The organism is Devosia sp., from assembly GCF_030689745.1.
Lineage (GTDB): Bacteria > Pseudomonadota > Alphaproteobacteria > Rhizobiales > Devosiaceae > Devosia > Devosia alba.
This window is the reverse complement of sequence record NZ_JAUYGL010000081.1, coordinates 1-43,811: the sequence shown is the minus strand read 5'-3', so window position 1 is coordinate 43,811 and position 43,811 is coordinate 1. Positions and strand designations below refer to the sequence as shown.

Annotated in this window: 44 protein-coding genes, 1 tRNA gene and 1 pseudogene; 24 read left to right on the top strand and 22 right to left on the bottom strand. The window is 63.0% G+C overall.

All coding sequences use genetic code 11. The annotated features are described in order from the left end of the window. Positions 1–326: 326 nt before the first annotated feature. From Q8O80_RS07395 to Q8O80_RS07365, 7 genes are all read right to left on the bottom strand, one after another. Complete coding sequence (locus Q8O80_RS07395; RefSeq protein ID WP_305578503.1) at positions 327–1,151, bottom strand: inositol monophosphatase family protein; 825 nt, start codon at positions 1,149–1,151, stop codon at positions 327–329. After that, positions 1,148–1,984, bottom strand: a complete 837-nt coding sequence (locus Q8O80_RS07390; RefSeq protein WP_305578501.1) for a glycerophosphodiester phosphodiesterase — start codon at positions 1,982–1,984, stop codon at positions 1,148–1,150. Before Q8O80_RS07390 ends, Q8O80_RS07395 begins: the two co-directional genes overlap by 4 nt. 2 nt (positions 1,985–1,986) lie before the next feature. Next, positions 1,987–3,021: an ABC transporter ATP-binding protein gene (locus Q8O80_RS07385; RefSeq protein ID WP_305578499.1), complete on the bottom strand. Its 1,035-nt coding sequence runs from the start codon at positions 3,019–3,021 to the stop codon at positions 1,987–1,989. Between the two features lie 11 nt (positions 3,022–3,032). After that, positions 3,033–3,857, bottom strand: coding sequence for an ABC transporter permease (locus tag Q8O80_RS07380; RefSeq protein ID WP_305578497.1), 825 nt, complete (start codon positions 3,855–3,857; stop codon positions 3,033–3,035). A gap of 2 nt (positions 3,858–3,859) precedes the next feature. Next, on the bottom strand, positions 3,860–4,645 hold the full coding sequence (locus Q8O80_RS07375; protein ID WP_305578507.1) for an ABC transporter permease: 786 nt from the start codon (positions 4,643–4,645) through the stop codon (positions 3,860–3,862). 98 nt (positions 4,646–4,743) lie between these two features. After that, positions 4,744–5,895, bottom strand: coding sequence for an extracellular solute-binding protein (locus tag Q8O80_RS07370; RefSeq protein ID WP_305578495.1), 1,152 nt, complete (start codon positions 5,893–5,895; stop codon positions 4,744–4,746). 348 nt (positions 5,896–6,243) lie between these two features. After that, a complete protein-coding gene (locus Q8O80_RS07365) occupies positions 6,244–7,257 on the bottom strand; it encodes a substrate-binding domain-containing protein (protein WP_305578493.1) in 1,014 nt (337 codons plus the stop codon). Between the two features lie 494 nt (positions 7,258–7,751). Here Q8O80_RS07365 and Q8O80_RS07360 point away from each other — a divergent pair, with 494 nt between their 5' ends. Further along, on the top strand, positions 7,752–9,089 hold the full coding sequence (locus Q8O80_RS07360) for a TrkH family potassium uptake protein (protein WP_305578491.1): 1,338 nt from the start codon (positions 7,752–7,754) through the stop codon (positions 9,087–9,089). Then, positions 9,082–9,756, top strand: coding sequence for a TrkA family potassium uptake protein (locus Q8O80_RS07355; protein ID WP_305578489.1), 675 nt, complete (start codon positions 9,082–9,084; stop codon positions 9,754–9,756). Before Q8O80_RS07360 ends, Q8O80_RS07355 begins: the two co-directional genes overlap by 8 nt. 205 nt (positions 9,757–9,961) lie before the next feature. On the opposite strand, the gene Q8O80_RS07350 is transcribed toward Q8O80_RS07355, so the two are convergent. Then, positions 9,962–10,051, bottom strand: a tRNA-Ser gene (locus Q8O80_RS07350). 221 nt (positions 10,052–10,272) lie between these two features. On the opposite strand from Q8O80_RS07350, the gene Q8O80_RS07345 reads away from it, so the two are divergent. The 16 genes from Q8O80_RS07345 to Q8O80_RS07270 all read left to right on the top strand — a co-directional run bounded on the left by Q8O80_RS07345 (position 10,273) and on the right by Q8O80_RS07270 (position 24,554). Then, positions 10,273–11,046: an MBL fold metallo-hydrolase gene (locus tag Q8O80_RS07345; protein WP_305578487.1), complete on the top strand. Its 774-nt coding sequence runs from the start codon at positions 10,273–10,275 to the stop codon at positions 11,044–11,046. A gap of 222 nt (positions 11,047–11,268) precedes the next feature. Next, on the top strand, positions 11,269–12,006 hold the full coding sequence (locus Q8O80_RS07340) for a 50S ribosomal protein L21 (protein WP_305578485.1): 738 nt from the start codon (positions 11,269–11,271) through the stop codon (positions 12,004–12,006). Positions 12,007–12,020: 14 nt separating this feature from the next. Further along, on the top strand, positions 12,021–12,287 hold the full coding sequence (gene rpmA / locus Q8O80_RS07335; protein WP_305578483.1) for a 50S ribosomal protein L27: 267 nt from the start codon (positions 12,021–12,023) through the stop codon (positions 12,285–12,287). Positions 12,288–12,412: 125 nt separating this feature from the next. Further along, positions 12,413–13,459, top strand: coding sequence for a GNAT family N-acetyltransferase (locus Q8O80_RS07330; protein ID WP_305578481.1), 1,047 nt, complete (start codon positions 12,413–12,415; stop codon positions 13,457–13,459). After that, positions 13,456–13,992 (top strand): GNAT family N-acetyltransferase, encoded by a 537-nt coding sequence (locus Q8O80_RS07325; protein WP_305578479.1) that lies wholly within the window; start codon positions 13,456–13,458, stop codon positions 13,990–13,992. Before Q8O80_RS07330 ends, Q8O80_RS07325 begins: the two co-directional genes overlap by 4 nt. Continuing rightward, a complete protein-coding gene (gene obgE / locus Q8O80_RS07320) occupies positions 13,989–15,032 on the top strand; it encodes a GTPase ObgE (RefSeq protein ID WP_305578477.1) in 1,044 nt (347 codons plus the stop codon). The genes Q8O80_RS07325 and obgE overlap by 4 nt, the downstream gene beginning before the upstream one ends. Next, positions 15,032–16,177, top strand: a complete 1,146-nt coding sequence (proB, locus tag Q8O80_RS07315) for a glutamate 5-kinase (protein WP_305578475.1) — start codon at positions 15,032–15,034, stop codon at positions 16,175–16,177. The genes obgE and proB overlap by 1 nt, the downstream gene beginning before the upstream one ends. After that, positions 16,164–17,444 carry a glutamate-5-semialdehyde dehydrogenase gene (locus Q8O80_RS07310; RefSeq protein WP_305578473.1) on the top strand — a complete coding sequence of 427 codons (1,281 nt, stop codon included), beginning with the start codon at positions 16,164–16,166 and terminating at the stop codon, positions 17,442–17,444. The genes proB and Q8O80_RS07310 overlap by 14 nt, the downstream gene beginning before the upstream one ends. A gap of 82 nt (positions 17,445–17,526) precedes the next feature. Continuing rightward, the gene (locus tag Q8O80_RS07305; protein WP_305578471.1) at positions 17,527–18,168 is read left to right on the top strand and encodes a nicotinate-nucleotide adenylyltransferase; all 642 of its coding nucleotides are present in this window, start codon (positions 17,527–17,529) and stop codon (positions 18,166–18,168) included. A gap of 243 nt (positions 18,169–18,411) precedes the next feature. Continuing rightward, a complete protein-coding gene (rsfS, locus tag Q8O80_RS07300; protein ID WP_305578505.1) occupies positions 18,412–18,738 on the top strand; it encodes a ribosome silencing factor in 327 nt (108 codons plus the stop codon). Between the two features lie 9 nt (positions 18,739–18,747). Beyond that, complete coding sequence (gene rlmH, locus Q8O80_RS07295) at positions 18,748–19,230, top strand: 23S rRNA (pseudouridine(1915)-N(3))-methyltransferase RlmH (protein ID WP_305578469.1); 483 nt, start codon at positions 18,748–18,750, stop codon at positions 19,228–19,230. Positions 19,231–19,337: 107 nt separating this feature from the next. Beyond that, entirely contained in the window at positions 19,338–20,735 is a 1,398-nt protein-coding gene (locus tag Q8O80_RS07290) for a murein hydrolase activator EnvC (RefSeq protein ID WP_305578468.1), read from the top strand. A 7-nt stretch (positions 20,736–20,742) separates the two neighbouring features. After that, positions 20,743–22,113, top strand: coding sequence for a S41 family peptidase (locus Q8O80_RS07285; RefSeq protein ID WP_305578466.1), 1,371 nt, complete (start codon positions 20,743–20,745; stop codon positions 22,111–22,113). A 78-nt stretch (positions 22,114–22,191) separates the two neighbouring features. Beyond that, entirely contained in the window at positions 22,192–23,316 is a 1,125-nt protein-coding gene (locus Q8O80_RS07280; RefSeq protein ID WP_305578465.1) for a divergent polysaccharide deacetylase family protein, read from the top strand. An 8-nt stretch (positions 23,317–23,324) separates the two neighbouring features. Continuing rightward, positions 23,325–23,864 (top strand): RNA pyrophosphohydrolase, encoded by a 540-nt coding sequence (locus Q8O80_RS07275; protein ID WP_305578463.1) that lies wholly within the window; start codon positions 23,325–23,327, stop codon positions 23,862–23,864. Between the two features lie 3 nt (positions 23,865–23,867). Next, positions 23,868–24,554, top strand: a complete 687-nt coding sequence (locus tag Q8O80_RS07270) for an aspartate/glutamate racemase family protein (protein WP_305578461.1) — start codon at positions 23,868–23,870, stop codon at positions 24,552–24,554. Between the two features lie 48 nt (positions 24,555–24,602). Here Q8O80_RS07270 and Q8O80_RS07265 read toward each other — a convergent pair whose 3' ends face one another. The 10 genes and pseudogenes from Q8O80_RS07265 to Q8O80_RS07220 form a co-directional block, all read right to left on the bottom strand. Further along, positions 24,603–26,585, bottom strand: coding sequence for a methyl-accepting chemotaxis protein (locus Q8O80_RS07265; RefSeq protein WP_305578459.1), 1,983 nt, complete (start codon positions 26,583–26,585; stop codon positions 24,603–24,605). Between the two features lie 40 nt (positions 26,586–26,625). Next, positions 26,626–27,222, bottom strand: a complete 597-nt coding sequence (locus Q8O80_RS07260; RefSeq protein WP_305578457.1) for a hypothetical protein — start codon at positions 27,220–27,222, stop codon at positions 26,626–26,628. A 311-nt stretch (positions 27,223–27,533) separates the two neighbouring features. Beyond that, entirely contained in the window at positions 27,534–27,959 is a 426-nt protein-coding gene (locus Q8O80_RS07255) for a F0F1 ATP synthase subunit epsilon (RefSeq protein WP_305578455.1), read from the bottom strand. Positions 27,960–28,018: 59 nt separating this feature from the next. Next, positions 28,019–29,446: pseudogene (atpD, locus tag Q8O80_RS07250) on the bottom strand (F0F1 ATP synthase subunit beta); the annotation flags it as partial. Between the two features lie 37 nt (positions 29,447–29,483). Further along, positions 29,484–30,368: a F0F1 ATP synthase subunit gamma gene (locus tag Q8O80_RS07245; RefSeq protein ID WP_305578451.1), complete on the bottom strand. Its 885-nt coding sequence runs from the start codon at positions 30,366–30,368 to the stop codon at positions 29,484–29,486. Positions 30,369–30,392: 24 nt separating this feature from the next. After that, positions 30,393–31,928: a F0F1 ATP synthase subunit alpha gene (gene atpA, locus Q8O80_RS07240; protein ID WP_305578449.1), complete on the bottom strand. Its 1,536-nt coding sequence runs from the start codon at positions 31,926–31,928 to the stop codon at positions 30,393–30,395. Beyond that, positions 31,928–32,470, bottom strand: coding sequence for a F0F1 ATP synthase subunit delta (locus tag Q8O80_RS07235; RefSeq protein WP_305578447.1), 543 nt, complete (start codon positions 32,468–32,470; stop codon positions 31,928–31,930). The genes atpA and Q8O80_RS07235 overlap by 1 nt, the downstream gene beginning before the upstream one ends. Before the next feature lie 221 nt (positions 32,471–32,691). Then, on the bottom strand, positions 32,692–34,860 hold the full coding sequence (locus Q8O80_RS07230; protein ID WP_305578446.1) for a primosomal protein N': 2,169 nt from the start codon (positions 34,858–34,860) through the stop codon (positions 32,692–32,694). 79 nt (positions 34,861–34,939) lie between these two features. Then, positions 34,940–35,617 carry a L,D-transpeptidase gene (locus Q8O80_RS07225; protein WP_305578445.1) on the bottom strand — a complete coding sequence of 226 codons (678 nt, stop codon included), beginning with the start codon at positions 35,615–35,617 and terminating at the stop codon, positions 34,940–34,942. Positions 35,618–35,681: 64 nt separating this feature from the next. Then, positions 35,682–36,005 carry a hypothetical protein gene (locus Q8O80_RS07220; RefSeq protein WP_305578443.1) on the bottom strand — a complete coding sequence of 108 codons (324 nt, stop codon included), beginning with the start codon at positions 36,003–36,005 and terminating at the stop codon, positions 35,682–35,684. 152 nt (positions 36,006–36,157) lie between these two features. Here Q8O80_RS07220 and Q8O80_RS07215 point away from each other — a divergent pair, with 152 nt between their 5' ends. The 3 genes from Q8O80_RS07215 (at position 36,158) to Q8O80_RS07205 (ending at position 39,108) form a co-directional block, all read left to right on the top strand. Further along, positions 36,158–37,087, top strand: a complete 930-nt coding sequence (locus Q8O80_RS07215) for a tyrosine recombinase XerC (RefSeq protein ID WP_305578441.1) — start codon at positions 36,158–36,160, stop codon at positions 37,085–37,087. Between the two features lie 106 nt (positions 37,088–37,193). Further along, on the top strand, positions 37,194–38,168 hold the full coding sequence (locus tag Q8O80_RS07210) for a DMT family transporter (protein ID WP_305578439.1): 975 nt from the start codon (positions 37,194–37,196) through the stop codon (positions 38,166–38,168). A 43-nt stretch (positions 38,169–38,211) separates the two neighbouring features. Beyond that, a complete protein-coding gene (locus tag Q8O80_RS07205) occupies positions 38,212–39,108 on the top strand; it encodes a hypothetical protein (RefSeq protein WP_305578437.1) in 897 nt (298 codons plus the stop codon). A 59-nt stretch (positions 39,109–39,167) separates the two neighbouring features. Here Q8O80_RS07205 and Q8O80_RS07200 read toward each other — a convergent pair whose 3' ends face one another. Continuing rightward, on the bottom strand, positions 39,168–39,716 hold the full coding sequence (locus Q8O80_RS07200; protein ID WP_305578435.1) for a hypothetical protein: 549 nt from the start codon (positions 39,714–39,716) through the stop codon (positions 39,168–39,170). 137 nt (positions 39,717–39,853) lie between these two features. On the opposite strand from Q8O80_RS07200, the gene ppa reads away from it, so the two are divergent. After that, a complete protein-coding gene (gene ppa / locus Q8O80_RS07195) occupies positions 39,854–40,387 on the top strand; it encodes an inorganic diphosphatase (RefSeq protein ID WP_305578433.1) in 534 nt (177 codons plus the stop codon). A 4-nt stretch (positions 40,388–40,391) separates the two neighbouring features. Then, the gene (locus tag Q8O80_RS07190) at positions 40,392–40,997 is read left to right on the top strand and encodes a chloramphenicol phosphotransferase CPT family protein (RefSeq protein ID WP_305578431.1); all 606 of its coding nucleotides are present in this window, start codon (positions 40,392–40,394) and stop codon (positions 40,995–40,997) included. A gap of 7 nt (positions 40,998–41,004) precedes the next feature. Here the strand turns inward: Q8O80_RS07190 and Q8O80_RS07185 are convergent, their stop codons facing one another. Beyond that, positions 41,005–41,541 carry a cytochrome b gene (locus Q8O80_RS07185; RefSeq protein ID WP_305578429.1) on the bottom strand — a complete coding sequence of 179 codons (537 nt, stop codon included), beginning with the start codon at positions 41,539–41,541 and terminating at the stop codon, positions 41,005–41,007. A 75-nt stretch (positions 41,542–41,616) separates the two neighbouring features. On the opposite strand from Q8O80_RS07185, the gene Q8O80_RS07180 reads away from it, so the two are divergent. Further along, on the top strand, positions 41,617–42,066 hold the full coding sequence (locus Q8O80_RS07180) for a MarR family winged helix-turn-helix transcriptional regulator (protein WP_305578427.1): 450 nt from the start codon (positions 41,617–41,619) through the stop codon (positions 42,064–42,066). A 28-nt stretch (positions 42,067–42,094) separates the two neighbouring features. Here the strand turns inward: Q8O80_RS07180 and Q8O80_RS07175 are convergent, their stop codons facing one another. Then, the gene (locus tag Q8O80_RS07175; protein ID WP_305578425.1) at positions 42,095–42,640 is read right to left on the bottom strand and encodes a dihydrofolate reductase family protein; all 546 of its coding nucleotides are present in this window, start codon (positions 42,638–42,640) and stop codon (positions 42,095–42,097) included. A gap of 90 nt (positions 42,641–42,730) precedes the next feature. Further along, positions 42,731–43,531: an ion transporter gene (locus Q8O80_RS07170; RefSeq protein ID WP_305578423.1), complete on the bottom strand. Its 801-nt coding sequence runs from the start codon at positions 43,529–43,531 to the stop codon at positions 42,731–42,733. Between the last annotated feature and the right edge of the window lie 280 nt (positions 43,532–43,811).

The window sequence follows — 43,811 nt, the reverse complement described above, 5'->3', positions numbered from 1 at the left end:
TCCGTTGGATTTCATTGTTCGATCTAAGCGATACCATCGCTGGCCAGCATTTTGCGCCGCTGATCGCACGTTTCGGCGACGTCGTCGCCGAAATAACAAAGACCATGGTTGCAGGCAAGTTTGGGTCGACAGGGCGTTGAGTGGCTGACCTCGATGGGAATTGGGCGACTGCGAGGCGCCGAAATGCCCAGAGCCCGTGGGTGCAGGCGTGCCTGTCAGCGGGCGGTCACCGCTGCGGGAAGGCGCCAGTCGGCCCACGCCGCACCCGGTTGCGGACGACCCGTGGCCACGCCCCGTGTCGTTCGCAAAAAAGCGACCATGAGCGATCAATCGCGCTCGGCGACCGGGTCTTTGCGCGGCACCGCTCGCAGCTTGTCGAGCAGATAGGCGTGGGTGGCCCGATTGGCCACAATCAACACCCCGGTGCGTTCAAAAACGTCCGGTCCGCGCCCCCACCAGTCCGTAACAATGCCGCCGGCCTCCTCGACCAGCAATATGCCGGCAGCGGTGTCGATAAAGCCGGTTTCTTCGTAATAGCCGGTCAATCGCCCGCAGGCGACATAGGCGCAGGAATTGGCCGCACTACCGACCACACGGACGGCGCCAATCGGGGCGCGGATGGTGTCGAGCCGGTCATAGGCGCCCGGATACAGCTGCAGGTTCGGGGTGGGCAGACCCGTACCAACGCACATCATCGCCACATCGGTGCTGGCACTGACGTGCAGACGCTCGCCGTTGAGAAAGGCGCCAGCGCCCTTGAGCGCTGTGAACATCTCGTCGGCCACCGGGTTGTAGATCAGGCCGCACATGGTCTGGTTGCCACGTCGCAGGGCAATGGTGATGGTGTAGTGCCAGCCATTGAGGAAATTGGTGGTGCCGTCGATGGGGTCAACGAGCCAGCGATGGTCGGCGTCGCCACCTTCCACCGGGGCGAATTCCTCGCCGGTCAGGCTCCAGTCGGGCTGCAGCGCGAACAGGCCGTCCCGGATCAGCTGCTCGCATTCCTTGTCGGCATCGGAGACGAAATCGCCGGGGCCCTTGACGCCGATTTCAAGTTCGGCGAAGCGCTTGAAGTGGCGCTGGGTCAAGGCACCGGCACTGCGTGCGATGGCAACCATCTGGTCGAGAGTGTCAGCGTAAGAGACGGTCATATGGTCAGCGCCATGGCAAGACCCTCCGGGTCATCGGTAGTGATTTGATCGACTTTGAGTGCCAGCAGGCGGTTGACCTGTGACAGGGTGGTGGGGTTAACGGCACTGATCGTCCAGGCATCCACGCGATGGCCTTCGGCCTGGCAGGCGGCGATCATGTCGAAACCAGCCTGATCAGCCTCGAGCACGATCTCGTAGCTCAGATAGATGAAATCAGCCCGGGGTGCCGTTGCCAGCGCATCGGCCGTAAAACGACCGAAATCGCCGCTGCTCCGCAATTTCGCCAGTGACGCGCCATAGCAGGGATCGTAGCCACGGCGCAGGCCGGGCGTGGCCGCAGCCAGGAGCTCGACCGCCTCGGCATCGCCGCCCGAGACGATCATATGCGGCGCCAGGGGACCAATGCTGGCGGCAAAACCGGCAATGGTTTGCGGGTCCAGCGCGGCGGCATCCTGTTTGAAGTCGAGCTGCAGCAAGCCATCGGGATGGGGCAAATCATGGGCCAACAATGCGCACAGGTCTTCGAGCAGCATGACCCTGTCGGGGATGGGCCGCCCGTCTGCGCCGCGCAGGTACAGTTGGCGCAGTTCGCTGGCCCGGGCCCTGGCGACCAGTCCGCTGCCGGTGGTCTCGCGGTCCAGTTGCAGGTCGTGCAGAATGGCGCAGCCATGGTCGGCATGGACCACCAGATCGACCTCGACACTGGCGCCCAGGCGCATCGCCTCGATAAGGCGCTTGCCGGTAAATGCCGGATCGGACGCCCGGCGCCGCCCACGATGCCATTTCAGCCAGGTGCGATGGCCGTCGCGCTCCACATAGCGGGGATTTGTCATCGTCATCCCCGATAGATCTGGGCGTTGTCGCGAAACGCCGCGATGGCAGTCGGCTTCACGTCAACGCTCTGGCCCTGGCTGAACAGATCGGGATGGGCCACCATGGCTTTGATGCGGGTGCCGTCCTCAAGATCAAGGTCAACCAGGCCGTGGCTGCCAAAGTCGGTGATGCGATGGATCCTGGCTGCGCCGCGATCGGCAACAACCAGTTCAAGGGCCTCTGGACGCACGGCCAGCGTCGCCGGCCCGTCGCTGACCGGCAGCGGCACCGACAGGCCGGCGCCGCTGAACTGGCCATTGCTGACCGTGCCATCCACCAGATTCATCGAACCGATGAAACCGGCCACGAACGGCGTCTGCGGGTTGCGATAAACCACATCGGGGCGATCCACCTGCTCGCTGCGGCCCTCGCGCATGACCACGATCCGGTCGGCCATGGAAAGCGCCTCATCCTGCCCGTGGGTGACGAACAGCGTGGTGATCTTGAGCCGCTGCTGAATGTCGCGCACTTCCTCACGCAGGCGTTCGCGCAGATGCTGGTCGAGGCTGGCAAATGGCTCGTCGAGCAGCAGGATCTTGGGCTCCAGCACCAGCGAACGGGCGAGGGCAACCCGTTGCTGCTGCCCGCCCGAGAGCTGGTGCGTCAGGCGGTTGCCATAGCCGGCCAGGCCGACCAGTTCGAGCACGGCCTCGACCTTCTCGCGGATCTCGGCGGTGGGCAGCTTGCGCAGCTTGAGTCCGAAAGCGAGGTTCTTGAAGACGTTCATGTGGGTCCACAGCGCGTGGCTCTGGAACACCATGCCGGTAGGGCGCTTGTCGGGCGTCAGGCGGGTGATGTCATCACCGTCAATGGTGATGACGCCCGCCGAGGGCTGTTCAAAGCCACCCACCATCCGCAGCAGCGTGGATTTGCCCGAGCCCGAGGGACCGAGCAGGCAGACAAGCTCGCCATCGGCCACATTGAGCGAGAAGCGTTCGACGGCGACAGTGCCGCCCGCAAAAACCTTGGAAACATCAGAGATAGCGAGAACGGACATCTATTTTCTTCCTAGCCGCCAAAGCCGCGGGCAAAGGCACCGCCGCCAATAACGCGGCGCGCGAACATCAGCGCGACGAATGAGGGAACCCAGAGCATGACCGACAGCACGGCGCCGTACTGGATGACCATCTGGTTGTTGATGAAACTGATCATCAGCACCGGCATGGTGCGAATTGCGGGCGCCCCGATCAGCCAGGCCCCTTCGGTTTCATAGAAAGTGCCAACGAAAGTCAGCAGCACGGCGGCGGCAATGGTGGGGCCGGCCTGGGGCAAGGTGATGGACCAGAATACCCGCAATGGGCTGGCCCCGACATCGCGGGCGGCTTCTTCCATGCGCCGGTCAACGGCCTGAAAGGCGGCCACCGGAATCCAGATCATGAACAACAATGTGCCCACCAGCTGGATCAGGACAACACCCCAGAAGGTGCCGATCAGATTGAGTTGCAGGAAAATTGCCGCAATGGCGATCAGCAGGCCGAATTTGGGAAAGGCATGCCCGGCCAGAAACGAGAAGAACAGCACGGTTCTGGCGGGGAAGCTCATGCGGGCAAAGGCATAGGCGGCCGGCAGGCAGATGGCCGCCGACAGCAGGGTGACGACGGTAGAGAGCTGCAGGCTCAGCGTCAGCGCGCCCCAAACATCGGGACGGGTCAGCGTCTGCTCCCAGAAACGCAGGCCGAACTGCTGCGGCACCACATTGGGATAGCGCCAGATTTCGGTGAAGGCCCAGGTGCCGACAACCAGCAGCGGAAAGATGATGGCGAGCGACAACAGCAGGGTGAAGGTGATGCCGAGCCCGTCAATGCGCGGGCGCGCTGTGATGGTGACTGCCATGGCTATTTCCTCTGATTGCGCGCGACGGAGCGCACATAAAACAGCCCGAAGGCGATACAGAAGCCGAAGGTGATGACAGCCTGCGTCATGGCATTGAGCGGATCATTCACCTCGCGGAACGTGCGCTGCATGAACGGGCCCATCATCTCGGGCGCGGCGGGGCCCAGCAGATAGGGCAAGGTGAAGGCCGAAAAAATACCCAGGATGGAGAAGGACAGGGCCACCAGAATGGAATTGGAGATGCGCGGCATGATGATGTGCCAGAACACCTGCAGGCGGTTGGCGCCAACATCGCGGGCCGCCTCGATCGCCTGATTGGCAACGCTACCCAGGCCCGAAAGCAGGATCAGCACGGTGAGCGGAATATTGTCCCAGACGAGGCCGATGACCGGGCCCCAGGGCGTCAGATACGGGGTGCGGATCTTGGGCAGGCCGACCGAATTGAGGATGATGTCGACCATGCCATTGGGGCCGAGCACGCGAATAAACGCATAGGCCAGAATGATCGATGGCACGAACATCGGAAAAATGGCCAGCGCCTGCACAAAGCCCGGCAGAGGGCCCTGCGCAAAGCGTAAATAGAGCGCAATCGGCAGGCAGATCACCAGCAGGAACAGGGCGCATACGCCGGTGGTCCACAGCGTGATGCTCAGATTGGCGAGGCTGTAGCCGTCGGAAAAAAAGAAGCCATAGCTCGAGAAGTCCAGACCATAGTCGCCCGTTTGATCGGGGCGCCAGATGGTGCGGACAATCGCGTTGATAATGGGCCAGACGACCAGCCAGGCCATCAGCAGCACGGGAATCCCAACGAGCAGGAGGCCGGTTGGCCTCCTGCTGTCACCAGTGGCATCGATCAGCGGCCGATGCTCCGCTTCAGTCGCCTCGCTCACGAGGCGCGGTCAACATTGGGTGCAACATTGCGGTACCAGCCGTCATTGATGGCGGGCTCCCAGTCGCCACTCGGGAAAGTGGGAATGGATGTCGGCACGATGTCGGCAAAGCGCTCGCGCAACTCGGGCGAAACATATTCCCAGGAAACGCCCGGGAAGCCACCCAGTTCGGTGAGGATGGCGCTCTGGATTTCTTCGGACAGGATGAAATCGGCCAGCTTGAGCGCAGCATCGCGATTGGTGCCGTTCTCGATGACGATGCTGCGCGTGAAGCCGCCGGCCAGCGCCAGATCCTGCAACTGTACCAGACCCGTATCAGCGGGCAGCACGCCCTGATCGATAGCCTGCAGCACCTGATCGGACCAGACCGGAGTCATGGCAACCACGCCCTGCGCCAATAGCTGGATCGACTGGGTATTGCCCGACGAATAGGCGCCGCCATCATAGAGCGAGGGCGCGATGTCCTGCAGCAAGGCCCAGGCTTTGCCCAGCGCATCATTGCCGAATTCTTCGGTGTAGTTGTCGACGGTGAAGGCCGATGGATCGAGCCCGTTGGCCTGATGAATGGCCCGGCGAACGAAGTTGCCGCCCGAACCGCCCTTGTCGGGACGATTGTAGACGAACTGGCCCGGGTTGGCTTTGATCCAGCTCACCAGATCGTCCCACGATTTGGGTGCATCGGCAGGCGCCAGTTTTGTCGTGTCATAGGCGAGCAACACCTGGCTGCCGCGATAGGGCAGGCTGTAGTCACTCTCAATGGCCAGCGGATTGACCTTGGAATAATTGGACAGGCCCGCTTCCTTGATATTGGTGTAGACGCCCGCATCAATGGCGCCCGACGGCAGCAGTGCGTTAGCCGATTCAAAGAAGTCCGCCTGCGGATCCGCATTGGCCAGCTTGGCGGCCATGGCGCGTTCGCCAATCGAAATGATGCCACTGCTGTCACCCCCGTCGACCAGATTGATCGATACGCCCGGATTGGCCGCCTCGAAGGCCGGCGCTACCGTATTGGTCCAGAAGTCGAGAATATTGGTGTCAGAGCTGGTGTACCAGTCAATCCGACCGGTTTCGGCGAAGGCCAGGCGTGGCATCAGAGCCATGCCGGCGGCAGTCCCTGCCGCCGAGATCATAAAAGTACGACGTTTCATCTTGCTCTCCCATCTAGATGACTCAAGACGAGCCTCTACGCTGTTACCGATCCTGGAGGTGGCACATCGGCCTATGGCCGAAGGGCGAATTCAGAACGGCATGTATCCGCCCACCTCATGGGGCTCCTCCCCGGTACAACGACCGGCGCAAGGCAACCCCAATCTTGTGTCGGATGTTGCCAGGCGCTTGACCGCACCCCATGACAGCATTGAAAACCAGTGCACACAAGTGCAATGTTCAATCCGACTGTCGGGATGTCTATCGATGCTGCATAACATTTTGATGACGCAAGCAGACTGATCACGTGTGCAAGTCCTCTGCACAAAAGTGCAGAATACGCGGGACGGTCAGGAAGCGTTTGGCCTGACCGATTTTCGCCACACCGGAACCGGCTCGAACAGCCGCCGCTCGGACCCGGCAGTATCGGGGTCGAGCAGCAGGTCGACGACATGGGTCGCCATGGCCGTCAGCGGTTGGGCAAAGGTGGTCAGCTTGTAGGATTCCCAGCTGGCCTGTTCGATATCGTCAAAGCCGATAATGCAGAGATCATCGGGGATGCGGCGACCAAATTCGTGACGGGCGGCGTCCATGAAGCCAAGCGCCAACAGGTCAGTGACGCAGAACACGCCGTCAGGTGCCTGCGAGCGACCAAAGACCCGGCGCGCGCTTTCAAAACCCGAGGCGTAGCTCGTCGGCCCGGTCGAGGTAACGGTGACCTGCAGACCCGCCGCTTCGGCTGCCGCAACAAAGGCCCGTTCGCGCTGCACCAGACTGGCGGTGCCCGCCGTCGAGGTAATGACGCCAAGGCGCTGGCATCCGGCGCGGCGCAGCAGATACAGCGCCTCGACGCTGGCCATGGCGTTGTCCACACCCAGATTGTGGCTCCCCACCAGTTGATCGTCGCGGTTGATCAGCACGACCCGCTGGCCATTGGCCAGGCAGGTTTCAATCAAGGCGGCCGGCGGCGTTCCCGACAGCACCACGGTGGCATCGGCGCGATAATTCAGGGTCTGGCGCAACGCCGAGGAAACACTTTCGGTGTCGGTTTCGGTGTTGATCACCATGGTTATCTTGCCGGCGGCCTGCAATTTGCGCGTCAGCACATCGACCATGGTGGCGCGAATGGGCGTCGTCATGTCGGCAACGACCAGGCAGACAATGCTGCTGCGTTCGCGCAAGACCCGGGCCAGATGATTGACGTGATAGCCCAGCGCACTGGCAGCCGCGAGTACCTTGCGGCGCGTTGGCTCGGAGACGCTGGCGCCATCAGTAAAGGTGCGTGATACAGCCGAGCGCGATACACCGGCCTTTTCGGCCACCATCTGGGCGCTGACGAAACTGCGGGGCCTCAAATCGCTCATTGTGCCGGTCCAAACTTTTACTGCACCGTACGCGCAAGATGGAGCGCAAACCAAGCCGTCACCTGCAACAGCATCATGCGCCAGACCGACCTTGTAAACGGATTGACCAGCCCGTGGCAATTTCAGCCACACGCCCGCCTGGCGGATCAAGCCAGCGCTTCAAAAATCAACTTGCTACAAAGGGATCGATGGCGGAGAGAGAGCCCCCCCAAATTGTCCAGAACTTATTGTTTTCACTGTGTATCACGCGCCGATCCGGCCCGTATCTCTGGGTACGCGACGGGAGGCAATGGCGCCAACATTGGGGTGGAGCGCAGCGGCAATGTTCTTTGGTGAGCGCCCGGCAAAGACGAGAGTCAGTCTCCTTCGTCCTTGATCGCCCGCCCGCCATTGTGCATATACATGCCTGCTTACAATATGCAGGCACCGTTGTCTGACTCCTGTACGGGGACGATGCCCCTTGGCAGGTACGGGACGGTTTGTCGGAGCACCGCGTGCTTTCCAATGTCACTCACCCGACAAGGCTTGTACCCATTGCCTTTATGGCCGCGATTGCGATTGGGACAGCCCTGCTCATGCTACCGCTGTCTCATGAGGGACCCGGTCATGCGCCTTTTCTCACAGCTCTGTTCACGGCGACCTCGGCAGTTTGTGTTACCGGCCTGATCGTTGTTGATACCCCGGTATACTGGTCCACTTTTGGTCAGGTGGTGATCCTCGCGCTTTTCCAGATTGGGGGTTTCGGGATAATGGCCGCAGCCACCCTGCTGGGCCTGCTGGCGGGCCGGGGATTTCGATTGAAGGACCGGCTGCGGACCCAGGTGGAGCGCAGCTTCTTTGATATGGTGGACGCCCGTAGCGTGCTCCGCTTGATCCTGCTGGTCACTATTGCCGTCGAAGCGGCATTGGCTCTTGCACTCACCTTGCGTCTTCGTTTTTCCTATGATCAGGACTGGCCGGTTGCTGCATGGCATGGATTTTTTCATGCCGTGTCCGCGTTCAACAATGCGGGTTTCTCGACCTACTCTGACAGCTTGATGGGGTTTCAGAACGACTGGCTGTTCCTGACACCAATCATGCTAGCCATTGTCTTGAGCTCGCTCGGGTTTCCGGTGATCCATGAACTTCAGAGCCGGTCCACTGCAGGAAGCGATCGCCCCTGGACGTTGCACACCAAGATCACGCTGCTCGGAACCGCCATTCTTCTGATTGTCGGGTTCGCGACCGTTCTGGCCGTAGAGTGGCATAATCCAGACACCCTGGGTCCGATGGGTCTAGGTGGCAAGCTGCTCAATAGCGCCTTTCAGTCTGTCACCACGCGCACCACCGGATTCAATACGCTCGATATCGGTGCTCTCCATGATGAAACCCTGGCGGTCACCTACTTGCTGATGTTCATCGGGGGCGGCAGCGCCGGCACCGCGGGTGGCATCAAGATCACCACCTTCTTCGTGCTCGCGATCGTTGTCTGGTCGGAGGCGCGCGGTGAGCGGGATGCGGCCTTGTTCGGACGGCGCATTGGGACGTCCATCGAACGGCAGGCGCTCACGGTGGTGCTCCTGTCCCTGGCGCTCGTGTCCCTGGGAACCATGGTCATTCTGGCGGTGACCGACTACCCGCTCGTCGCCGTCTTGTTCGAGACGATTTCGGCTTTTGCCACAGTCGGCCTTTCGACCGGCATTACCGGCCAGCTTCCACCTGTTGCCGAACTGGTCCTGATCGTGTTGATGCTGATCGGCAGGGTGGGCACGATCACCATAGCCACGGCCCTTGCTCTCGGCAGAGGGCGAAGCGCACTACATTATCCAGAGGAGCGCCCTATCGTTGGTTAAACTCTCCAGTCGCACCAAAGCCGAGACAGTCCTGGTTATTGGCCTCGGTCGTTTCGGCAGTTCAGTCGCCAGCTCGCTGATACGTATGGGACACGAAGTTCTCGGCGTGGATGAAGATGCCGCAATCGTCCAGGAAGCCGCGAGCCTGCTCACCCATGTGGTGCAGGCCGATTGCGCCAATCCAGAGTCACTCCGACAGATCGGCATAGGCGACTTCAAGACCGCTGTTGTCGCCATTGGGGGAGACCTGGAGGCGAGCATCCTCACGGCACTCGCTGTAATCGAGGCCGGGGTTCCAACGATCTGGGCCAAGGCCAACAACGAACGGCATGGCAAAATCCTCAAGAGCATCGGCGTGAAAAACGTAGTCTACCCCGAGGCGCGCATGGGCCAGATGGTGGCCCATATCCTGACCGGCAAAATGATGGACTTCATTGACCTGGACAATGATTTTGCCATGGTCAAAACGCGCTCGCCGGCTGATCTGGTCGGGAAAACGCTTGAGCAAGCCAAGGTCCGGCAGCAATACGGTGTCACTATTGTCGGCATTAAGCGCTCCGGCGAGGTCTTCACCTATGCTCAGGCCAATACGATTGTGCAGAAAGACGACCTTCTCATCGTTCTAGGGGAAACCCAACTGGTGGAACGCTTCGCCTCCAGAACATAGATAACCGTCCGCCGGGTGAGATGCGGGTACGCTGGCCCTCAGGTGACGACCGCTTTGCAGGTTCAACGCGATGGAATCGACAGTTCGGACTGGGGTGGGCGTGTCCATGGGCAGGGCTCTGGAGACCGCGGCAAAGCGCTTGAACGCCTCAGGTAAAATCCCTGCCGGACGCGTCAACTATTCAATGAAATCACCGAGGTGAGAGTGGCGGAGAGAGAGGGATTTGAACCCCCGATGGAGTCACCCCCATGCCGCATTTCGAGTGCGGTGCATTCGACCACTCTGCCATCTCTCCGCAAGATCGATGCAACCCCAAGGGGCGCGTGCAGTCAACACGGGCGGGCTTATGGCATAGCAGCAGGCACGCCGCAATAGTTTCTGTACGGTTTCATGGCCCGAACGCGCCAATGTGAGGAGCATTCGGCCCGCCGTCACGTTTTCGTGCGGTGACGAACCCTGCCGCCCCCGCTAGCGTTCCAGGGAACGCAGACTTTTGCCGAAAATGGGAGAACACCAATGGTTAGACGCCGTGAACTGGTCGCCGGCATGGCGACGCTATCACTGCTGTCGCTGAGTGGCGCAGCCCTGACCAGCGCTGCCGCGCAGGAGGCAGCCCTTGATGGCGATGCCATCGCCACCGCGCAAGGCGACATCATCGTGCACCCTGTCGACCATGCCAGCCTGCTGCTCGGCTTTGCCGATCAGGTAATCTATGTCGATCCCGTCGGCGGCGCGGCGCGCTATGCCGGCCTGCCCGCCCCCACCGCCATCCTGATCACCCACGGCCATGGCGACCATTTCGACGTGCCGACCCTGCAAGCCATTGCCGGGGCTGCGCCGATCATCACCAATGCCGAGGTGTTCGACAAACTGCCCGAGCCGCTCAAGGCCCAGGCAACTGCCATGGCGAATGGCGAGGATGGCACGGTCAACGGCATCGCCGTCAGCGCCATCCCGGCCCACAATATCACTGCCGACCGCATGAACTACCATCCGGTGGGCGTCGGCAATGGCTATCTGCTGACCCTGGGCGACAAGGTGGTCTATGTGGCCGGCGACACCGAGCCGACCCCCGAAATGCTGGCGCTGAGCGGCATTGCCGTGGCCTTCCTGCCGATGAACCTGCCCTATACCATGACGCCCGAACAGGCGCTCGAGGCGATCAACAGCTTCAAGCCCGCCATCGTCTATCCCTATCACTATGGCGAAAGTGATCTGGGCGTATTGGAAACCGGCATCGGACCCGATACCGAACTGCGCCTGCGCAACTGGTATTCTGCCGCTGGCTAGGCCGCGCCACGCTTGACTCTTGGGGCATTTGCCCTGATAAGCGCCTCGGAATTGCGTGCAGGCTGGTCTTGCGCGCTGCCTTTGTTTGAAAACGCTGTTCGAGGTTGCCCGCTGGTTTGATCGCCGGCACGCATTCACGAAGACCGCAGGATCAGGGCTTGCCCTGCGGCGCCACAGGACGCGACACAATGGGACCGGGCGTTTGACGCTCCCGGTTAAACTATGACTTTTGCCGTGATCAAAACCGGTGGCAAGCAGTACAAGGTTGCCGCCAACGACGTTCTCAAGATTGAAAAGCTCGATGCCGAAGCCGGCACCATCGTCACCTTCGACCAGGTGCTGATGGTTGATGGCGAAGTCGGCGCCCCGCTGATCGAAGGCGCGCTTGTCGCTGCCGAGCTGCTTGAAACCCGCAAGCAGAAGACGGTCATCATTTTCAAGAAGAACCGTCGCCACAATTATCGTCGTCGCAATGGCCACCGCCAGTTGCTGTCGACCGTGCGCATCACCGAAATCCTGACCGGCGGCGCCAAGCCGACCATCAAGGCTGTTGGCGTCGTGGCCAAGACTGAATCGGTGACCGAAGCCAAGCCTGCCAAGAAGGCCGCTGCCCCCAAGGCAGCGCCCAAGGCGGACAAGGCTGAAGCCGCAACCGAAACCAAGGCACCGGCAGCCAAGAAGGTCGCCGCCAAGCCAGCCGCCGACTTCACCGACGACATCAAGCTCATCGGTGGCGTGGGTCCGGCGCTGGAAAAGAAGCTGCACGCCGCCGGCGTCACCAGCCTCGTCCAGATCGCTGCCTGGAAGAAGGCCGACATTGCCAAGTTCGACGAAGAGCTTGACCTGCGTGGCCGTGCCGAGCGTGACGAATGGGTTGCCCAGGCCAAAGATCTGGTCGCTGGCAAGCCGCCGCGCGCCAAGGTTGACCAGGACGCGGCAGCCGAAGACAAGACGAAGTAAGGAGCTAGAGCACCATGGCACACAAAAAAGCAGGCGGTTCATCCCGCAACGGTCGTGATACGGCTGGCCGTCGTCTCGGCGTCAAGAAGTTCGGTGGCGAAGTTGTCGTTGCCGGCAACATCATCATCCGTCAGCGCGGCACCAAGTGGCACCCCGGCACTGGCGTTGGTCTGGGCAAGGATCACACCATCTACGCCCTGGTCGACGGCAATGTGTCGTTCCGCACCCGCGCGAACTCGAAGGTGTTTGTTTCTGTCGACCCGGCACTGGCCGCCGAATAACCCGGCCGGTCTCTCGAACCCAGCCGGTGACCCGTTCCCCGGCTCGTGTTCGCGACCAAGCGAAATTGACAAGGGGAGCCGGTTCGCCGGTTCCCCTTTTTGCATTGCAGAATTTGAGCACGACAATGGACAGCATCAAACAACACCTGCCCGCCTCGATTGCGACGGAGCGTCTGGTGCTGACCACGCCGGTGCTGGACCATGTTCCCGAAATGGCCGTGCTGGCCAATAGCCGCGCCATTTACGAAGTGCTGGCGCGCCTGCCCCATCCCTATGCCGAGAGCGACGGGCGCTTCTTTGTCGAGACCATTGCCCGCGGCGACAGCGAATTTGCCTGGTCGATCCTGCACGAGGGCCGTTTCATCGGCATCATCGGCCTGCACCTGCTGCCCAACCAGGCCCCCGAACTCGGCTATTGGCTGGGAGAGTCTTTTTGGGGTCTGGGCTTTGGCACGGAGGCCGCCAAGGCGGTCGTCGCAGCGGCCCGGGCGGCCGGCTTTGCCGCCCTTCGCGCCTCGGCACTGACCAGCAATGCCGGATCGCGCAAGGTCCTGGCCAAGGCCGGATTCATCGAGACCCATGAAGGCCCTGCACAGCACGGCACCAATGCGGGCAAACCCACCACCTTCATGCAGCTGCACCTGATATCCGGGGTCGCGGACACCCTCCCGGCCGCTGTTCGGACCGCCCGCCTGACGCTGCGCGCGCCAACCCTGCGCGACCTGGACGATATTGTGCGCCTGGCCAATAACCCCAAAATGGTCGAGACCACTGCCACGCTGCCCTTTCCCTTCGCCGACAGCGACGGTCGCGATGTCATTGCCCAGGCCGGCGGCCCGGGACAGCGTGCCTGGGCCATCGCCGATGCCGATGACGCCTTCCTGGGCACCATGCTGTTCAAGCTGGTGGACGGCAAACACCCCGAGATCGGCTATTGGCTGGGCGAACCGCATTGGGGCAAGGGCTATGCCGCCGAAGCCCTCAGCGGACTGCTCGACGCGGTGTGCACCCTGCCTGGTTTCGCCACCATCAATGCCCGCGTATTGCAGAGCAACCCCGCTTCGATCCGCGTGCTGGAGAAGGCTGGCTTCATCGTCATCGAGCACACCACCAGCGTGGTCGACCGCCATCGCGGCAAGCCGCTGCTCGCCATGCAGTGGACCGCGCCATGAATGTCACCCTGCACACGCCGCGCCTGTTGCTGCGCCAGCCTCAATTGGGCGATGCTGAAGCCATTGCGCGTTACCTCAATGATTTTGAGGTTGCCGGCAACCTTGCACGCGTGCCTTTTCCTTACCATATCTCCGATGCCAGAGCATGGCTGCGCACACGGCGCGCCGGGCTGCCAGCGCAGGAAACCACGTTCTCGATCGAACTGCCCGATCATGGCTTTATCGGCCATATCGGCTTTCATGCCGGACCCAAGGGCCCCATTCTGGGCTATTGGCTGGGGCGGCCCTTCTGGAACCGCGGCATCATGAGCGAAGCGGTGGTAGCCAGTCTCGACTGGTTTTTCGCCGCCACCAGCCATGAGACCGTGCTGTCGGGTGTCTTTGTTTTCAATTCGGCCTCCCTGGCCATCCAAACCAAGCTCGGGTTTACCCAAACCGGACGCTCCACCCTGCTCTGCCTTGCGCGTGACGCCGAGGTGGAGCATATCGACACCCAACTGACGCGTAGCGTCTGGAAGGCCAGACCGACATGAAATTTCTCGATCAAGCCAAAGTGTTTGTCCGATCCGGCGATGGCGGGGGCGGCGCTGTGTCGTTCCTCCGCGAAAAATTCGTCGAGTTCGGCGGGCCCAATGGTGGCAATGGCGGCCGCGGCGGGGACGTCGTGATCGAATGCGTCGACGGGCTCAATACCCTGATCGACTATCGCTACCAACAGCACTTCAAGGCCAGTACCGGCACCCATGGCATGGGCAAGAACCGCACTGGCGCCGATGGCGCCGACTCGGTGCTGCGCGTGCCTGTCGGCACCCAGGTGTTTGAAGACGACAACGAAACCCTGATCGCCGACATGACCGAAGTGGGTCAACGCGTCGTGCTGCTCTCGGGCGGCAATGGCGGCTTCGGCAATGCCCATTTCAAGACCAGCGCCAATCAGGCCCCCCGCCACGCCAATCCGGGTCAGCTGGGCGTCGAAAAATGGGTCTGGCTGCGCCTCAAGCTGATCGCCGATGCCGGCCTGGTTGGCGAGCCCAATGCCGGCAAGTCAACCTTCCTGGCGGCAGTGTCAGCGGCCAAGCCCAAGATTGCGGCCTATCCTTTCACCACCCTGCACCCCAATCTGGGCGTGGTGTCGATCGGCGAACGCGATTTCGTTTTGGCCGACATTCCCGGGCTGATCGAAGGCGCCAGCGAAGGGGTCGGCATTGGCGATCGTTTCCTTGGCCATATCGAGCGCTGCGGCGTGCTGATTCATCTCATCGATGGCACCCAGGATGACGTCAAACGGGCCTATCAGTCGATCCGCTATGAGCTGGCCGCTTATGATCCCAGGCTGGCCGAAAAGCCCGAGATCGTGGTGCTCAACAAGATCGATTCCATTCCGCCCGACGAGCTCAAGGAGAAGGTCAAGATTCTCAAAAAGCTGAGCAAGCAGGACGTGCTGCAGGTTTCGGCCGTCACCGGCAAGGGCACCGAAATGGTGCTCTATGGCGTCATCGACATCCTTGATGCCGAAAAGGCCGCCAGGCTTGAAGCAGCGCGGCGCAAGATCGAGCCGAACTGGGCCCCTTGATGCGCGCCAATGCCCTTGCGCCCTATAAGCGCCTGACCATCAAGATCGGCTCGGCCCTGCTTGTCGACAAGCAGGGCCAGTTGCGCAAGCAATGGCTGGGCGAGCTTGCAGCCGATATCACCGCGCTCAAGCGTGCGGGCTGCGAAGTGGTGATCGTGTCCTCGGGTGCCATCGCCCTTGGCCGGGGGCTGCTGGACCTTTCCGCTGTTGCTCTGACCCTGGAGCAGAGCCAGGCGGCCGCCAGCGTTGGCCAGATCGCGCTGAGCCAGGCCTGGGCCGAGGCGCTGGGCAATCATGGCATCGTCACCGGTCAGATCCTGATTACCCCCAATATCACCGAAGAACGCCGCTACTATCTCAATGCCCGCACCACCATTGCCACCCTGCTGGGCCTGGGCGCGGTCCCCATCATCAACGAGAATGACAGCGTCGCCACCGCCGAGATCCGCTATGGCGACAATGACCGCCTCTCGGCCCGCGTCGCCACCATGATCGAGGCCGATTGCCTGGTGCTGCTCTCCGATATTGATGGGCTCTATACCGCGCCACCCGCCACCAATTCCGATGCCAGCCATCTGCCGGAAATCCACGCCATCACCCCGGCCATTGAAGCCATGGCCGGTGGCGCCGCCAGCCATCTGTCGCGCGGCGGCATGACCACCAAGGTCGAAGCCGGCAAGATCGCCACCCAGGCCGGCACCGCCATGATCATTGCCAAGGGCACCGACAGCCATCCGTTGCGGGCCCTGGCCGAGGGCGGACGCCACACCCTGTTCCACCCCGCCCATAGCCGGGCGCAGGCGCGCAAGCGCTGGATCATGGGCACGCTGGCCGTAGCCGGCACCGTGCAGGTTGATGCTGGCGCCGCCCGCGCTCTGCAGACCGGTAAATCGCTGCTGCCGGTGGGCGTCACCAAGGTGAGCGGCGAATTCGGTCGGGGCGACGCCATCGGCGTCAACAATCCCGATGGCATCGAAATCGCCCGTGGCCTTGCCTCGCTGGATAGCGAAGAGGCTCGGCTGGTGATGGGCAAGCACAGCGATACCGTGCTTGAATTGCTGGGCACCGGCAATCGCGCCGCCTTGATCCATCGTGACAATCTGGTGCTGGTAGGCGCCCAGGAGGATAGCCATGAGCCAAGCTGACAGCACGACCGAGCTGACCGCCATCATGGCCGAGATCGGCCACAATGCCCGCATCGGCGCCAGGGCGCTGGCCATCGCCAGTCCCGAGCAGAAGCGTACCGCCCTGCGGACGGCCGCCGGCGCCATCAATGCGCACCGCAAGAAAATCCTCGCTGCCAATGCAAAGGACATGGCTACCGCCCAGGCCAAGGGCATTTCCGCCGCTTTTCTCGACCGTCTGGAGCTGACCGATGCACGCATTGACGGCATCATCGACGCCGTCACCACCATTGCCGAGCTGCCCGACCCCGTCGGCACCATCATTGCCGAATGGGACCGCCCCAACGGGCTGCATATCGAGCGCGTCCGTACCCCGCTGGGGGTGATCGGCGTGATCTTTGAATCGCGCCCCAATGTGACCGCTGACGCTGGAGCGCTGTGCATCAAATCGGGCAATGCGGTGATTTTGCGCGGCGGCAGCGACAGTTTTTACTCCAGCCAGGCGCTTGCCGACTGCCTGCTCGATGGCCTGCATGCCGCAGGACTGCCACAGGAATGCCTGCAGCTGGTGCCCAGCACCGACCGCGCCGCCGTTGGCGAGATGCTCAAGGGGCTGCATGGCAATATCGACGTCATCGTGCCGCGTGGCGGCAAGACCCTGGTCGCCCGCGTCCAGGATGAGGCGCGCGTGCCAGTCTTTGCCCATCTCGAAGGGCTGGTGCATGTCTATGTCGACGCCTCTGCCGACCTGGACAAGGCCGTCGCCATCACGCTGAACGCCAAGATGCGCCGCACTGGTATTTGCGGGGCCGCCGAAACCCTGCTCGTGCACAAGGATGTCGTGGGCAGCCACCTCAGGCCGATCATCGACGCGCTGATCGCCAAGGGCTGCGAAATCCGCGGCGACGCGACCGTCATGGCGGCCATTCCATCGGCCAGACCCGCAACCGAGGCAGACTGGCGCACCGAATACGAAGCCGCCATCATCGCGGTCAAAGTCGTCGACAGCCTGGACGAGGCCATCGCCCATATTGAAAAATACTCCAGCCACCACACCGAGGCGATCATTGCTGAGGATGCGGCGGCTGTCGAAAAATTCTTCAACCAGATCGATAGCGCCATCCTGCTGCACAATGCCTCGACCCAGTTCGCCGATGGTGGCGAGTTCGGCTTTGGCGGCGAGATCGGCATTGCCACCGGCAAGATGCATGCCCGCGGCCCGGTCGGCGTCGAGCAACTCACCAGCTTCAAATACCGCGTCCGCGGTACCGGTCAGACGAGACCGTGATGATCCTGGCAGAAACTGATCCAGGGCACCTTCTCCCGCAAGGGGAGAGGGCGAGACACCCATCGAATCCCGATACCGCACCATGACCCTGCGCCATCCCATCCGCATCCCCGGCATAACCGAACTGCCCCCCTCCGGGTCCGGCATGCGCATTGGTCTGTTTGGCGGCAGCTTCAACCCCATCCATGAGGGCCATCGCCTGGTGGTTGAGGAAACCCTGCGCCGTCTTGATCTTGACGCGCTCTGGGTTCTGGTGACGCCGGGTAACCCGCTGAAGAACCACCAGGACCTGGCGCCGCTGGCCGATCGGGTCATTGCCGCCCGCCGCCTGCTCGACCACCCCAAGGTCCGCGTCACCGGCTTTGAGGCCGCCTATGGCTTCACCTATTCCTGGCAGACCATTCGCTATCTGACCCAGGTAATGCCGGACCGGAATTTTGTCTGGATCATGGGCGCCGACAATCTTGTCGACTTCAGCCGCTGGGAACGCTGGCGCGATATCGCCGCCATGGTGCCCATCGCCGTCTATGTACGACCCGGCTCGAGCCGCCGCGCGCCCGTCTCCATGGCCGCCAGCGCCCTGGCGCGCTGGCGCATCGATGAGGACGACGCCACCCGCCTGGCCAGCCTGCCGGCACCGGCCTGGGTCTATCTGCACGGGCGCCAATCGCCCCTTTCATCATCGGTCATTCGGGCACGCCGGCATGGCGTTAAGCCAAAGTGAAGACGCAATCTTGCGAAGTCGTCATCAAAAGGGCATATTGACCTTGTGTGATAACCGTCACCGGAACAGGAACGACTGCTTGCCGTTTGCAAAGACGCCTGCACATTCCGATCAACCACCAAGGATGCTGATCCCCCGCATGACCCATGCACGCGCATGGGCGGAAGGCCATTGATGATGGCCGCGCTGCCCGAAAACACCGCCACTCCCGCCACCCCTACTCTGGCGACCCCGGAACGACCGATGATCGACGTGATCCTGAACAGCCTTGACGATGCCAAGGCCGAGAGCATTGTCGCCGTCGACATCATTGGCAAGTCCTCGCTGGCCGACCACATGGTTGTCGCCTCGGGCCGCTCGCAGCGCCATGTGGGTGCTGTTGCCGACCAGTTGGTCAACGCCCTGCGCGACGCCGGCTACGGCAAGCCTCGCATTGAAGGCTTGCCCCATTGCGATTGGGTGCTGGTCGATGCGGGCGATGTCATCGTCCATGTCTTCCGCCCCGAAGTGCGCGAGTTCTACAACATCGAAAAGATGTGGCAGGCCGATTTCGCGGCTGACGCGCACTAGAGCGTTTTCATGCGCGTGAGCATTGCGGCGGTCGGCCGGATGAAGGCCGGGCCGGAGCGGGAACTGGTTGCCCGCTATCTCGAGCGGGCGGTTGGCGGCGGCAAGCCGCTGGCCCTGACCGGGTTCGATGTCATCGAACTCACCGAAGCACGCTCCTCATCCGCCGCCAGCCGCAAGGCCGAGGAAGCCAAGGCGCTGCACGCCGCTGTGCCCGATGGTATCGTTGTAGCGCTGGACGAACGCGGCAAACTGATGGCCTCCGAGCCGCTGGCCCGGCAAATCGGCCGCTGGCGCGACGATGGCCGCCCGGCGATCAGCTTTGTCATTGGCGGGGCCGATGGCCTTGATCCGCAATTCACCGCCAGGGCCGATCTGGTGCTGAGCTTCTCGCCGCTGACCTGGCCGCACCAATTGGTGCGCATCATGCTAGCCGAGCAGCTCTATCGCGTCACCACCATCCTGGCGGGTCACCCCTATCATCGCGGCGATTAATCCGTGTCAATCACGGCATGGTTAAGCCGCGTTAACCTGCGGTTTTGTGTGCACTTGCTATGCTACGCCCATTGATTCGGGCGCGCACCGCCTTTGCTGGAGACGTCATGGCATTGCTGCCGGGCACATCACGGGGATTGCTGCTCATCGGCACGCTACTGGCGGGGTTTTCGACCCTGCCGGCGCTGGCCCAGACCGATCCGACAACTCCTGCCCCGACAGCGCCCGCGGCAGGCATTGTGGCGCCAGCAAGTGACCCTGAGCCAACGCCGCCAACCGATCCTGCGGCACCACCGCCGGTCGACCCCGCTGCCACGCAATCGGACCTGGACTCGGTGGAAGCCTCGATTTCGCTGAGCCAGCAGCGCATTGACGAGCTCAAGGCCGAGATTGTCGCCATGGAAGGCGATCGCACCAAGCAGAATGCTGCCCTGATCGCTGCAGCCCAGCGCGTCAAACTCGCCGAAATCGAAGTTGCCGATGTCGAGACCCGGCTTTCCGACCTGATAATTGCCGAACTCGAAGTGCGCGGCCGGCTCGACGGCTCCAATGCCGAGATCGCCAATGTGCTGGCGGCGCTCGAACGCATTTCACTCAATCCGCCACCGGCACTGATCGTCGACCCCGATGACGCACTGGGCTCGGCCCGCAGCGCCATTCTGATCGCTGCCATCGTCCCCCAATTGCGCGCCAAGGCCGATTCGGTCACCACCGATCTGACCGAGCTGACCAATATCAAGGCCGCCGCCCTGGCCGAAGAGGCCACGCTGCGCGCCAACCATGCCGTGCTTGAGGAAGAGCAATTGCGCATTGCCACCCTGATTGCCGCGCGCAAGCAGGGCATTGGCGTGCGCACCACCCAGCTCCAGGCCGAAGAGCAGGAAGCCATGGCGCTGGCCGCCCGCGCCGCCACGCTCAAGGAGCTGGTCGATAGCCTCTCGGCGCAGGTCAGTTCGGTGACCACCGCCGCCGCAGCCGCCGATGCGGCGCTGGACCCCGATTTGCCGGTGATGTCGGCCGCCGAGATCGAACTGGCGCTGGCCAATAGCGCCCGCACCGAGCCCGCCCTGCCGTTTCGGGTGGCCAAGGGCTATCTCACCGTGCCGGCCAATGGCGTCACCGTGCTCGATTATGGCGCCAGTGACGGCTTTGGCGGCATCAGCCACGGCATCTCGGTGGTCACCCGCGCCGAGGCGCAGGTGGTGGCCCCGGCCGATGGCTGGGTGCTCTACAAGGGGCCTTACCTCAATTATGGCCAAATCATCATTCTCAATACCGGTCAAAGCTACACCGCGCTGCTGGCCGGGCTGGAAACCGTGACCGTCGATATCGGTCAATTCGTGCAAATGGGCATGCCCTTGGGCACGATGGGTTCACGCACAATTGGGAGCACAGTGACCACCAGCGCTGGCGCTGCCCAGCCGACGCTCTATATTGAACTTCGAGAAAACAACGAGCCCGTCGATCCCACCGGCTGGTGGGCGACCCCGACACAGAGTGGATAGAACCCTCATGCGCCTTTTGCCCCTTCGCGTCTCAGCCCTTGCCGCGGCGCTGCTGCTTTCGGTTGGCCCCTTGAGTGCCCAGCCCGCGCCAGCCCAGGTCGAGCCGATGCCCGACGCCGAACAGCTCGAGCCCGAACCCGTCGCCCCGACGCCGCGCGACCCGCTTGAGATCTATGCCGATCTCAACCTGTTTGGCGAAATCTTCGATCGCATCCGCGCTGAATATGTCGATCCACCCGATGAGCAGGAGCTGGTCCGCGCCGCCATTCAGGGCATGCTGACCTCGCTTGATCCGCATTCGGGCTATCTGCCGCCCGCCGACGCCGACGATCTGCGCCAGGACACCTCCGGCGAATTTGGTGGTCTGGGCATCGAAGTGACCATGGAAGAGGGCATCATCAAGGTGGTGTCGCCCATTGATGACACGCCTGCCGCCAAGGCCGGCATCATGGCCAATGACCTGATCGTCGAGCTTGACGGCGCCCAGGTTCAGGGCCTGACCCTGGATGAGGCTGTCGGCAAGATGCGCGGCCCCATCGGCACCGACATCCACGTTACCGTGGTGCGCGAGGGCGTCGACAAGCCGCTCGAATTCGATCTGACCCGCGCCATCATTGCCATGCGCGCCGTGCGTTATTCCATGGAAGGTGACGTTGCCGTGGTGCGGCTGTCGCGCTTCTCCGAGCAGGCATTCGTGGGCATCGAGAAAGCCATCAAGGATATCTTTGCCGAACGTGACGGCGTGGCGCCCACCGGCATCATTCTCGATCTGCGCAACAATCCCGGTGGCCTGGTCGATCAATCGGTCTATGTCGCCGACGCCTTTCTCAAGCAGGGCGCCATCGTGATGACCCGGGGCCGTCTGCCCGAGGAAAGCGCCCGCTATGACGCCCAGCCCGACGTGCTCGACGCCCAGATCGCCGATGTGCCCCTGGTGGTGCTGATCAATGGCGGTTCGGCTTCGGCCTCCGAGATCGTTGCCGGCGCCCTGCAGGACCACAAGCGCGCCACGCTGGTGGGCACCCGCTCATTCGGCAAGGGCTCCGTGCAGTCCATCATCTCGCTGGGTCCCGATGGCGCGATGCGCCTGACCACGGCGCGCTACTACACCCCCAATAACCGCTCGATTCAGGCGCTCGGCATCACCCCCGATATCGAGATCCTGCAGGTGGTCCCCGAAGAGTTCCAGGGCCGCGACGAGATCATTGGGGAAGCCGGCCTGGCGGGTCACATCACCATTGAAGGCCAGGCCGAGACCACCGTGGGTTCGTCCGTTTATGTGCCCGCCGACAATGCAGAAGACGCCCAGCTGCAATATGCCATTCGCCTGATTGAGGGCCTTGAAACCAATGATGCCTACCCGCCCAAGGCGGAATAGACCTTCCTTGTGTTATGAAATTGCTGGGGCGGGGCGGCTGATTCGCTGCCTCGCCCCTGCTCTTTGGGACCGTGCTCGATGACCGATGATCTGACCACCCCCCTGACCGGCCGCAAGCGGCGCGCCAATGCGCGTCGACGCCTGCCCGTCGCGCGCACCCTGTTCGGGCTATTGGTGCTGCTCGCCATCGGCTTTGTGGCCCGCGTGCTGCTGGTGGACGATCCCGATGGCGGGCGCCCCCGCCAGGAAGTGGCGATCACCTCAACCCTGCAGGCCAATTCGGTGGCCAATGCGGTCTCGGACGGACCGGTGACCATCGAGGCTGATCCCCAGCAATATCCCGCCGGCAGTGCCTTGACGGCCGTCACCACCGGCTCTGGCGGCCCCAGTTCGGTGCTTGGGCTGCCCAGCATGTTTGGCGCCCTGCCCGATCTGAGTGAAGAGACCACCGACGGTCCCATCCCGCGCATTTCCGCCACCGGGCTGACCCCCTTTGTCGCCTATGCCCACCCTGCCGAAGCCGCGCTGGCCAGTGGCCAGCCCATGATCGCCATTGTCGTGACCGGGCTGGGGATCAATGAGCAGGGCTCGCTCAATGCCATCGACAAACTGCCCAGCGCAATGACGCTGGCCTTTGCCCCCTATGGCAAGGCGCTGTCCACCACGGTGGCCGCAGCACGAACGGCCGGGCATGAAGTCCTGCTCGAAGTGCCGCTCGAGCCGTTTGACTACCCCCAGAACGACCCCGGTCCGCAAACACTGCTGACCGGCGAGCCGACCCGCGCCAATCTCGACAAGCTGTTCTGGCTGATGTCGCGGTTTGGCGGCTATGTCGGGCTGATCAACAATATGGGCGCACGCTTCACCGCCTCGGCCGCCGATTTTTCGCCGATGATGGAAGAACTGGGGGCGCGTGGCCTGGGCTATCTCGATGACGGCTCGTCCAATCGCTCGCTGGCCCCGCAACTGGCCAAGGGCAACAAAGTGCCGTTTTCCCGCGCCGATCTGATGATCGATGACAATCCCGCCCGGGCAGCCATTCTGGCAGCGCTGGCCAGCCTTGAAGCCAAGGCAGTGGAGAATGGCCAGGCAATTGGTATTGTCAGTGCACTGCCCATCTCGATCACCTCCATCGCCGAATGGGCGCGCGACCTTGAAGCCAAGGGTATCTTGCTGGTCCCGGCCAGCGCTTTGATGAAATAGGGCCACCCATGACCGCATCCCGCCCCGACCGCCAATCCCTGCCATATCGCGACTGCGTCGGGGTTGCGGTGTTCAACCAGCAAGGCCGTGTGTTGATCGGGCGGCGCATTGGCGATCACGACGTGGAAGACCAGTCCGAAATAGAGGCACCCTGGCAGATGCCCCAGGGTGGCATCGACCAGGGCGAAGACCCGCTGCGGGCGGCGCTGCGCGAACTGCATGAGGAAACCAATATCACCTCGGTCAGCCTGCTCGCCGAGGCGCCGGAGTGGATCTATTATGAGCTGCCCGACGCCGCGCTCGGCATTGCGCTCAAGGGCAGGTTTCGCGGCCAGCGGCAGCGCTGGTTCGCCTTCGCCTTTACCGGCCAGGACAGCGAGATCGACGTCCACACCCCCGGCGCGGGCAAGTTCTCGGCAGAATTCGACGCCTGGCGCTGGGAAAAGCTCAGCCGCACCCCGGCGCTGATCGTGCCGTTCAAGAAGGATGCCTATGACCAGGTTGTTGCCGCCTTTGCCGACATCCCGCAACGCTTCAGCCAGACCTAGACCATGAAGACGATCGGCCTGATTGGCGGCATGAGCTGGGAGTCCACGGCGCATTACTACCGGGTGCTCAATCAGGAAACCGCACGTCTACGCGGTGGCCTGCATTCGGCGCCACTGATCCTGCATTCGGTGGATTTTGCGCCGATTGCCGCCCTGCAGGCGGCTGGCGACTGGGATGGGGCCGGCCAGCAGCTGGCCACCATCGCGCGCAGTCTGGAGGCGGCCGGGGCCGAGGTGATGGGCCTGGCCACCAACACCATGCATATCGTTGCCGATCAGATCATCGAGGCGCTCAATATACCCTTCGTTCATATCGCCGATCCGACCAGCGAGGCACTGCTGGCCGATGGCTTCGACACCGTGGGCCTCTTGGGTACCCGCTTCACCATGGAGATGAGCTTCTACCGTGAACGCCTGACCAGCAGGGGTATCGCCTCGCTGATCCCCGAAATCGAGCGCACCAATCTCGATGGCATCATCTATGAGGAACTGTGCCGCGGCATTGTGCGGGAGGAGTCGCGCCGCATCTATGTGCGGGCCATCGAACAGCTGGCCGCCCGCGGCGCCCAGGCGGTCATCCTGGGATGTACCGAAATCACCATGCTGATCGATGATGATGTCAGCCCGATCCCGGTCTATGACACCACCGATCTGCACGCCAAGGCCCTGGTCGCGGCGGCCCTGGCTTAGGCCGCGCCGCGAGCAGATTTGTTGTTGTGGCCGTTGACTGCGCTGTCCCTAGAACTCGTTCCAGTCCTCGGCGACGGCAGCATTGCCCTGGCTGACATAGGCCCTGGCCGCCTGCTTGACCCGATCTTGCAGCCCCTTGATGCCGTTGCGCGGTGCTGATGCCGCGACCGGTGGCTCGCGCCGTCCCATGTCGGCGTGATCCTCCAGCACGAAGATATCAACGATCCGGTCCAGTTCGCCAGCCTGGCCCTCAGTTTGCTCGATGGCCGCATTGGTCTGTTCCACCAGCGCCGCATTGTGCTGGGTCATTTCGTCCATCAACCGCACCGCAACATTGACCTCTTCGATTGCCGAAGCCTGTTCCTTGCTGTCGCGGGCAATGGTTTCCATCACCACACTGTTCTCGCGAATACCGGCGAGGATCGCTTCGAGCTTGCCGGCCGCTTCCGCCACCAGCCTGGAGCCGCCCGAGACTTCGGTGGCACTCTGCTCAACCAGCACTTTGACATCGGCCGAGGCCGACGCTGCCGACTGCGCCAGCCGCCGCACTTCCACTGCCACCACGGCAAAGCCCTTGCCGGCATCACCAGCTCGCGCCGCTTCCACCGAAGCATTCAGTGCCAGCAAATTGGTCTGGAAGGCAATATCGTCGATCAACCCGATAATGTTGGAGATTTTCGCCGAGGATGAGGTGATCTTTTCCATGGCATCGGTCGCCTGACCCATCACCGCGCCGCCCTCTTCGGCGGTGCGCGACACCCCCTGGGACTTGACGCTGGCGTCTTCCGCTTTCCGGGAATTCTCCAGCACCGTCACGGCCAATTGCTCCATCGTAGTCGATGTCTCTTCGATGGTGGCGGCCTGCCTGGTCGTGCGCTCGCTCAGATCGTTCGCGCCAGCAAGGATTTCCCCGGTTGCGGAGCGCACCCCGCGCGAAGTCTTGCGCAGCTGCCCAACAATATCGGTCAGCTTGTCGGCCACCGCATTGGTGTCATCCTTGAGCTTGGCAAAGGCACCCTGATAGCTCCCATTGACGCGCTGGGTCAGATTGGTTTCGGCCAGCGCCGCCAGTACCTGGCCGGTTTCCAACAGCCCGCCATCCACTGTAGCCACCAGTTTGTTGACGCTGCTCGCCAAGGTATTAAGCTCGGTGTCAGGGAATTCAGCTTCCACCCGCTTGCTGAAATCGCCGGCAATGGCGGCATCCACGACATCGCCAAACGCGCGCTGCAGTTGCTGCATCATTGTTTCACGTTCAGCCTGGCTGCGGAGCACCTGGGCAGCCTCTGCCTCGGTGAGTTGCGCCACCTTCTGTCCATTCTCGCGGAACACTTCCACCGCCCGCGCCATCGCGCCCAACTCGTCCCCGCGATTGGTCGCGGGTACCGCGTCGACTGAGGAGGGGTCCTCGGCAATCTGCGTTGCCGTGTTCACCAGCCGCAGCAACGGACCGGTGATCGACAGGCGGATGAAGAAATAGAGCACCACGGTCAGCACCAGGATGACAGCAATACCCGCCAGCGCCGACGTGATCAGGGTTTTGCTTTGCTCAGCCAGGCTTTCGCTCATGTCCCAGGCAAAGGCCGCGATGCCCACTGTGGCGCCCTCCGGCCCGAAATGGGCGGGGACAGCGACATAGCCAATGGCGCCGACCGACACCATTTCAATGGCGCCGCTGGCCAAGGTCTTGCCGACAACATCGGCCAGTGCCGCATTCACTGTGGCGTCTTCCGATGTTGCGGCAATCACCGCGCCTTCCAGATTGTAACTGGCGCCGGCCGAGAACTGCTCACCCAGCGAGGTGTCGAGCCCCTGATAGACCGTCATCAGCGCATCGGCCTTGCCGAACCGGATCCCACCGGCCAGCTGCTCGGTGCTGGCGGCAGACAATGTCATATTGGCGCGTTCAAGTTCGGCGCGCAGCAGGGCGCCATTCTGGCTGGCACCAACATAGCTGATGGCCGCTGACCCAACGATCAGGGCAAGCAGCACGAGGCCAACGATTTTCTGGGTAAGAGATAGCTTGATCATCATTGACCTCGACGCTTCATGTTCGCGATGGAAATTGCAGTCAGAGCATCGAAACGTCGACACCGACGGTGATGGCACCAATCAGTGCACCCGTTGCGGGGTCACTGATCGGGATCGACACCTGGCTCTGGAAGGCCTGGGTGCTTTCGTCCTGCTCGATCTCCCCGATATGGACAGCATTGGCGCCTGCACCGAAGCTGGCACTGAATTTGTCTTCGTCGCCCTGCCAGTAATCCGAGGTCAGCGTGCTCTGGGCGACATTGAGGCCCTTGGCATCCATGGCGAAGATCTCGGTATATTTACCCATCGCCTCTTCCTGCACGCCCGCCAGATACTTCGACGCGGCATTGCCCAGTGTCGCATCGATCAATGGCTTGCTGGCCGCATCCACCTCAGCACGCCACTGGGCATCGAGTGCGTCAATCTTGGCCTGATCATAGCTGCCCGAGATCGCATTCTGCGCCTTGATGGCGTCGATCAGCACCGGATCACTGGCCAAGGCGGCAATGTCGCTGCTGGCGAGCGCGGTCAAGGGCGCGGTGAATTCGTCCTGCGCCTGCGCTGTGGCACTGGTTGCCAGCAGGGCGGCAAAACTCAGGCCTGCCAGACTCAGATACCGCAAGGAATGGGTCGTCATAAAAGTGTCCTCCTCTGCCGCCGACAATGGCGGCTTGAAGGCAAGCATCAGGTATGACAGTAAACATTCAATAAAGCCTCTCACCGAGGAACTTAAATCCGTCAGGGCTGTGCTGCTGGACACGGTCGCGGAGCAAGCAGGTCAACCACGGCCAGGAGCTGGCCCGCCAGTCCTTGATTGGTGATCAGCCTCCCCGCTATGGCGCTGGACTTGCCGACGCAATGGCGCGGGCCCCTTCAGGGCAAGGACCAACGAAAACGCCCGCGGATTTTCATCCACGGGCGCAAAATTGGGGTGGTGGTGCGGGCGTCCTAGTGGACGTGACCACCATTGATCTGGCCAGCTTCGATCGCCAGGTTCAACAGCGCACTGACCACTTCCTGGGCGTAGGACTTGTCTTCAGGCGTGGCTGCCGTTGCCAGTTCGGCCTCGGCCGCCTTGATCTGTTCAGCCAGATCGGCGTGATCGAACTCGACGAAGGGCGCGGACTGCTCGGCCAGGATCGTCAGACCCTCGGGTGACACATCGGCAAACCCGCCCTTGACGAAGAATATCTCGTCGCGGCCATTCAGCCCGTTCACGGTGATGAAGCCCGAACGCAGCGTGGACATGAACGGCGCATGGTCGTGCATCACGGTAAAATAGCCTTCGCTACCCGGCACGGTGACCGACGTCACCACTTCCGACAGCACCAGGCGCTCTGGCGACACGATCTCGATCTTGAGGCCTTCAGCCATGATTTTGGTCCCTTAACGGAAGGTTGGGCTTGCCGCGTGCGGCAAGCCCGAACAATGCACTAGGCTGCCTGGGCCGCCAGCTTCTGGGCCTTCTTGACGGCATCTTCGATGGTGCCGACCATGTAGAAGGCAGCTTCGGGCAGGTGATCATACTCACCGGCCACCAGGCCCTTGAAGCCCTGGATGGTGTCTTCAAGCGACACGAACACGCCTGGCGTGCCGGTGAACACCTCGGCCACGTCGAAGGGCTGGCTCATGAAGCGCTCAACCTTGCGGGCGCGGGCCACGACCAGCTTGTCTTCTTCCGACAGCTCGTCCATGCCCAGAATGGCGATGATGTCCTGCAGCGCCTTGTACTTCTGCAGCACTTCCTGCACGCGGCGGGCCACCTGATAATGCTCATCACCGACCACCAAAGGATCGAGAATGCGCGAGTTGGAGGCCAGCGGATCCACGGCGGGATAGATACCCTTTTCCGAGATCGCGCGGTTCAGCACGGTCACGGCGTCAAAGTGGGCAAACGAGGTCGCCGGGGCCGGGTCGGTCAAATCGTCGGCGGGCACGTACACGGCCTGCACCGAGGTGATCGAGCCCTTATTGGTGGTCGTGATGCGTTCCTGCATCGCGCCCATGTCCGTGGCCAGCGTCGGCTGATAGCCCACAGCCGACGGAATACGGCCCAGCAGAGCCGACATTTCAGCGCCAGCCTGGGTAAAGCGGAAAATATTGTCCACGAAGAACAGCACGTCCTGGCCCTTGTCGCGGAAATCTTCCGCAATGGTCAGGCCGGTCAGGGCCACACGGGCGCGGGCGCCTGGGGGCTCGTTCATCTGGCCGAACACCAGCGCGCACTTGGAACCGGCGGCCGAACCATTGTTCTCGGCCGGGTTCACGTTCACGCCCGATTCGATCATTTCGTAGTAAAGGTCGTTGCCTTCACGGGTGCGTTCACCCACGCCGGCAAACACCGAATAACCACCATGCGCCTTGGCGACGTTGTTGATGAGTTCCTGGATCAGCACGGTCTTGCCCACGCCGGCGCCGCCCATCAGGCCGATCTTGCCGCCGCGTGCATAAGGGGCGATCAGATCAACCACCTTGATGCCGGTAACCAGCACGGTGCTTTCCGGGTTCTGCTCGGCAAAGGCTGGCGCTTCCTGGTGGATTTCGCGCTTGACGGACGAGCCGATCGGGCCGGCCTCATCGATTGGCTCGCCGATCACGTTCATGATGCGGCCCAGGGTTTCTTCCCCGACGGGAACCGTGATGGCACTGCCCAGATCGGTCACTTCGGCACCGCGCACGAGGCCTTCCGTGGTGTCCATGGCAATGGTGCGCACGGCATTTTCGCCCAGATGCTGCGCCACTTCCAGGACCAGACGCTGGCCATTATTGGTCGTCTCGAGGGCGTTCAGGATCGCGGGCAAATGGCCGTCGAACACGACGTCCACGACGGCACCGATGACCTGCGATACGCGACCGGCCTTTTTCTCTGCCATTTGTTTCGTCCTTCGCTTCGATTGCTTAGAGCGCTTCCGCGCCCGAAATGATTTCGATGAGTTCTTTGGTGATCTGGGCCTGGCGCTGACGGTTGTAGCTGAGCTGCAGCTGGCCGATCATTTCACCCGCATTGCGGGTCGCATTGTCCATTGCCGACATCTGCGCGCCATAGAACGAAGCACTGTTTTCCAACAGCGCCCGCAGCACCTGCACCGCAATATTGCGCGGCAGCAGATCTTCCACGATCGCTTCTTCACTCGGCTCATATTCGTAGGGAATCGCCGACGCTTCGACGGCGCCGTCTGCCTTGGCCGGCAGCTTGGCCGGGATCAGTTGCTGCGCCGTTGGCACCTGGCTGATCACGCTGCCGAACTTGGCAAAATACAGCGTTGCCACGTCGAACTCGCCGGCGTTGAACATCTCGAGCACCTTGTCCGTGACCTGCTGGGCCTGGACGAATCCGACCCGCTTGATCTCGCGGAAATTGAAGGTGTCGACGATGTTGTCGGCATATTGCCGGCGCAGGATATCGTGGCCCTTGCGGCCCACGGTCAGCATCTTGACCGTCTTGCCTTCACTGAGCAGCTTGGCCGCATGTTCACGCGCCAGACGGGCAATCGAGGAGTTGAAGCCGCCAGCCAGGCCGCGCTCACCGGTGGCAACCACCAGCAAATGCACCTGATCCTTGCCCGTGCCGCCAAGCAGCAAAGGGGCGTTTTCCTGACCTTCGTAAACGGCGCCGAGCGCCGCCAGCACCTTGCCCATGCGTTCAGCATAGGGGCGCGCGGCCTCGGCTGCTTCCTGGGCACGGCGGAGCTTGGCCGCCGCAACCATCTGCATGGCCTTGGTGATCTTCTGGGTCGATCTGACCGAGTCGATCCGGTTCTTGAGGTCCTTTAGCGAAGCCATTGGCCGTCGATCTCCCTGCTGGCCTTAAGCCGCGTAGGTCTTCTTGATCTCGTCAAGTGCGGACTTGAGCTGGGCCCGGGTGTCGTCGCTCAGGGCCTTCTCGGTGGCGATGGTCGAGAGCAGCTCGGCATATTTGCCGCGCAGCGCCGACAGCACCGTCTGCTCGAAGTCGCTCACCTTGTTGACGGCAATGCTATCGAGATAGCCATTGGCGCCGGCAAAGATCACCGCAACCTGCTCTTCCATCTTGAGCGGGCTGAACTGGGGCTGCTTGAGCAGCTCGGTCAGCCGCGCGCCACGGTTGAGCAGACGCTGGGTCGCCGCATCCAGATCGGAACCGAACTGGGCGAAGGCCGCCATTTCGCGATACTGGCTGAGCTCGCCCTTGAGCGAACCGGCAACCTGCTTCATCGCCTTGACCTGTGCCGAGGACCCCACGCGGGACACCGACAGACCAACGTTCACGGCAGGACGGATGCCCTGGAAGAACAGATTGGTTTCAAGGAAGATCTGGCCGTCGGTGATCGAAATCACGTTGGTCGGGATATAGGCCGACACGTCGTTGGCCTGTGTCTCGATCACGGGCAGCGCGGTCAGCGAACCCAGACCGTGCGCTTCGTTCAGCTTGGCAGCACGCTCAAGCAGACGCGAATGCAGGTAGAACACGTCTCCGGGATAGGCTTCGCGACCGGGTGGACGACGCAGCAGCAGGCTCATCTGACGATAGGCAACGGCCTGCTTGGTCAGATCGTCATAGGCGATCACGGCATGCTTGCCATTGTCGCGGAAGAACTCGCCAATGGCACAACCGGTGAACGGGGCGATGTATTGCAGCGGCGCCGGATCGGAAGCGGTTGCCGCGATCACCACTGAATACTGCAGCGCGCCGGCTTCTTCGAGCTGACGCACGAACTGGGCCACGGTCGAGCGCTTCTGGCCGACCGCCACATAGATGCAGTAGAGCTTCTCGGTGTCCGAAGCATTGGCGTCATGCGCCGGCTTCTGATTGAGGAAGGTATCGAGAATGTTGGCCGACTTGCCGGTCTGGCGGTCACCAATGATCAGCTCGCGCTGGCCACGGCCAATCGGGATCAGCGCATCGATGGCCTTGAGGCCCGTCGACATCGGCTCATGCACCGACTTGCGGGGCAGAATGCCAGGCGCCTTGACGTCAACGCGGCTGCGCTCGGTATGCTCGATCGGACCCTTGCCGTCGATCGGGTTGCCCAGACCGTCAACAACGCGACCCAGCAGACCCATGCCGACCGGGGTATCCACGATCGAACCGGTACGCTTGACGACATCGCCTTCCTTGATGGAACGGTCATTGCCGAAAATCACGACACCGACATTGTCGGTTTCAAGGTTCAGGGCCATGCCCTTGATGCCGCCCGGGAACTCGACGAGCTCACCAGCCTGCACATTGTCCAGACCATAGACGCGGGCAATACCGTCACCGACGGAAAGCACCTGACCGACTTCGGAAACCTGGGCTTCCTGGCCGAAATTCTTGATCTGGTCCTTGAGGATCGCAGAAATTTCCGCGGCTTTGATGTCCATTATCCGACCTCTTTCATGGCGATCTTCATCGCAGCGAGTTTTGTCTTGAGCGAAGAGTCGATCATCTGGCTGCCGACCTTCACCTGAAGGCCGCCAATCAAGGACGGATCGACAAATTGATTGAGCGTGACGGTCTTGCCGATCTTGGCCTTGAGCGTCTCGCCGAGTGCGGCAATCTGATCGGCGTTCAACGGCGCTGCGGAGGTCACATCCGCCGTCGTTTCGCCACGTGCCTTGGCGGCCAGGTCACGAAACCCGGCAATGATGGCATCAAGCGCAAACAGGCGGCCATTCTGAGCCACCAGCCGCAGGAAATTGCCGACCAGTTCATTGGTCGTCGCCTTGGCAAGCAGCGCATCGAGTGCACTGGCCTTGTTGTCGGCGGAAATCACGGGCGAACGCAGGAAGCGCGCAAAATCTGCACTCTCTCCGATCAGACGGGAGATGTCGGAAAGTGACGTCTCAACCGATGCCAGTTGGTTCTCGCTGCTGGCGAGATCAAACAGCGCCGACGCATATGGCCGAGCAATCTGGGTAAGCACTGAATTCTGCGCTGCCAATGCCGCATCACCCTCTTGGTTGCCTGCCTGCTTGCCGCCTGATCTGGTTGGAAAACCCGGGCGGTCGCTGACGCTTGTTCTTGAATGGAAAAGAGGACGTCCGGAGCCCCCTTCAAAGTCGCGCTCGCTCTAGCACAAGGCTCGCGGGCCTTGCAAGGCTTAGGGGCATGATTCAAATGCGGCGAAAGTGTCGCAGGCTGGCCCTACATGAAGCTCATCGGGTCGATATCGACCTGAACCCGCAGATTGCCGCTGACCTTGTCGGCCGAGGCAAGCCAGAACCGGACATAGCCCGAGAGGTCAAAATCCTTGCCCGACTGGGCCAGCAGCCGCACCCGGTAGCGGCCGCGCACCATGGCAATGGGGGCGTCGGCGGGGCCGAACAGGCGCACGCCCTCGGCCATCGGCGCTGCCGAAAGCAGCTTTTTGGCAAAGCCCATCGCCACGTCATGATCATTGGCCGAAATGATGAGAGCCGCCAACCGGCCAAAGGGCGGCAACCCGCCAGATTCGCGCGCCGCCAGCTCATGGGCGTAAAACGCCTCGCGATCGCCGCTGACCATGGCCCGCATCACCGCATGATCAGGGTGATAGGTCTGCAGGAACGCCTTGCCATTCCTGGAGGCGCGTCCGGCGCGCCCCGCCACCTGGGTCAGGATCTGGAAGGTCTTCTCGGCCGCGCGCGGATCGCCATGCGCCAGCCCCAGATCGGCATCGAGCACCCCCACCACGGTGAGCTTTTCAAAATGGTGGCCCTTGGACACCAGCTGCGTGCCAATGATCAGATCGAATTCGCCGCGCTCGATCTCGGCCAGCCGCTCCTTAAGCTGGGCAGTGCTGCCCATGTCCGAGGACAGAATCACCCGACGCGCATCGGGGAAGCGCGCCGCCGCCTCTTCGGCCACCCGTTCGATGCCCGGCCCTACCGCGATCAGGGCATCGGCCGCGCCACATTCGCCACAGACCGTGGGCGTGCGCACTTCGTGCCCGCAATGGTGGCACATCAAGACGCCACGAAACCGGTGCTCGACCATCCAGGCCGAACAGTCCGGACATTGATACTGGTGCCCGCAGGAGCGGCACAGCGTCAGCGGCGCATAGCCGCGCCGGTTGAGAAACAGCAGCGCCTGCTCGCCCCGGTCCAGCGCCCCGAATACTTCGCGCGCCAGGAGGGGCGCAATCCACGACCCCTTTTCCGGGCCATCGATTCGCATGTCGATGGTGGTGATATTGGGCATCGCCGCCTCGGCATAGCGCGAGGTCAGCAGCACATGGGCATAACGGCCGCCATTGGCGTTGTTGCGGGTTTCCACCGATGGCGTGGCCGAGGACAGGATGACCCGGGCATTGCTCAGATGGGCGCGCACCACCGCCATGTCACGGGCGTGATAGGTGATGCCATCGGCCTGTTTATAGGCGCCGTCATGCTCTTCATCGAGCACCAGCATGCCCAGCTCGCGAAACGGCAGGAACAGCGCCGAACGCGCGCCCACCACCGCCCGTACCGTGCCATCGAGCACACCACGCCAGACCTTGGCCCGCTGCACGGGCGTCATATCGGAGTGCCATTCGGCCGGCCGCGTGCCAAACCGCTTGGTGAAGCGGCTGATAAAGCTGTTGGTCAGGGCGATCTCGGGCAGCAGGATCAGGGCCTGCCGCCCCGCCCGCAGCGTATCGGCCACCGCCTCGAAGAACACTTCGGTCTTGCCACCGCCCGTCACGCCATCCAGCAGCGCCACGCCGAACTGCTGCGCATCAAGCGCCAGGATCTGCTCGAGCGCCTGTTGCTGGCCCGCCGACAGCGTTGCCACTGCCGCCTCCGGATTGGGCGGCTCGACAATGGGAGGCGCCGGCAGTTCCAGCCGTTCGATGGCCCCGACCCGCTCCAGCCCCTCGACTACCGACGCCGACACGCCGGCAGCCTGGAGCAGGGCCGCCTTGGGCCAGGCCATGTCGTCCACCAGCACCTCGAGCACCCGCAGCCGGGCCGGCGTCTGCTTGTCGGGCTCGCTGCGGGTACGGCGGAAAGCCAGCACCGGCCGGGGCGCATCAAGCGCCTCGGTCGAGCGCAACACCGCCCGCAATACCTGGCCCGGGGCGGCCAGGGTGTAGCGGGCTACCCACTCCACCAGCTTGAGCAGCTCCTCGCTGAGCGGGGGGACATCATAGGCATGGGCGATATCGCGCAGCCGGTTATGCGCCACCATGTCCTTGGGCGCCCCCCAGACCACGCCCAGCACCAGACGCGGCCCCAGCGGCACCGAGACAATCGAGCCGCGGCTGACCGCCATGCCCGCCGGCACGCGATAGCTGTAGGGGCCGTCAACGGCGACCCCCACCATGACGGCGACTATATCTGGACGCTGTTCCATCTGTGCCCGTTCTGTTCGCTGTGAACATAGGGAGCGCGTGGTGATTCTGCGACAGTGCCGACGCGGGTTTGGCGCCGGGCTAACCCACGACCAGGGTCGAGCCGCTCCGCACCGCCTCGGCCAGATGGATCACATCCTGCTGCAGCAGCCGGACGCAGCCGCTGGACACAGCCTGTCCGATCGAGCGCTCATCGGGATTGCCGTGGATACGGTAGATCGTGTCGACATTGCCCTGATGAATATAGAGCGTGCGTGCGCCGAGCGGATTGTCGAGGCCCGGCTCCATGCCCCGGCGATATTGTTCCAGTTCAGGCTGGCGGTCGATCATGTCGGACGGTGGCGTCCAGGTCGGCCACGACTTCTTGTAGGCGATGTGGGCGCGGCCGGCCCAGGCAAAGCCGTCCCGGCCAATACCAACGCCGTAGCGCGTGGCAAGGTTATCCTGGCCCACATGGTAGAGGAAACGGCTGGCGGTATCGACCACCACCGTGCCCGGCTTCTCGCCGGTTGGGTCGACCACTGTCTGGCGCCAATAGATCGGATCGACCAGCGACATGTCGGCGGCCCGCAGGAAGTAGGGCTCATCATAGACCGCGCCGTACATCAATTGCACGTCAGGGGGCACTGGATGGCGGACCGGACCGGTATCAACCGCCACGCGCTGTGGCGTGGTGGTAGCGCAGCCGGCAAGGGCCAGGGCAGAAAGACTGGCGGCGCCGGCCAGAAACTGGCGGCGGCCTACGGAAAGACTGGTCATATCGAGAACTCGAAGATTGGGGCCCCGGGGGCCGCAGAAACGGGAAGGATGAAACGCTGAACGATCAGGCCCCTCGTGGCGGTGGCAGCTCGGCCTCCGGCTCAATGGCGGCGGCAGCCAGCGCCACCAGCCGGCGCAGGTCGGCATGGCTTGTCACGCCGCCGGCGACCGTGGCGCTCGTCATCACACCCTGATCGGGATGGCAGGGCAGCACGCGTTTGCCGCCCAGCGATTTGCAAGTCACCACCTTGGTCGGGGTCGTCGCGGAAACCTGGCTATGGCCCGCTGACCACATCGCGCTGGAGACACCGGCAGCCAGCGACAGGCTGGGGGCGCTCAGGCCGGCCAACGCCAGGATCAACACAGCAATGCCCAAAAGACGTTTCATAACGTGGCCATAGCGCGGCTGGCGCTGGCGCGGAAGGCCCTCACGCCGGTGTGTTGACGGCCCGGTTCGGGCTGCTGCTGATATGCAACACCAGGACGATCCGGGCCGGCTGTGTTAAGCTCAGGTTTACTCTGCAGGCCGAAATTGCTGCCATGGTCGATTCCGCTTTTGCCACCGACGAGTTTATCCGCGCCCGGATCAGTGCCTGGCAGCGCGAACTCGGCTCGGTGCGCCGGCTGGCCGCCAATACGCTCGACGCCTATGGCCGCGATCTCGATCAATTCCTGCAGTTCCTCGCCGGCCATACCGGCGGCCCGGTATCCCTCGATACGCTCAAGGAGCTGCGCGGCGCCGATGTGCGCGCCTTCATGGCGCAGCGGCGCAGCGAGAGCCTGGGATCGCGCTCGCTGGCCCGGGTGCTCTCGGCACTCAAGAGCTTCTTCCGCTTCCTCGAGCGTGAAGGGGTTATGGCCACCGAAGCGCTCAATGTGATCCGCACGCCAAAGCTGCCCAAATCCCTGCCCAAGGCGCTGACCGTCATCGAGGCCCGCGCCACCATCGCCACCACCAATGAGCTGGAAGACCGCCCCTGGGTGGCGGCCCGCGACATGGCGGTGCTCAGCCTGTGCTATGGCGCCGGCCTGCGCATTGCCGAGGCACTGGCACTGACCCGCAGTGATCTCGAAACCGAGGTTTTGCGCGTGACGGGCAAGGGTGGCAAGACCCGCATGGTGCCGCTGATCGCCGCCGTCCGGCGCTCCATCGCGCTCTATCTCGACCTGTGCCCGTTCAAATCCTGGCCCGAAGAACCGCTGTTCCGCGGCGTCAGGGGCGGGGTATTGTCGCCGCGGCTGATCCAGCTGCGGGTGGCCCAGTTGCGCGGGGCGCTGGGCCTGCCACCCTCGGCCACTCCCCATGCGCTGCGCCATTCCTTTGCCACCCATTTGCTGGGCAAGGGCGGGGATTTGCGCGCTATCCAGGAATTGCTCGGCCATGCCAGCCTCTCCTCGACCCAGATCTACACTGCCGTGGACACCGAGCGGCTGCTCGAAAGCTACCGCAACGCCCATCCGCGCGGCTGACACCACACTCAATCTCTCGCCACCCAAACTGCCGAACCGTTTTCGCCTGGCCCGACTTGTCGGCCACGCTTTGCCGCTGCGATAATGCTCGGCAAATGAGCCGCTCTTGAACCCGTCCGCACCCATCGCCCCCGTCAACGACCCGCTCGGCTACAGCTTGGCCGTAGCCGGCGCCGTGCTGTTCTCCACCAAGGGCATTTTCATCAAGCTCGCTTACGCTCATGGCGTCTCCACCGAGATGCTGCTCAGCCTGCGCATGCTGGTGGCGCTGCCGGTCTATCTGCTGATTATGCACACCCTTTTGCGGCGCGAGGATAACTTGCGCCGCCTGCTCACCCTGCCGGTCGTGCTTGCCAGCATGGCCGTGGGCATTCTGGGCTACTATTTTTCCAGCTATCTCGACTTTCTGGGCCTGAACTTCCTCACCGCGCAATATGAGCGGCTGGTGCTGTTCACCTATCCCTTCTTCGTGCTGCTGTTTGGCGTCTGGTTCTTTGGCGATCGCATGGCCTGGCGCGTCGTGCCGCCCATGCTGGTGTCCTATGCCGGGCTGCTGGTGATTTTCGGCTGGAACCTGGCGATCAGCCCGGACGGCTTGCTCACCGGCACCTTGCTGGTGCTGGGCTCGGCCATCAGCTTTGCGCTGTATCAACACCTGGCCAAGCGGCAGATGCTGCTGATCGGCGCCGGCCTGTTCACCTGTATCGGCATGTCCACCGCCGCCGTGGTCGCCATTGCCCAGAACCTGATTGTGGCCGGCCCCGCCAGCTATGGAAACCTGGCGCCGGAAATCTGGGGCTACGGGCTGGCACTGGGTCTGCTGGGCACCGTGCTGCCCTCGTTCTTGATGAATGCGGGCATGGCGCGAATCGGCGCCCGGGCCACCGCCTCGACGGGCGCCTTCGGCCCCATTGTCACCATCATCATCGCCGTCTGGGTGCTGGGCGAACCGTTCACGCTGTTTCATGCCATCGGCACGGCGCTGGTGCTGACCGGTTCAGTGCTGTTCACCCGCGCCGAGCGGCAGGCACGCGCAGAATTCCTCCCGCCGGGGCTGTTGGACAGCCCCAAGCCCCTCTAATGTAGTGCAAGCACTTGCGGATTGATCTGGGAAGGGACCACCGATGAATGCCTGGAAGACTGTTTTCACCAGCGCGGCGCTGAGCCTGATGCTGGCGGCTGGCGCTGTTGCCCCGGCCCTGGCGCAGGATGAAGCTGCCGCCAATGCCCCCGCCGAACCGATCGATTTTGGCGACGACGCCAGCGAGTGGGCCCATGACGGCGAGTGCGATGACCCGCGCTTCACCGGCCCCGCTGCGGCAGCCGAACTGCTCGAAGCCGACCGGCTGCACGACGCCACCGACTGCCGCACCGCCTTTGAACAGGGCAGGCTGACGCTGATCGCGCCCGGTGACGCCAGCGAAGCGACAGGCGATACAGGCAGCGTCGCCCGCATCATATTTGGCGATGATTCGGGGGAATGGGCCCATGACGGGGAATGCGACGACCCCGATTTCGTCGGCGCCGGCATGACCGCCAAGCCCTCGCCGGAAAGCCGGCTGCACGACGCCAGCGACTGTCGCGCCGCCTTTGAACAGGGCACGATCGCGCTGGCATCGGCCGGGGGGCCCGCCCTTGTCGATTTTGACTATGGCAGCGACACCAGCGTCTATGCCTATGACGGCGAATGTGACGACCCGCGCTTTGAGGGTCCGGGCACTGACAAGAAGCTGCTGGCCGACGATATGCTGGCCGATGCCAATGACTGCCAGTCGCTCGAGGCGCGGGGCGAGGTCAGCATCCGTACCCTCTATCGGCCCGACTATGCCGCCGGCGCGCCCTATGACAGCACCGGCATCATCTTTGGTGACGACAGTTCGAGCTATGCCCTTGATGGCGAATGCGACGACCCGCGCTTTGAAGGCCCCGGCGCGGCCCCGACGTTGCTGGACAGCGACAGTGAACACGACGCCACCGACTGCCGAACCGCCTATGAGGCTGGCCTGGTGATGTTGCGCTAGGACCATTTCACCGTTCCGCTGAAAACGCCCTGAACGCGCCCGGCTGACCGGGCGCGGCGCTACCAGGCGGCAAATGTGCCCGGCGTGGCAATGGTGTCGGTGCCGCAATCGAAATTGCCGGCCCGATCAGCCGCCGCCCGGGCCAGCTCATTGGCATTGGTATTGGCCCGGGCGTCGACATAGGCGATATGGCAGCTATTGCCCTCGGCCAGTTGCGTCACCACCAGCACCTGGCCGCTATCGACGCCGGTGTCGATATCGGCAATGTGGTAGCGCACAATGGTGGCCACCGGCAGCCAGCGCCCCGACGCCTTGCTCAACCGCCACTCCAGCGTGTCGCCGAGCCGGTTGAACGGCCCCAGGGTCTGCCCGCCCGGCTCCTTGTCGATATTGAAGCCATAGACGATTGTGAAACGCAGATCGCCCTCGCTGACATGGACCGGATAGCCCTTGTAGCCCGGGCAGGACCAGCTGACGCCGAAGTCATCGGCATCGAGCACCAGGCAATCGTTATCCAGATCGAGATCGGTATAGGCGCTGGTAAATTGCGCCTGGGCGGGACCGGCCAGCGCCAGTACGGCCAATATTGCAAATACAAAGGGTTTCATCTTGGCTCCGGGGCGCGTAGGAAACACGAACATTTTGCGGCAGCGCCTATGCACCAAACGCGCTTGCCTTTGCCGGGCCATTATGGGCACAACGCAGCCACTTTGTGGCCCCCTTGCTGAACGAGACCTGAAGCCAGATGAATATCGACGCCATCCCCACCGGGAATAACCCGCCTGACGACCTCAATGTCATTATCGAAGTCCCCATGGGCGGCGAGCCGATCAAGTACGAGATCGACAAGGCCAGCGGCGCCCTGTTTGTTGACCGCTTTCTCTATACGCCGATGCGCTATCCCGGCAATTACGGCTTTGTGCCCCACACGCTGTGCGGCGATGGCGATCCGCTCGACGTCATCGTGATGAATTCGCGGCCTTTGGTTCCCGGCGCCGTCGTGCGCTGCCGCCCCGTCGGCGTGCTGTTCATGGAAGATGATGGCGGCCAGGACGAAAAGATCCTTGCCGTGCCGGTGCAGAAACTCACCCGCATGTATGACGAGATCAAGGACGTCACCGACATGCAGGCCATCCAGGTCGAGCGGGTGAAGCACTTCTTCACCCACTACAAGGATCTCGAACCCGGCAAATGGGCCAAGATCTCCCATGTCGGCGGCTATGAGGATGCGCGCAAGGTGATCCTCGACTCCATTGCCATGCACAAGAACGCCCTCTAGGCCGGTGAACGGTCGCATCGTCATCCTCAATGGCGCACCGCGGTCGGGAAAATCCTCCATTGTTCGCGCCATGCAGGACACCCTGCCCGGTCACTGGATCAATCTGGGCGTCGATGCCCAGAACCGCAGTCTACCTCAAGCTTTGCTGCCGGGGATAGGTTTGCGGCCGGGTGGGGAGCGGCCGGAGCTGGAGGCTGATGTGATCGGGCTCTATGGGGCGCTGTATGAGGCCATCGCCGCCTATGCCCGGCGGGGCTTTGACGTGGTGGCCGACCTTGGTCACCACGACAGCTATTCGACCCCGCTCGGCATCCTGCCCGCCTGCGCCCGGCTGCTGGCGGGGTTCGACGTGCTGTTCGTGGGCGTACGCTGCCCGATCGAGACGATCATGGCGCGCCGCAACGCCGACCCGGGCAGCCTGTACGCCAAGGGCGACGGTGTGCCCGCGCCGGTGCAGCGCTGGCAGGACGCCGTGCATGACCCGGGCATTTATGACCTCGAGGTCGACACCGGGAGCATGACGCCGTCAGCCTGCGCCACCCGCATCGGCAATGCCCTGGCCACCGGCGGTCCGTTCACGGCCTTTACGCGTCTGGCGGCGCAGGTCTGAAACTGCCCTAGCGGCCCAGCCCCATGCGGGCCATCACCCGGTCCCGCACGATGAACTGGTGATAGAGCGCCGCGCCGATATGGCCGATCAGCAGCGCAATCAGCACCTTGGACAGCACATCATGGACCCTGAACGGGGCGACCGCGCCAAACTCGGGCAAGGGCAGCGGCACCGTGCCGAACACCTGCAGATTGGCGCCGGTGAGCAGCAGCGTGGCGATGCCGCTGGCCACCATCACCAGCACGACGAGATAGAGCGCGCCATGCACCCCGCGCGAGGCGATGGCCTGGAACCGCGACATGCCCGTCACAGCGGGGGGACGCTGGTCAAACAGCACGAACCAGAAAATCCGCAGAATCGTCAGCACCCCGATCAGCACGCCCATCACCGCGTGCGCCCGCAACAGCGTCATTTCGGTGGCTGGATCGGTCGTGTTGGCGGCGTTCATTCCGCTGATCAACATGGCCAATATCGCCAGGGCGGTGAGCCAGTGAATGGCAATGGCCACCGAGCCATAGCGGGTCTGCGTGCTGGTGAGCGACATTACCGGCTCCTTGCCATGATCGTCAGTGACGGCCTATACATAGCACACTATGTATTTGACTGACAAGCAACACCGATGACCCTGACGCGCGAGACTTCCATTGGCTATCTGAGCAATTGGGCGGCCCGGCTGTTTACCCGGGCCATTGAGCGCCGCCTGGCGCCCGCCGGCATTGCCACCGCCTATTTGCCGGTGCTGTTTGCGCTGGCCGATGGCACGGCCATGACGCAAAAGGCGCTGGCGCAGCACGCCGCCGTCGAACAGCCCACCATGGCCGCCACCCTCAAGCGCATGGAGCGCGACGGCCTGGTGCAGCGCCGGCCCGACCCGGCCGACCGGCGCAGCGCCCTGGTGGCGCTGACGCCGCTGGCCAGCGGACAACTGAACCGCGTGCAAACCGTGGTCGAGCAGAACAATGCCAGGGCGATGGCCAATCTGCAGCCCGCCGAGCAGCAGGCGCTGCTCACCCATTTGCTGCAGGTGATTGCCGCGCTTGAGGCCGACGAGGCAGCCGCGCAGAAATAGCCGCCAGCCCGGCGCCACCCGACCCGTCTCAGGCCAGCCGATAGGTCTGCACCACATTGCCCTTGCTGGTAACCTGGCTGTCCACCAGCGCCAGCCGGGTGGTCGGATCACCCGGCTCGAACAGGTGCCGCCCGTTGCCGGCAATCACCGGATGGGTGATCAGCACCAGCTCATCGAGCTGGCCAGCAAACAGCAGCTGGCGCACCAGCGAAATGCCGCCCATGGCGGCGATTTCACCGCCACTTCCCTGCTTTAGCCCGCGCACGAAGTCGAGCAGGTCGCCATCGATCAGCCTGGCATTGTTCCAGCCCAGCGGCCCGCTCAGCGTATCGGACGCGACATGCTTGGGCACGCCATTGATGAAGCGGGCAAAGTCATCGTCGACCTGGGCATTGGGCCAGTAGCGGCTCCATTCCTCGTAGCCGACCCGACCCAGCAGCACGTCGCTGACCCGCTCCTGTACGCCGGTCAGCAGCACGCCCAGCTCGTCGTCAAAGCTGTCGAATTGAAAGAGATTGGGCGCCTCCACCACGCCGTCAATCGAATGAAATAGCCCCGCCATTAATTTACGCATCAAATTCTCCCTGTTGGCGCGGCCCCGTTGGCCGCCCGTTGCTATTATGACGAAGCGATGGGCCGCGTTCCGACAAGGCAGATTTCCCTCTCAGTCGGCGCTGCCCGGGCGCTCCTGCCGCAGGGCCGCCACCTCGGCGCGCAGGGCGCGCAGTTCGGCAAGGATATGGACGGTATCGTCATGCAGGGCCTGCCGGTCGGCGGTGGCGGTCGCCTCGGTTTCCTCCTGCATGGCCGAGACGATGACACCGATGAAAAGGTTGAGCACCGCATAGGTCGAGAGCAGGATGAAGGGCACAAAGAACATCCAGGCCAGCGGAAAGGCCTCCATCACCGGCCGAACAATGCCCATCGACCAGCTTTCCAGCGTCATCACCTGGAACAGCGTATAGAGCGTGGCGCCCAGGCTGCCGAACCAGTCGGGAAACTGCTCCCCGAACAGATTGGTCGCCATCACCGCCGCCACATAGAACAGCATGCCCATCAGCATGATGATCGAACTCATGCCCGGCAGGGCGGCCACCAGCCCGCCGACGACGCGGCGCAGGGCCGGCAGCGTCGATACCAGGCGCAGCGCCCGCAGGATGCGCAGGGCGCGCAGCACCTGGAACGGCCCGCTGGCCGGCACCAGGGCAATGGCGACGACGAAGAAGTCAAACAGGCTCCACGGATCGCGGAAGAAGGCCGGCCCGAAGGCAAACAGGCGCAGCGCGATCTCGACCACGAAGATGACGAGGATAATGGTATCGAGCGCCTGCAGGAGCGGGCCGAAGCGGGCGACGATCCCGGCATCGGTTTCCAGCCCCAGCACCAGCGAATTGAGCAGGATGACGGCCACGATGGCCTGCTCCCAGCGGCGGGAACTGAGCAGATGAACAAGCGCCTGACGCATGGCGGGCAATCTCCGGATTTTTGCCGCACGAGGCAGAGGCCAGGGCGCGGGATTCGTCAAGGGGTTTGGGGCCGGCCATGGCGCAGCCGTCATCGCCGCCTGCATCGCGGTTGTCACAACAGGAGCGGGCCCCGAGGCGGGTTTCGCCTCTGGTAATTTAGAATAGTGAGACGGAAACCGCCTCGGGGCGCCGGTTTTTGGAACTGTACGGCGGCACGGGGATCGCTCGCCCCCACACGGCCGGACTGGAACCTGTGGAAGAGACGAACTTCCACCCGGC

Coding starts and splice junctions, on each gene's coding strand:
- Q8O80_RS07340 (WP_305578485.1), top strand. CDS start 11,269: ATGACTTTTGCCGTGATCAAAACCGGTGGCAAGCAGTACAAGGTTGCC.
- Q8O80_RS07280 (WP_305578465.1), top strand. CDS start 22,192: ATGACCGATGATCTGACCACCCCCCTGACCGGCCGCAAGCGGCGCGCC.
- Q8O80_RS07170 (WP_305578423.1), bottom strand. CDS start 43,531: ATGCGTCAGGCGCTTGTTCATCTGCTCAGTTCCCGCCGCTGGGAGCAG.
- Q8O80_RS07330 (WP_305578481.1), top strand. CDS start 12,413: ATGGACAGCATCAAACAACACCTGCCCGCCTCGATTGCGACGGAGCGT.
- proB (WP_305578475.1), top strand. CDS start 15,032: ATGCGCGCCAATGCCCTTGCGCCCTATAAGCGCCTGACCATCAAGATC.
- Q8O80_RS07375 (WP_305578507.1), bottom strand. CDS start 4,645: ATGGCCTGGCTGGTCGTCTGGCCCATTATCAACGCGATTGTCCGCACC.
- Q8O80_RS07225 (WP_305578445.1), bottom strand. CDS start 35,617: ATGACCAGTCTTTCCGTAGGCCGCCGCCAGTTTCTGGCCGGCGCCGCC.
- rpmA (WP_305578483.1), top strand. CDS start 12,021: ATGGCACACAAAAAAGCAGGCGGTTCATCCCGCAACGGTCGTGATACG.
- ppa (WP_305578433.1), top strand. CDS start 39,854: ATGAATATCGACGCCATCCCCACCGGGAATAACCCGCCTGACGACCTC.
- Q8O80_RS07200 (WP_305578435.1), bottom strand. CDS start 39,716: ATGAAACCCTTTGTATTTGCAATATTGGCCGTACTGGCGCTGGCCGGT.
- Q8O80_RS07395 (WP_305578503.1), bottom strand. CDS start 1,151: ATGACCGTCTCTTACGCTGACACTCTCGACCAGATGGTTGCCATCGCA.
- rsfS (WP_305578505.1), top strand. CDS start 18,412: ATGATCGACGTGATCCTGAACAGCCTTGACGATGCCAAGGCCGAGAGC.
- obgE (WP_305578477.1), top strand. CDS start 13,989: ATGAAATTTCTCGATCAAGCCAAAGTGTTTGTCCGATCCGGCGATGGC.
- Q8O80_RS07220 (WP_305578443.1), bottom strand. CDS start 36,005: ATGAAACGTCTTTTGGGCATTGCTGTGTTGATCCTGGCGTTGGCCGGC.
- Q8O80_RS07365 (WP_305578493.1), bottom strand. CDS start 7,257: ATGAGCGATTTGAGGCCCCGCAGTTTCGTCAGCGCCCAGATGGTGGCC.
- Q8O80_RS07370 (WP_305578495.1), bottom strand. CDS start 5,895: ATGAAACGTCGTACTTTTATGATCTCGGCGGCAGGGACTGCCGCCGGC.
- Q8O80_RS07285 (WP_305578466.1), top strand. CDS start 20,743: ATGCGCCTTTTGCCCCTTCGCGTCTCAGCCCTTGCCGCGGCGCTGCTG.
- Q8O80_RS07385 (WP_305578499.1), bottom strand. CDS start 3,021: ATGTCCGTTCTCGCTATCTCTGATGTTTCCAAGGTTTTTGCGGGCGGC.
- Q8O80_RS07380 (WP_305578497.1), bottom strand. CDS start 3,857: ATGGCAGTCACCATCACAGCGCGCCCGCGCATTGACGGGCTCGGCATC.
- Q8O80_RS07270 (WP_305578461.1), top strand. CDS start 23,868: ATGAAGACGATCGGCCTGATTGGCGGCATGAGCTGGGAGTCCACGGCG.
- Q8O80_RS07230 (WP_305578446.1), bottom strand. CDS start 34,860: ATGGAACAGCGTCCAGATATAGTCGCCGTCATGGTGGGGGTCGCCGTT.
- atpA (WP_305578449.1), bottom strand. CDS start 31,928: ATGGACATCAAAGCCGCGGAAATTTCTGCGATCCTCAAGGACCAGATC.
- rlmH (WP_305578469.1), top strand. CDS start 18,748: ATGCGCGTGAGCATTGCGGCGGTCGGCCGGATGAAGGCCGGGCCGGAG.
- Q8O80_RS07325 (WP_305578479.1), top strand. CDS start 13,456: ATGAATGTCACCCTGCACACGCCGCGCCTGTTGCTGCGCCAGCCTCAA.
- Q8O80_RS07305 (WP_305578471.1), top strand. CDS start 17,527: ATGACCCTGCGCCATCCCATCCGCATCCCCGGCATAACCGAACTGCCC.
- Q8O80_RS07310 (WP_305578473.1), top strand. CDS start 16,164: ATGAGCCAAGCTGACAGCACGACCGAGCTGACCGCCATCATGGCCGAG.
- Q8O80_RS07175 (WP_305578425.1), bottom strand. CDS start 42,640: ATGCGTAAATTAATGGCGGGGCTATTTCATTCGATTGACGGCGTGGTG.
- Q8O80_RS07245 (WP_305578451.1), bottom strand. CDS start 30,368: ATGGCTTCGCTAAAGGACCTCAAGAACCGGATCGACTCGGTCAGATCG.
- Q8O80_RS07265 (WP_305578459.1), bottom strand. CDS start 26,585: ATGATCAAGCTATCTCTTACCCAGAAAATCGTTGGCCTCGTGCTGCTT.
- Q8O80_RS07290 (WP_305578468.1), top strand. CDS start 19,338: ATGGCATTGCTGCCGGGCACATCACGGGGATTGCTGCTCATCGGCACG.
- Q8O80_RS07215 (WP_305578441.1), top strand. CDS start 36,158: ATGGTCGATTCCGCTTTTGCCACCGACGAGTTTATCCGCGCCCGGATC.
- Q8O80_RS07390 (WP_305578501.1), bottom strand. CDS start 1,984: ATGACAAATCCCCGCTATGTGGAGCGCGACGGCCATCGCACCTGGCTG.
- Q8O80_RS07345 (WP_305578487.1), top strand. CDS start 10,273: ATGGTTAGACGCCGTGAACTGGTCGCCGGCATGGCGACGCTATCACTG.
- Q8O80_RS07255 (WP_305578455.1), bottom strand. CDS start 27,959: ATGGCTGAAGGCCTCAAGATCGAGATCGTGTCGCCAGAGCGCCTGGTG.
- Q8O80_RS07260 (WP_305578457.1), bottom strand. CDS start 27,222: ATGACGACCCATTCCTTGCGGTATCTGAGTCTGGCAGGCCTGAGTTTT.
- Q8O80_RS07180 (WP_305578427.1), top strand. CDS start 41,617: ATGACCCTGACGCGCGAGACTTCCATTGGCTATCTGAGCAATTGGGCG.
- Q8O80_RS07205 (WP_305578437.1), top strand. CDS start 38,212: ATGAATGCCTGGAAGACTGTTTTCACCAGCGCGGCGCTGAGCCTGATG.
- Q8O80_RS07185 (WP_305578429.1), bottom strand. CDS start 41,541: ATGTCGCTCACCAGCACGCAGACCCGCTATGGCTCGGTGGCCATTGCC.
- Q8O80_RS07275 (WP_305578463.1), top strand. CDS start 23,325: ATGACCGCATCCCGCCCCGACCGCCAATCCCTGCCATATCGCGACTGC.